We start from the raw sequence: 56136 nt of genomic DNA, 5'->3' as shown, positions 1-56136 counted from the left end.
GCAAGCTATGCCTTCGGCGTGCTCTTTCCGTTGCTGACCGATGGCGCGGTCGATCCCGGCATCACGCCCTTTTACCTCGACCTCGGGCTCAAGAAATGGACACAGGAAGTCCGGCTGACCTCGCCAAGCGGCGGGCGGTTCGAATGGATGATCGGCGGCTTTTTCACCGACGAGAAGACGAGCAACGCGCAGCTTGTGCGGTCCTATGACATGAGCGGCGACCCGATCGCCGGGCTCGATCCGCTGGCGATCGTCGGGCTGCCCGCGACCTACAAGGAATATGCGATCTTCGGCAATGCGACGCTGAAGCTCGCCGAACAGTTCGACGTGACCGGCGGGCTGCGCTGGGCGCGCAACAAGCAGACGTTCCGCCAGATCAGCTCGGGCGCGATCGTGCCCCAGGCCGACGATCCGGGAAGCTCGGCAGAGAGCGTCTGGACCTTTTCGGTCAGCCCGCAATTTCATATCAACAAGGATGCGATGCTCTATGGCCGCGTCGCCACCGGCTATCGTCCGGGCGGCCCGAACGTCATCGTTCCCAATGTGCCGCCGACGGTTTCCGCCGACCGCATGACCAACTATGAGGTCGGGCTGAAGGCCGATCTGGCCGATCGGATGGTAACGGTCGACGTTGCCGCTTTCTGGATGGACTGGACGGACATTCAGGTCGTCCGCTCGTTCGGCGGGGTCAATGGCGGCGCCAACGGCGGCAAGGCAACGAGCAAGGGTTTCGAAGGTAGCATCGCCTTTCGCCCCGCGCCCGGCCTGACGATCAGCGCGACCGGCAGCTACACCGACGCCTCGCTGAGCGAGGATGTCCCCGAAATCAGCGGGGCGAAGGGCGACCGTTTGCCCGCGGTGCCGAAGTTCAGCGGCGCGCTGCGCGCCGACTACGACTTTGCGCTGGGCGGCAACGCCAAGGGCAGCTTCGGCGCCGGCATCCGCCACGCGAGCAGCCGCCTGTCGCTGGTCGAAAGCGATCCGCTGACCGCGCGCGCCGAGCCCTATACCTCGGTCGATCTGAATGCGTCGGTGACGTGGGACGGCCATTGGACGCTGCGCGCCTATGCGCGTAACCTGTTCGACAACAAGGGCGAGATGGCGCGCTCGACGATGGCGGACGGGTTGAACCAGCCGAGCTTCCTGTCGATCTCGCCGTTGCAGCCGCGCACAATCGGCGTCGCGATCGACATGGCCTTTTGAACGAAAGCGGAGTGACAGCGATGAACGCGCCGACGGGCCGGCTGGACAGCCAGCTCACCCTCCCGCAGCCCTATCTGCTCTTCCTGGGCGACACGACCGAGGCGGGCTATGCCAAGACCGCCTTTGGCCTTGCCGACTGGGCCGCCGACCGCTGCGTCGGCGAATGGGCGATCGGCGGCTGCACCGTCACCACCGGCCTGTCGCGCCTGTCGCCGGCCGAGGCGCGGGCGGCGGGCGCGCGTTCGCTGGTCATCGGCGTCGCCAATCAGGGCGGCATCATCGGCGACAGCTGGGTCGCGGTGCTCGTCGAGGCGATGGAGGCGGGGCTCGACATCGTCAGCGGGCTTCACGTCCGGCTGACGAGCATCCCCGCGCTCGCCGATGCGGCGCGGCGCACCGGCCAGCGGCTGATCGACGTTCGCACCCCGCCGCCTTCGATTCCGATCGGCAACGGCCGCAAGCGCAGCGGCAAGCGGCTGCTGACCGTCGGCACCGATTGCGCCTTGGGCAAGAAATATACCGCACTGGCGCTGCACCGCGCCTTTGCCGAGCGCGGGATCGACGCCGATTTCCGTGCCACCGGGCAGACGGGGATCATGATCGCGGGCGGCGGGATGCCGATGGATGCGGTGGTGTCGGATTTCGAAGCGGGCGCCGCCGAAATGCTGAGCCCCGACGCGCCTGCCGATCACTGGGATCTGATCGAGGGGCAGGGGTCGATCTTCAACCCCGCCTATGCCGCGGTATCGCTCGGCCTGCTCCACGGCAGCCAGCCCGACGTATTCGTCGTCTGCCACGATCCGACGCGCACGGTGATCCTGGGCATGGAAAGCTTTGCCCTGCCGAGCATCGAGGAGGTGATCGACCTGACGATCCGGCTCGGCAGCCGGACCAATCCTGCGATCCGCTGCGGCGGCGTCAGCCTCAACACCTCGAGCTATGATGCCGATGCGGCCGCGGCGCTGATGGCGGCGGAGGCGGCGCGGCTGGGCCTGCCGGTCGCCGATCCGATCCGCGGCGGCGCGGCGTTCGCGGCGCTCGTCGAAAACTGTCTCGCGTGATGGTGGGCGAGGCGGGCAGCGGAGGGAGCTGGTTTCAGCGCTTTCTGCTGCCCGGTTTCGCACTGAAGGCGGTCATCATCGGCGGCGGCTATGCGACGGGCCGCGAACTGGCCGAATATTTCGTGCCGGCCGGACCGTGGGGCGGGCTTGCCGGGATGCTGCTCGCGACGCTGATCTGGAGCGTCGTCGCGGCGCTGACCTTCGCGCTCGCGCGGCAATTGCACGCCTACGACTATCGCAGCTTCTTCCAGCAATTGCTCGGCCCCGGCTGGGTGCTGTTCGAGGCGGCCTATCTGATCTTCGTCGTGCTGATCCTCGCGGTGTTCGGCGCCGCCGCCGGTGCGATCGGGGCGGCGACCTTCGGCTGGCCCGAACTGATGGGAGCGGTCGTGCTGGCCGCCGCGATCCTGTTCGCGACCGCGTTCGGCGAAGCGGGGGTCGAGCGCCTGTTCAAATATGCCTCGATGCTGATCTATGCGGTCTATGCGCTGTTCCTCTTCTTTGCTCTGACCCGCTTTGGCGACCGTATCGGCGCGGGTTTCGCCGCGGCCGGACCGCCGGCGGACGGGTGGATGGCGGGCGGCATCACCTATGCGAGCTATAACATCGTCGGGGCGGTCGTCGTGCTGCCGGTGCTGCGCCACCTGACGAGCCGCCGCGACGCGCTGATCGCGGGCGCGATCGCCGGGCCGCTGACCATGCTGCCCGCGATCCTGTTCTTCGTGGCGATGATGGCCTTTTATCCCGGCATCGGCGACGAGACGCTGCCCTCCGACTTTCTTTTGCGGCAGATGGCGGTGCCGGGCTTTCATCTGCTGTTCCAGCTGATGATCTTCACCGCGCTGCTCGAAAGCGGGGTGGGGGCGATCCATGCGATCAACGAACGGATCGCGGGCGCGTTCGAAGCGCGCGGTCGCGCGGCGCCTGGCACCGCGGGACGCGCGCTGATCGGCGCGGCGATCCTGGCGGGTTGCATGTTCGTCGCGGCGCGCGTCGGCCTCGTCGATCTGATCGCGAGCGGATACCGCATCCTCGCCTGGCTGTTCCTGGCTGTTTACGTCGTCCCGCTGCTGGGGATCGGCACCTATCGCCTCGTCAAGCGGGGCCCTTCGTCCATGCAGGAGGTTCGTCCATGAAATCCGCGCGTCTGCTGGCGGCATCGCTGATGCTCGCCCTTTCGGTGCCCGCCTGGGCCGAGCCGCCCGCCGACATCGGCGACAGCGTCGAGGCGCTGCGCCAGAAGATCGGCGCGGTCGGCGTGTCGATCGCGATCGTCGAGGACGGCCGGACGACGCTGGCGCGCGGCTGGGGCGTGCGAAAGCTGGGCGAGAGCGCGCCGGTCGACGCCGAAACCATCTTTCAGACGGGATCGACCGGCAAGGCGATGACCGCCGCCGCGCTGGCGGTGCTTGTCGATCAGGGCAAGATCGCGTGGGATGATCCGGTCATCAAGCATATGCCATGGTTCCGCATGTACGACCCGTGGGTCACGCGCGAGATCACGATCCGCGACCTGCTCGTCCACCGGAGCGGACTGGGGCTGGGGCAGGGCGACCTGATGTTCGTGCCGCGCACCTATCTGACGCGCAAGCAAACGATCGAGCGCGTCGCCTTTCTCAAGCCCAAGACGAGTTTCCGCTCGGCCTATGCCTATGACAATATCCTCTATGCCGTTGCGGGCCAGTTGATCGAGGAGGTGACCGGCCAGCGCTGGGAGGATTTCATCCGCGAGCATGTGCTGCGCGCCGGCGGCATGAAGAATGCGACAAGCGACAGCGAGGATCGCTTCCGTATCCCCAACCGCTCGTGGCCGCACGCGCGCCTGTCGGGGGCGCTGCGCGGGCTGGGGCCGCAGCAGGCGCTCGACGAACGGGACGAGTTGGGTCGCAACGGGGCGCCGGCGGGCGGGCTGGCGCTGAGCGCCGACGATATGGCGGTGTGGCTGAAGATCCAGCTTGCGCATGGCGCGCTGCCTGGCGGCGGACGGCTGTTCAGCGAGGAACAGGCGAAGCAGATGTGGACCCCGGTGACGCCGATGCCGATCACCGAACTGCCTGACAGCCTGAAACCCGCGCAGCCGATGCAGCAGGCCTATGCGCTCGGCTGGCAGGTGCAGGATTATCGCGGCCACCGCATCATCCAGCACAGCGGCGGCGTGTTCGGTTCGATCACGCGCGTCGTGATGATTCCCGACAAGAATGTCGGCTTTGCGATCATGATGAACAGCGAGGACAGCGGGATGATCCTGGGGCTGACCTACGAACTGCTCGACCATTATCTGGATCAGCCCGATTATGGCTGGACGACGAAATGGCAGGACTGGTTCGAAGCGCGGCTGGCCGGCGGCGTCGAATTTCTGAAGCAGGCAAAGGCATCGCCGGCGAAGGTCGGTCCGTCGCTGAAGCCTGCGGGCTATGCGGGGCGCTATCGCGATCCGTGGTACGGCGATGTCGTGATCGCCGACGGCGCGAAGGGGCTGACGATCGACTTCACCTCGACCCCGCGCATGGCGGGGCGGCTCAAGCATTGGCAGTATGACAGCTTCGTCACCGAATTCGACGATCCCGCGATCGAACCCGCCTATGTGACCTTCGCGCTCGACGCGGACGGCAAGGTGACCGGCGTGACGATGAAGCCCGTCAGCATGATCGCCGATTTCAGCTGGGACTATCAGGATCTCGACCTCAAGCCCGTGGAGGACAAGAAGTGAAGCGCATTGCCATTCTGCTCGCTGCCACCGCGCTGTCCGCCTGTTCGGCGGCGGGCGACAAGCCGCAGGCGCCGCCGCCGCCGCTGCACAGCCGGATGCTGGTGCTCGACACCCATCTCGACACACCGCTTCATTTCGAGCGGCAGGGATGGAACTTTGCCGACCGGCACGATCTGGCGACCGACCTGTCGCAGCTCGATATTCCAAGGATGCGCGACGGCAATCTCGATGGCGGCTTCTTTGCCATCTACACCGAACAGGGGCCGCTGACCCCGGCGGGCTATGCCGCCGCGCTTGCCCATGCGCGCAAACGGTCCGACCTGATCGACAAGATGATCGCTGACAACAGCGGCGTCATCGGCGCCGCGCGCACCGCAGACGATGCGCGGCGGCTGAACAACGAAGGCAAGCTCGTCGCCTTCAAGTCGATGGAGAACAGCTATCCGCTCGGCGAGGATCTGTCGCTGTTGCAGGAGTTCTATGACAAGGGCGTGCGGCTGGCGGGGCCGGTCCATTCGGCGAACAATGAATTTGCCGACAGCGCGACCGACAAGCCGCGCTGGAACGGGCTGAGCCCGCTCGGCAAGCAATGGGTGGCCGAAATGAACCGGCTGGGCATCGTGATCGACGCGAGCCATTCGTCGGACGCGACCTTCGACCAGATCCTGCAACTGTCGAAATATCCGATCCTGCTGTCGCATTCGAGCCTGCGGTCGGCGCACGACCATCCGCGCAACCTCGACGAAGGACGCCTGCGCAAGCTGGCCGAAAAGGGCGGGGCGATGTGCATTTCGACGATCTTCATGTCCGAGATGAACATGTCGCCGGCGCGCGCCAAGCTGTTCGGTGAATATGAACATATCGGTGAAATGACGCCCGAAGCGCAGGCGGAACTGACGCGTCAGTGGCGCGAACTCGACAAGACCGAGGCGATGTGGGCCGCGGATTTTGAGGATTATATGAAGATGGTGCTGCGCGCGATCGAGGTCGGCGGCGTCGATCATATCTGCTTTGGCGCCGACTGGGACGGCGGCGGCGGCCTGAAGGGCATCGAGGATATTTCGGCGCTGCCCAAGGTCACCGAGCGATTGAAGGCGGCGGGCTATTCGGACGCCGACATCGAAAAAATGTGGAGCGGCAACATCCTGCGCGTCGTCGCAGCGCAGGGGAAATAGCCTATTCGGCAGGCACGCCGTCGGACATCGCGACATCGGTCACGGCGAAGAGCGCGCCGAGTTTCGATGCGATGACGGCCGCCGTGCCATCGTCGAGGCCGGGCACGTCGATCCGCAGCCGCATCGCGCCGTCGCCGGTCTGCACGGCAACCGCCGCGGGGACGAGGCCGCGCTGCCCGAAGAAGCCGGTAATGCGGGGAAGCGACTGCGGATCGGCGAGCGCGGCGATGCGAAAGCGGTGCATTCAGGCGGCCGCGCGCTGTGCCCCGGCCGCGATGACCTGCTCGGCCATTTCGTCGGCGACGACGGCGGGGGAGCGTCCTTCCTGTGCCGCGCGGTCGAGGAGTGCGGTCACGCGCGGCGCGATCTGCGCCACGCGCGCCGCGACCTCGGCTTCGTCTTCGCCCAGATATTCGGCCGACACGCTGATGATCCCGCCCGCATTGGCGACATAGTCGGGGACATAGGCGATCCCGCGCGCCATCAGCAGATCGGCGACCGCCGGTTCGGCGAGCTGGTTGTTCGCGGCCCCGCATACCAGCCGCGCCTTCAGCCCGCCGACGCTTTCGGCATTGAGGGCGCCGCCGAGGGCGCAGGGGGCAAGGATGTCGGCTTCGACGCGAAGGATGTCGTCGACATGGACGACCTCTGCCCCGTGGATCGCCGCGAGCCGGTCGCGCCGCGCCGGGTTCGGATCGGCGATGACGAGCCGCGCCCCGGCGTCGGCTAGGCGGCGGCAGAGGTCGGCGCCGACATTGCCCGTACCCTGCACCGCGACGGTCAGCCCGGCGAGGTCGCTGCCCAGCCTGTGCTTCGCCGCCGCCTCCATCGCGTCGAAGACGCCGCGCGCGGTCCAGGGCGAGGGATCGCCGCCCGCGCGGCCGCCCGCAGGGGGCAGGCCGGCGACGTGGCGCGTGACGCCTGCGATATCCTGCATGTCGGCGACGGTGGTGCCGACATCTTCGGCGGTCACGTAGAGCCCACCGAGCGCCTCGACCGCGCGGCCGAAGGCGCGGAAGAGCGCGGTGCGGTCGAACGAGCCGGCGGGGCGGCGCAGCACCGCCTTGGCGCCGCCGAAGGGCAGGCCCGCGAGCGCGTTCTTGTAGCTCATCCCCTCGGCCAGCCGCAGTGCATCGGCGAGCGCGCCATCGACATCGTCATAGTGCCACAGGCGGCAACCGCCCGCGCCCGGCCCGAGTGCGGTCGAATGAATTGCGATCACGCCGTCGAGGCCGGCGGCGGCGTCGAACAGGCGGACGCATTCGACCGGCGGGGTCATGCGGGTGGGGCGGCTGACCATCATGGGGCTCCTTGAAATGATGGGTGGCAATGATTGGCGTAAATTCGCTGCGCCTTATCGCATCATGGCGCCGGACAAACTTGTTCGCATTTTCGCTCGAATCGGCAATTTTGGGGATTTTTAAACCCGGATTCATCAAGTATGAGAAATATATGGCCGACCTTGATCCGTTCGAGATAAAAATCCTTCGCGAATTGCAGCGCGACGCGAGCCAGACCACCGCCGAGATTGCCGATCGCGTCGGGCTGTCGGTATCGCCGTGCTGGCGCCGCATCGACCGGCTGGAGCGTGAGGGATTTATCCGTAAGCGCGTCGCGATCGTCGACCGGCGCAAGGTCGGACTGAACGCGCATGTCTTTGCGCAAGTGAAGCTCAACGCGCACGGTCGCGCCAATCTTGATGAATTCAGCGCGACGATCCGCGGCTTTCCGGAAGTGCTCGATGCCTATGTGCTAATGGGGACGACCGATTTCATGTTGCGTATCGTCGCGCGCGACATCGACGCCTATGAACGCTTCTTCTTCGATCAGCTGAGCAAGCTGCCCGGCGTCCAGGAAATCAATTCGACGGTCGCGCTGTCCGAGATCAAGTCGACGACCGAACTGCCGCTATAGGCTCAGCGCCAGAAGGGGGCGGCATCGCGGAGCGCGCGAAAGGCGGTGCGCGCTTCACCGAGCAGGCGCTCACGATCGCCGGTGGCGAAAAGTGCGACCGCTTCGGGAACTGCATCGAGCGACAGGCTGCGCAGCAATTGGGGCGCGGTGGCGATGTCGTTGAGCGCGCCGAGCCGGTCCTGCAGCGCCTCGGTGAGCTTGGCATGGTCGCGCAGCGCCGCAGACTGCCCGTCGTCGGCAAACAGCGGCGCGAAGAAATCGGCGGTGTAGCGCAGCTTCTTGACCGTCTTGCGCAGGCGGTGCCGGGCGGCATCGTCGAGGCGCGCGAAGTGGCGCCCGCGCTTGCGGACCTTTCGGTGCAGCCGATCCAGCGCCTCGGCCGCGAAGCCGCGCACCGGACGTGTGCAGGGGGCCGTGGCTTCATCACCCGTGCGCCAGTCGCCGATGGTGAGCCACTCGACGAAATCGAGCATCAGATGCCGCGCGCGCGGGGCGAGCAGCGCTGCAGTGGCGCGCGCATAGGCGGCTTCGCGTGCGGGACGCAGCCGGTCGGTGAGGGCGCCCGGCCCGGCGCGCGTGGCAAGGACGTCGAGATCGCGCGCGGCGCCCAATTCGCCGGCAAGCCAGCGCAGCTCGTCGTCCCAGCGCGCGGCAGCGGAGGGCGGGAACAGCGGCGCGTGAACCGCGAGGGCCGAGCGCAGCCGTCGCAGCGCGACGCGCGCCTGATGCAGCGCGCCGGGATCGCCGCGCTCGATCACCGTCGCGGCGTTGAGGCGGAACTGGCGCAGGCAGGCGCGGGCGATGGCGCAAAACGCCTCCGCCGCCGTGATCCCGGCCGCCAGCGTCACCGGCCGGGCCTTTTCGGCCGGAGCCGGCGGCGCGAGCAGCCGGTAGCCGCGGTCGGCCTTGCTGAGTATAGCGATGTGCACCGGGGTTGCCGCATCGATCCGGCGGGCGAGGGCGAATAGCGCGGGGATTGCGCTGCCCTTTGCCTCGAGCTCGATCTCGTCGATCGGGGTTTCGGCGTCGGGGGTGGCGACGCGGGCGTGATCGAGTGCGACCTCGATCCCGCCGAGATCCCAGAGCATCCGTTCGTTTTCGATCGTAAAGACGGGACCGAGCTTCGCCGCGTGCGCGCCCAGCGTCGCCGCGACGGGGGTGCGATCGTCGAGCACTGGGATGTCGCCCTCCACCGCAAATTCCCATTCGGAGCGCGCGAAGAGGCCCGCGGCCGCGGCGCGCGCCTTCACCGTCTGGACGCGCTTCGTGTCGCTCGTGCGGATGCGCAGCGAAAAGCCTGCGGCGGCGAGCGCGCGGTCGGGAGTGTCGAAATAGACGGCGTGCTGGGCGATGATCGTCGGCGGCGCGCCGAACAGCGCCGGCCAATCGACCGTGCTGCGCGCGTCCGGCGCGAGTTCGAGCTTGAGCTCGACCTCTTCGCTCGACTTGCCGCCCATCCCTTGCCCCTCTTGCGATCGCCGCCGACCGGCGCCGCTGCTTAGCGCCTTCGCGTCCGGATTGCCATCGCTCGCTGGTGCAGCCGGGACTTGCAGGGGGATGAACGGCGGGGCCGTTTTGCGACATTTTGCGACACTATTTCGACGATGCGGCAATGCTGTGGGACAAATGGAGCCTAGAAGGGCGTCATCGGGACCGAAGGCTCTCCCCCCTTTCATGCGGTCCCTTGGACAGGAGTTTGTGACGTGAAAAAGAAGATGACCCTTTTGACGCTGGGCGCTGCGCTGGTCGCGGTGCCGGTGCTGGCCGCCCCCGGCGGCGACCGCAACATGGGCGACGCCAACAATGATGGCGTGCTGACCCGCGCCGAGGCAGAAACGCACGCCAAGGCGATGTTCGTCAAGCTCGACGTCAACAAGGACGGCAAGCTCGACCTGGCCGATCGCGCCGCACGCCATGCCGAAAAGCGCGCCCAGATGTTCGACCGGCTCGACGCCAACAAGGATGGCAGCATCAGCAAGGCCGAATGGGACCAGGCCGATGCCGCGCGCCAAGCGAAGCGCGCCGAATGGAAAGCCAAGCGCGGCGAACGCGCCGGTGCGCCGGGCGAAGGCGGCGAGCGGCACGCGATGCGCGGCCATCACGGCGGCAAGCGCGGCGGGCATGGTGGACATGGCGGCCCCGGCGGCTGGATGAAGGCCGATGCCAATGGCGATAAGGCGATCAGCCAGGCCGAATTCGTCGCGGGTGCGCTGGCGCGCTTCGACCGGATGGATGCGAACAAGGATGGCAAGGTGACGGCCGAAGAACGGCAGGCCATGCGCCAGACGATGCGCGACAAGCGCGGTGCGCCGCCGGCGCCGCCCGCCGGTACCTGATCGGCACGACGCGGGCGGTGCGGGCCTATCCCCCCCCTCCCGGGCCCCCACCGTGGCATTGCCTTTGCCGCCGCGTCCTGCCAGCTATCGCCCATCGGCCCCCCGCGGGCCGGTGGGCGAACCAGGGTCAGGACCCAATAATTCCGCGTTCGAGGTTTGAAGCGATTTTGCTCAGGGCGAGGAGGCAAGGCGAGGGAATATGTCGATATTTCAAGACTTGCCAACGAAGCCATGGGCAAAATCGGTCAAATCCCGCAGGGACGCCGAAATGGCTTCGATCTCGGGCCCGCGCGGCCTTGCGGGTAGCGATGCTACCCGCTGCACCCGCCCAGACCCGATATCTTCGCCATTTCGACGCCTCGAACGCGGAACTAATGGGCCCTGACCCTATTTTTAGCGGATAGCCATGACCGATAGCGACACCCCCCGCATCCTGTTGATCGACGACGAGCCGTCGATCCGCGAGCCGCTTTCCGAATATCTGGAGGCGCAGGGATTTGCCGTGACCGACGCGGCCAATGCCGCAGAAGCGCGGTCGGTGCTGCGCGCGCAATCGGTCGATCTGGTGGTAAGCGACATCATGATGCCCGGCGAGGACGGCCTGTCGCTGACCCGCCATCTGCGCGAGACGAGCAGCATCCCCGTGATCCTGCTCACCGCGCGCGCCGAAGATACCGAGCGCATCATCGGGCTGGAGATCGGCGCCGACGACTATGTCGTCAAACCCTTCAACCCGCGCGAACTGGTCGCGCGCATCCGCACCGTGCTGCGGCGGACGCAGGCGAACGGCCGCGCGGTCGATCCGGGCGGGACGAGCTATGCCTTCGGGCCGTGGGTGCTGCGCGAGGTCGAACGCGTGCTGGTCGACGAGGCGGGCACCGAAGTCGCGCTGTCGTCCGGCGAATATCACCTGCTTCACGCGCTGGTGCGCCACCCGCGGCAGGTGATGAGCCGCGACCGGCTGCTCGATCTGGTGCGTGGGCGCGAGGCCGACATCTTCGACCGCGCGATCGACAATCTCGTCAGCCGCCTGCGCAAGAAGATCGAGGAAGACCCCGCGCATCCGCAGATCGTCAAGACGGTGTGGGGCGGCGGTTATACGCTGGCTTGCGAGGTCAAGCGGCTGGGGCCGGCCGCATGAGCATTCGTTTGTGGCCGCGCAGCCTGATCGGGCAATTGGTGCTGGCCGTCGCGGCGATGCTGTTCGTCGCGCAGGGGATCAATTTCGCGATGCTTGCGCGCGGGCAAAAGCAGCAGACCCTCGCGCATGGCGGCGGCATGGCCGTCGCACGGATCATCGACGCGATCGATCGTGACCGGCGCGGCCGGATCGACGACGGCGCCGCGAGCGGCCGGCACGACCGCGTCCAGAAACTGCTGATCACCGACCGGCCGCCGCCGCTGATTCCGGGGGCAGTGCCACTTGCCGACCTGTCGGCCTATGTCGCCGACCTGCTGAGCGAAGGCGGGGTCAAGGCGAGCGAGGTGTCCGCCTGGGCGATGCCGCTGCGGCCGCGCGCGCAGAAGGCCAGCTATCCCGGCCGCGTCGTCGTGGTGAGCGCGCGCGTCGATGGGCGCTATTTCACCGTGCGCAGCCGCATTCCGGCGACCGGCGGGCGCCTGCAGGGCTTTTTGCTTTGGCAGACGCTGTCGCTCTATCTGCTGCTGCTCGTGCCGATCATCCTGATCGCGTGGCGCGTCGCGGCGCCGCTGCGCGAGTTGACCCGCGCGGTGCGCGCCAATCCGGCGGCGCGCGATCTGCCGCCGATCGACGAGGCGGGGCCGTCCGACGTGCGCGACCTGATCGCGGCGTTCAACGCCTATCGCGCGCGCATTGGCACCATGCTCGCCGACAAGGACCGGATGCTGGGTGCGGTCGGCCACGATTTGCGCACCCCGCTCGCGAGCCTGCGCGTCCGTGTCGAGCAGGTCGACGACGACCGCTTGCGCGAAAAGATGATCGCCTCGATCGAGGAAATGACCGCGATGCTGGCCGACATATTGGCGCTCGCGCGCTCAGGGGCGGGAACCGAAGCGCCCGAGGCGATCGCGCTGCCGCTGCTGCTGCGCGAACTGACGGCAGACTATGGCGAGCAGGGCAAGGATGTCGCGGCGAGCGCGCTCGCCGAGGCGGCGGTGCGGGCGCGCCCGATGCTGCTGCGCCGCGCGCTGCGCAACCTGATCGACAATGCGCTGGCCTATGGCGTTCGCGCGCGGCTGTCGGTGGTGCGCGAGGGCGACCATGCGCGCATCATCGTGTCCGACGACGGCCCGGGGCTGACCGACGAGCATATCCGCACGCTGGTCGAACCCTTTGCGCGCGGCGAGCAGTCGCGGAACCGCGCGACGGGCGGCGCCGGCCTCGGCCTGTCGATCGCGCGCGAGATTGCGGCGGGCGAGGGCGGCGAACTGGTACTGGCAAACCGCCCGGGCGGCGGGCTCGACGCGGCGATTGTGCTGCCGGTTCTGGCGTGAAGCGGCTTTGGGGTGGGGAGCGGACGTTAGCCCCGAAATTTTTAACGCTGCCAACTTTCTCGACGAGCTAGGTGAGAGATCGATTTCAGGTAGCTCGTCCCTGCCCAGAGGTAATAGATCAGAATGGGCCCAAGGATGAACGCGGCTACCCAGAAATTGTCCGGCAAGAGATTGTAGCCGCCGCGGCCTAAGAGCACGGCCGCGGCGCCGAAAAAACCTAGATAGCCGCATCGGAACAATGCCCCACGTGGGCTGTATGCCCGGCGCTCGACGTCGTCGCTGTCCTGACCAAAATACACTGCACCAATTTGCGCTGCTGCCTGAGATGTCGACGCTTCGACTCCCGCAGCAAATGCAATGACGATCAGCGCCCATGCCGCTGGAGTTTCGTCAAATAGGAGCCGTGCGCCTACACTCAGCGTGAGTGCTATTCCCGCCACAAGCCACAGAAAATTTGGAGAACGGTGATCGAACATGATGTGAGTGTGCCCCGTTGCACCAATGTCCGCAATCGGTCGTTTCCGGCCATTCGATCCAGATCGGCGGCGAACGGCGACTTTGGGGTGGAAAGCGGACGTTGCGGTGAGCCGCTTTGTGTACCCCGGCGAAGGCCGGGGTCCAGAGCGTTAAAAAGTCGGGGTTGGTGCTGTGAAGCCCTGGACCCCGGCCTTCGCCGGGGTACACAATATCAACGCGAGACTTTCATACCTTCGGCATCCCGGACTGATCCGGGATGACGAAGGGAAATAAGCCCGCAATCGGTCGTTATCAGGCGTAAATCGCGATCGCCTGGCTGCCGTGCAGCACCGGTTCGCCGGCGCGGTTCCACAGCATCATGTCCTGCACCGACAGACCGTTGCGGGCGAAGCCGGTCTTGGCCGAGAGCAGCCACCAGCCATCCTCGGTCTCGGGCTTTGCGGTGAGCATGTTGACCGTCCAGTTCATCGAGCTGATCGGGCCGAATTCGGTGAACAGCGCCATCGCCGCCGGGGGCAGAGCATCGCCCATCGCGAGCAGCGCGACCGCCGGATGACAGGCGGGCTCTTCGACGAAGCGCACCCAGGTCAGATATTCGCCGACATCGCTTTTCCAGTTGAAGCGCGGGCCGGTCGTCGGGCGCATGTCGAAATGACGGGTGAAGCTGGGCCGCGCCTTGTGTTCGGGCACGGGCCGAAGCGTTTCGGGGGCGGGGGCGTCGGGTATGGCAAGCCGGTTGTGATCGAGATGGCTTTGCCGGTCGGGCGAGAAGGCGAAGACCGCGGCGGTGCCGAAGCCCGCATCGCTGGTGACGCCAGCGTCGATGAACAGGCTCGATTTCGATTGGCGCAGCACGCGCGTATGCACGGTGCAATCGCCGCTGACCGGTCCGACGAAGCTGATCTGCGCATAGCGAAGCGGCGCCTCGGTCGGGTGGAGCGCCATCGTGCCGGCGAGCGCGACCGCCGAGCTGATCCCGCCATAGGCCGTGCGGCCCTGCATCCAGCCGTCGTCGATATGCGCCGTCGCGACATCGCCGTCGACGCGCAGGGTGGAGAGCAGCGCGTCGAGCGCGCTGGGGGAGCTTGTCATCGGAAAACTCAATCCTCGATCTGGAAAGTCAGTCCGGCATGGGCGGTCAGCCGGTCGATCAGCGCCTGACCGAGCAGCGCGCCGGGGGTCCACACGCCGCCCGCGCCATCGGTTTCGAGCAGCGCCATGCCGGTTTCGGCCAGCATCTTCGACGTCGATCCATAGCCAGGGTCGCGGTCGCCTTGGACGCTGGCGCGGATCGTGGTGCCGTCGGGATATTCGCCAACGAAGAGGATGTCGTAGAAGCCGTTTTCGCGCTCTTCCTTGCTCGGTCCCTCGCCGGGTTTGAGCTTGGATTCGCCGAAGGGGTTCGCCTTCGCCATCGCTTCGGCCATTGCCTTTCCGGCCTCGCCGATCGTCGTCATCACCATCTCGTCATAGACAAGGTCGGACCCCCATGGGTGGCCGAGCAGGAAATTGGTGCGGTGGACATTTTTGGTGTTGATCGGCGCCATCACGAAGGGCGCGGTCCAGGTGCCGGTCGCATGATCATATTCGGGGATCAGCCCCGACGGCTGGTGCGGACCTTCGAACCCCGGGGTCAGCGCGAAGGAGGATTTGAGCAACAGCGCGAGCGACGGCTTTTTGGCGACGGCCTTCAGCGTTTCGGTCAGGCTGGCGATGGTGCCGCCCGACGCGCCGCCCTGCATCTTGCGCACGCGGCCCTTCACGCGCGGCGCGGGCTTGCCGTGGCGCCTCACCGCTTCGGCCTGGAGGAACAGCACGCCGAGGTCGAAGGGGATCGAATCGAAGCCACACGAAAAGGTAATGCGCGCGCCCGATGCCTGCGCCTGATCCTGATGCGCGTCGATCATCTCGCGCATCCAGCCGGGCTCGCCGCACAGATCGGCATAGGCGGTTCCGGCCTTGGCGCAGGCGTTGACGAGGTCGCTGCCATAAAGCTGATAGGGGCCCACGGTGGTCAGCACGACGCGCGTGCGATGCGCCATCATGTCGAGGCTGGCGGGCTCGCTGGCGTCGGCGACGACGAGCGGCGTGTCGGCGGGGGCGCCGATCAGGTCGCGCACTTCGGCGAGCTTGTCGAGACTGCGTCCCGCCATCGCCCATTTCGGCGCGTCCTTGCGGCCGCCATAATGTTGCACGAAATATTCGGCGACGAGGCGGCCGGTAAAGCCGGTCGCGCCATAGACGATGATGTCGAATTCGCGGGCCTCTGCCACGGCACCCTCCCATTTACGTAAACGTCAACTAGAGGCTAGCGCAGATGTTCGGCGGTGCCAAGGGGCGTCGCGTCGCGCCCGGTCCGCGGGGCTCAATCCGCCAACGTCAGGCGGAGTGCGTCAGCGACCGCGCTAGTGCCACCCATTCGGCAACGCTGACTGTCTCGGCGCGGCGGGTCGGATCGATCCCGAGCGCATCCAGCGCGTCGATTGCGCCGGGTACGCCCTTGAGGCTCTGGCGCAGCATCTTGCGGCGCTGTCCGAACCCCTTTTCGGTGAGCTTCGACAGCATCGCGGGCGACACGCCGGGCGGTTCGTGGTCCGGGGTGACATGGACGATCGCCGACATCACCTTGGGCGGCGGGGTGAAGGCCGAGCGGTGGACCTTCATCGCGAGCTTCGCCTGCGCCCGCCACTGCGCCAGCACCGCGAGCCGCCCATAGGCCGCGCTGCCGACAGGAGCGACGATGCGTTCGGCGACCTCGAGCTGGAACATCAGCGTCAGCGACAGCCATTGCGGCGGCCAGGCAGCGGGTTCGAGCCAGCGTGTGAACAGTGCGGTGCCGACATTGTAGGGAAGGTTGGCGACGATATGATAGGGGCCGCCCGCCAGTGCGTTCGCATCGACCGCTATCGCGTCGTCCGCAACAACGGTCAGCCGGCCGCCGAAGGCATCGGCAAGATCGGCGAGCAACGGCAGACAGCGTTCGTCGCGTTCGACCGCGATCACCCGCGCGCCGGCGCGCAGCAGCGCGCGCGTCAGCCCGCCCGGTCCGGGACCGACCTCGAACACCGTCGCGCCGTCGAGATTGCCGGGGATCGCCGCGACGCGATCGAGCAATTGTTCGTCGAAAAGGAAATTCTGCCCAAGCGCCTTGCTGGCCGAGAGGCCGTGCGCGCGCACGACATCGCGCAGCGGCGGCAGCGGACGATTGGGCTGCGTCGTCACGCGGCGGCGGCGCAGCCGCGCGCCCGCGCCCCAGCCATCCGCGCGGCCATCGCGATCGCGGCGATCGTCGGTCCGGGATCGGCGGTTCCCGAACCTGCGATGTTGAAGGCGGTGCCATGATCGGGCGAGGTACGAATGATCGGCAGCCCAAGCGTCAGGTTGACGCCGTCGTGGAAATGCAGCGCCTTGAACGGCGCCAGCGCCTGATCGTGATAGCCGCAGAGCAGCGCGTCATAGCGGTCGCGGATGCCGGGCGCGAACAGCGCATCGGCGGCGAGCGGGCCATCGACGCCGATCCCCTCGGCGGCAAGCTGCTCGATCGCGGGGGCGATGATGCGGATTTCCTCGTCGCCGAGTCGGCCGCTTTCGCCGGCATGCGGGTTGAGCCCGGCCATCGCGAGGCGCGGCTGGGCGATACCGAAGTCGCGGATCAGGCCGCGCACGACGATGCGCGCCTTGGCAACGATAAGCTCGGCGGTCAGGCGTTCGGGCACCTCGGCGAGCGGGATATGGACGGTCAGCGGTACGACGCGCAGGCCGGGGCCGGCGAGCATCATCACCGCATTGGTTGCGGTAACGCCGCAGCGTTCGGCGATGAATTCGGTCTGCCCCGGATGAGTATAGCCGATGCTTTGCAGCGCATGTTTCGACACCGGACCCGTCACCAGCGCCGCGGCGGCGCCGTTGCGGGTGAGGCCGATGCCGGTTTCCAGAGCATGCAGGGCGCAAGTCGCGCCCGCCGCAGTCGGTTCGCCGGGGGTGAGGGGGCCGCTGTCCTCGAGATGCCAGACAGGCAGCGCCGTGTCGAACAGTCGTCCGGCCTCATCCATGTCGTTGACGCGAACGATCGGGCCGTCCCAGACGGCTTCGATCACCGCAGCGTCGCCGACGGTGACGAAGGGAGGCAAGTCGTGCTTGTGGCGTTCGGCCCAGGCGCGGGCCGCAACTTCGGGACCGACGCCCGCCGGGTCGCCCATGGTGACCGCGATCGGGCGTCGTTTAATCATAGCCGTCATCAATTATATTCGATCACCGCATCCCGGCGCAGGTCGCGCAGATAGCGTTGCGCGCGCTTGTTGACCTTGTCCTCGAGCAGCTTCTGCTCGATCGCCTGAACGTCGGGAGCGGTTGCCGATTCAGGCAGGTCGCGGCCGCAAAGAACCAGGACGCTGACCCCTTCATTGGCGGCGCCGAACGGTTGAGTGACTTGCCCGATCTGCATGTTGATCAGCGTGTTCTGCAGCTGCGGCGGCAGTGCGCGCATCGAGATATTGTCGCGCGACACGACATTCGCGCCGAGCTTGGCGGCGATATCGTCGGCCGCGCCGCAACCGGCGATGCTGCGCGTCGCGTCGGCGAACTGGCTGGCGAGCTCGCTCGCCTTTGCTTCGGTCGTGCCGGGGGCGAAATCGAGTGACACCTGCTTGAGACTGAGCACCGCGTCGCGCGGGTCGGCCGTCAGAACCTGGCGCCGGTCGATCATCAGCAGGATCGATATCCCGCCCGGGACTTCGACCGGGCCGACGAGCTGGCCGGGCTGCATGTTGAGCGCCGCCTGCGCCATCGACGGCGGGAGGGTCGCGGGGCGGACCCAGCCGAGATCGCCGCCAACGACCGCGGTCGAGGCTTCGGAGAATTGGCGTGCATAGGCAGCGAAGCTGCCGCCGGCCTGAAGCGCCTGAATGATTTTTTGCGCATTCGCCATCACGGCGGCGGCATTTTCGGGCGTCGTCGCGAGATAGATTTCGCCGAGGTGCAGTTCGTCCTGACCCTTGGCCTCCTGCAGCCGCTTGACCACCGCTTCCACCTCGTCGGTCGACACATTGGTCGTCGATTGGATATTGCGTGACAGCAGGCGGTCCCAAGCGAATTCGCCGCGGATTTGCTGCTTTACCGCGGCGGCCGAAGACCCCTTGGACGCGAGATATTTGCTGAATTCGTCGGGCGTCTGCTTGAAACGCGCCGCCAGCCGGGCAAATTGTTCATTGATGACATTTTCGTCGATGTCGATCTTTGCCGCGCGGGCTTCCTGAATCTGGAGCTTTTCGTCGATCAGGTTGCTGAACACCTGCTGGCGCAGCCGCTGAATTTCCTCGGCGGGCAGTTCCATATTGTTGTTCGCAATGCGGATCAGCGCCATGCGCTGTTCGATGTCGGTCGCGGTGATGACTTCGCCGTTGACGATCGCTGAGGGGCGATAGACGTTGGGCTTGCCGTCGCCGTAAAGCTGGACATTGCCGGGAATGGCGAGGTTGGTCGCAGGGGTTTCGCTGTCGGCTACGGTCTGGGCCGACACCGGGACGGACCCCACGGCCGCAGCGGCAATCAGTCCGAACATGGTCGAAATTTTGGTCATTGCCATCCTATTCGAGTAAGAATGCGACGCTCCGTATCAGCCGAAGCGCCCGATGGTCCAGCGCAATCCGCCATCCGGACCTTTGAAGCCGGGAGATAGCGGGAAAACGCTGAACGCAGGCTGAGCGATCAGAAACCGAGGTTGCGGAACGCGACGCGGAACGAGAAGCTGTTGCCGCGCCGCGCGTCGCCGGTGTCGACATAGTCGCGTCGCCAGGTGAAGGCGATCGACAGGCAGTCGTCGTCATAGGCGACCCCGAGCCGGTGGCGAATCGGGTCGAAGCCGTCCGATGTGCTGAGCGGATCGTCGGCCTTGCTGGTCAGATCGACGATCGCCGAGCCGAAGATCGACCAGTTTTTCGCGACCGCCACACGGCCGCCGACGCGCGCTTCTTCGCGATCCTGCAGATCTTCGCCGAGCAGGGTGATGTCGCGGTTGAGGCGCGAATAGCCGAGTACGGCGTAGGTCGAACGGCTGCCGATCGTCGCATCGAATTCGTTGCGGCGGATCGCCAGATTATCCTTGTCGAGCCGGAAGCGGTGGGTGAGGCGCAGGAAATCCTTGTAGGCGACGGTCGTCCGCCCGACGATGTCGGAGAGCCGGTCGGTGAGCCCGGTCCCGTCGGGGAACAGCGTCGGCTTGTCCGACAGGCGATAGCTTTGCCCGATGACGCTGCTGATGTTGAAGCCGGGGCGGCTGAAATTCCATTCAACGCCATAGGTGATGCGCGCGCCGTCCTCGAACCGGTCGTAGCCGTTGAAGCGATTGATCGCGAAGAGATTGCCGTCCTCAAGATCGAAGGCGCGCGAATCCTCGTTCGGTATATCGACATTCTTGAGCGGCGGCGTCGCGACGATCTGCACCCGCGGGGTCAGCGTTTGGGTGCCGCCGAGGAATTCGCCGATGAAGGGCCAGCGCATGTCGGCGGCGATGGCGGCGATGCCGCGGGCCTGCCAACCCGACTTGCCGCGATAGTCGGCGATCGGCGTCAGCAGATTTTCGTCGCTGTGATAGACATCGCCGCGCACCAGCGCGGTCAGCGTGACTTCCTGGCCGAGCCCGGTCAGCCCGCGCAGATCCCAGCGGGCGCCGGCGAAGGCGCGCTGCGTATCCTGTCCCGCTGTGCGGGCGATCGACAGCGTGTTGAGCTGAAGCTCGAACTGACCGCCCAGCCACGGATCGGGCAGGCGTTGGCGATAGTCGATGATCGGAAGCGCGATCGGTTGCTGTCCTTGGCTGTCGCCCGCGCGCAGCGTCTGCGTCGCCCAGCCGGCGATCGACAAATAGCTCTGCCCGCCGATCCGCTCCAGCTCGAACATCGATCGCAGCCGGTCGTCGCGGCTGATATCGTAGCGGCGCATGAAGGTGCGGTCGGTGGTGATCCGGCCCGAATAGGTCAGGCTCCATTTGGGATCGAACTGGAACTTGCCTGCGCTTTCCAGATAGCCGCGAAAATCGTTGCGCTGATCGGCGGCGGTGCCGGTTCCGGTCAGCGGCACCACCGAGCTGTAGGTCGCGTAGCCATTGATGCGGAAAGCGCCGATATCGGTGAGAGCGCGGAACTCGCCTTCGATCATCGGCGCCGTATTGGTGTAGACGTGCGGTGTGATCGTCAGGTCGCGGTCGGGAGCGAGCCGCAGATAATAGGGTAGGGCAATTTCGAACCCGTTGGTGCGGCCGAGGCGGACGTCGGGGACGAGGATACCGCTGCCCGCATCATTGTTGGCGGGGTGGCTGAGCCCCGGCAGCGGGATGAGCGGCAGACCGAAGACTTCGACGCGCGCGCCCTTGTAGCGGATCTTGTTCTTCGCCTGGTCGTAAACGACGCGGACGGCGCGGATCTGCCAGCTCGGGTTCTTGGGGCAGCCCGCGTCATCCTCGACCGGGCAGGGCGTGTAGGCGGCGTTTTCCAGCTCGATGTTGCCGTTGTCGAAGCGCCTACCCTTCACCGCGGCGAGCCGCGCGCCATTATCGAACACGACGAGCATATTTTGGACGATGCCGTCGCGCAGCGTGTCGGTCAGCACGATGCGGTCGCCATAGGCGGTGTCGCCTTCGGGATTCTTGATCGCGACATCGCCCTCGGCGACCACTTCGCCGGTCTTGCGGTTCCACGTCACCTTGTCGGCGCGCATCGAGATGGTGTCGCGGTTCATTTCGACATTGCCGTCGGCAACGACGATGTCGGCATCGCTGTCGTAATTCAGATTGTCGGCGGCAAAGCCGATCTGTTCTTCGTCACCGGGCTTCGGTGCATCGACCGTGACAGCCGAGACGTCACGATTCTGGAGGTCGGGCTGCGCAGCCGGAGTAGCAGGCTCGGCGGCGGGCGCGGGCGTGCCGGGCTGCGCCGCGGCGGGCACGGCGACAAGGAGCATGCCGCTCGCGGTGACGACCCAAAGGGGCCGCGCGCGCGCCGCGTGGGGGAACAAAGTCCGACTCATTTAATTTCTTTGTCCCACACCTTATCTTGCGTCCACCCTTTGCGGGCTGGCTGCTTTAGTTTTGCAACTCGCGAGCGAAACCCCTATCGGTCCGGCACGTTCCAATCAATCATCGCATAAGAGAGTTAAAAGATGGACATTCAGTTTGTCGCGCAAATCGATGCGTCTGCCGACGTTGTCGCTTTTCCGGTCCGCAAGGGCGAGGCCGGCGCGCTCGGTGCGCTGCTCGGCGCGCTGGCGAAGCAGGCGCGGTTCGATGGCGCCGCGGGTTCGGTGGCCGAAACCGCCGCCTTTGACGGCGACCGGGCCACGCGGCTGCTGCTGGTGGGCATCGGCGAGGGGACGGTCCATGATCTCGAGCGCGCTGGCGGCGCGCTGACCGCGCGGCTGCAGACGAGCGGCGTTGCGGTGCTGCACGTCGATTTCGCCAGCGCGGGCCAGATCGACGAAGATGATGTGCTCGCCTTTGCGATGGGTGCGAAGCTGCGCGATTGGCGCATCGACACCTATCGCACCCGCCTTTCCGACACCGCCAAGCCCAGCCTGAAAACCATCGTGATCGCGTCGCCCGCGGGTGATATTTCGGCGCGCTGGGGCAGCTATTCGGCGGTGGCCGACGGCGTGGCGCTGACCCAGACGCTGGTCGCCGAGCCGCCAAACATCCTCTATCCCGAAAGCTTCGTCGAGCGCTGCCAGCATCTGGCCGACCTTGGCGTCGAGATCGAGGTGCTCGACGAACGGCAGATGAAGGCGCTCGGCATGGGCGCGCTGCTTGGCGTCGCGCAAGGGTCGGTGCGGCCGCCGCGGCTGCTCGCGATGCGCTGGAACGGCGGCAATGCCGACGACAAGCCGGTCGTGTTCATCGGCAAGGGCGTGACCTTCGACACCGGCGGGATCAGCCTGAAGCCCGGCCCGGGCATGGACATGATGAAGTGGGACATGGGCGGCGCGGGCGCTGTCGCGGGCGCGATGAAGGCGATCGCGGGCCGCAAGGCCAAGGCGAATGTCGTCGGCATCGTCGGCCTTGTCGAAAATATGCCGGACGGTAATGCGCAGCGCCCCGGCGACATCGTCACCACCATGTCGGGACAGACGGTCGAGGTGCTCAATACCGACGCCGAAGGCCGGCTGGTGCTGTGCGACGCGATCACCTGGGCGCAGAAGGTCTATGAGCCCAAGGTCATCGTCGATCTGGCGACGCTGACCGGCGCAATGGTGATCTCGCTCGGCCACGAATATGCGGGCATTTTCGCCAATGACGACGGGCTTTCCGAAAAACTGATCGCTGCGGGTGAGGCGACGAACAACAAGCTGTGGCGTTTTCCGCTGTCGCCGGCCTATGACAAGCTGATCGACAGCCCCATCGCCGACATGAAGAATATCGGTCCGCGCGAAGGCGGGTCGATCACCGCGGCGCAGTTCCTCAAGCGGTTCGTCGAGGACGGAGTCGCCTGGGCGCACCTAGACATCGCCGGCACGGCATGGAGCGACAAGGACGGCCCGGTGTGGGCGAAGGGCGCGACGGGTTATGGCGTCCGCCTGCTCGACCGCTATATCGCCGACAATCACGAAGGCTGATCCGGTTCGGGGAGCATGGCGCGCGTCGACTTCTATCGGCTGACCCGCGACCCGGTCGAACGGGTGCTCCCCGCGATCGCCACGCGCATATTGGATGGCGGCAACCGGCTGCTCGTCGTCGCTGCCGCTGCGATGCAGCGGCAGGCGATCGACGAGGCGCTGTGGACGCTGCAACCCGCGAGTTTCCTGCCGCACGGCGCGGCGGGATCGCCCGACGAGGCGATCGAGCCGATCCTGCTCAGCGGCACGCTGGGCACCCCGGCGATCAACGGCGCCACCCATGTCGCGCTCGCCGACGGGGAATGGCGCGAAGAGGCGCTGGCGTTCGAGCGCGCTTTCCTGTTGTTCGACAACAGTCGCATCGACGATGCGCGCGCGACCTGGCGCGCGCTGACCAAGGCCGAGGGCGTGGAAATCCACTTCTGGAAACAGGATGAGCGCGGACGCTGGTCCGAAGGGCCGTGACGCGATAGGCTGACCGGGCCGGGGAAGAGCGTCTTTCTGTGAGGGGGATCACCGACGGCAACCGGGTCGCACCCTAGGGACAGCAGCCGACCGATTCGGGGCAACAGGAGGTAGATTATGGCGACGCTCAGGACATTCACGCTTGGCACCGCAATTGCGCTGGCGATGACGCTTTCGGCGTGCGGATCGAAATCGGAAAAGGAAGTCGCGAGCGGCACTTACACCGACCCCGAAACCGGAAAGACCGCCGACTATAAGGTGACGTCCGACACCAGCGGCGAAAATGGCACGATCAGCATCAAGACCGAGGATGGCGAGATGCAGTTCGGCGGCGGCGCGGGCAATGCGAAATTCCCCGCGGGTTTCTCGCCCTATCCGGGTGCGAAGGTTACGGGCGGCTTCACCGCGACGAACAAGGATGGGGCCGGCGGCATGGCGAGCTTTGAGGTCAAGGGCCAGGCGGCCGACGTGATCGCACATTTCCGCAAGCAGGCCGAGGCCGCAGGCATGAAGATCACGACCGAGGTCAAGGCCGGCGAAACCGCAATGTTCGGCGCCGAACGGCCTGGCGACAGCAAGTCGGGCGTGCAGGTCACGGCGACGCAGGCGGGCGACATGGTCAACGGGTCGATCACCTACGGCCACGGCGGCTGACGCCGCGCCGGGAAAGCCCCCCGCGCTCTTTGCTTGCGGAGCGGCGAAAGCGCGGCTAGAGGCGCGCCCATTCCGACAAGATATAAAGCAGGAGCTTTCCCAATGGCGGTCACCCGCACCTTTTCGATCATCAAGCCCGACGCGACCCGCCGCAACATCACCGGCGCCGTCACCAAGATGCTGGAAGACGCCGGCCTGCGCGTCGTCGCGTCGAAGCGCATCCACATGACCAAGGAACAGGCCGAGGGCTTTTACGCGGTCCACAAGGAACGCCCCTTCTTCGGCGAACTCGTCGAATTCATGACCTCGGGCCCGGTCGTCGTCCAGGTTCTCGAAGGCGAGAATGCGATGCAGCGTAACCGCGACGTGATGGGCGCGACCAACCCCAAGGACGCGGCTCCCGGCACGATCCGCAAGGAACTGGCCGAAAGCATCGAAGCGAACACGGTGCACGGCAGCGACAGCGATGAAAATGCGGCGATCGAAATCGCCTATTTCTTCAAGCCCGAAGAAATCGTCGGCTGAACGAGCCGAACCGCAAGGCCAAAGAGGCCGCCGGAGCGATCCGGCGGCCTTTTTCAGTTGCGCGACGGGTAGATGCCTTGGATCGCAACGCAGTAGCGAATGGCTAGTGTCGGCTGCGTTTTGACTGCGCCCGACGCCGCGGGGTCGCGGGCGACGCTGGTGTTGCCGCCCTTTTGGCCGAGCACCAGCGGCGGTACGTCACGGCCGTTACCGACATGGACCGGCGCGCGTCCTCGCAGATCAGGGAGCGCAAAGGTCTTGCTCCCATCCCCGCCATAAGTCGTTCCCAGCAACGAAAAAAGCGCCATATTCTCGCTGATTGATACGAGTTGGCCATTGGCCTCGCTCCAACCGCGCGGACAGAAGGTCGCGGCTGTCATCATTACTTCGCCGATAAAAGGGTCGCTCGCTGCATGAGCTGGCACAGATGTCGCCAGCAGCGCCACGCCCACGATCGAAAATGCATTGAATTCCTTGCCCATCGTCAAATCCCCCAGATCTAGCAGCGCACTTCTCGGGAAGGGGCGGCGCGCTGTCAACATGCCCGCCATCAGGTGGAACGGGCGGTGGTGGAGCGGCTGGCGCTAGAGCAGCGGACTGACCGTCGCGACGAGGTTTTGCCATAGCCGCCGGACGATGCCGAAGGATGCGACATCGGCGGCGCCGACGGGTATCGAATCGGCGCGGTAAACTTCCTGCCGCGTACGAAGTTCGGCAGCAAAAGCCTTATCACGCAACAGGATATTATTCTCGAAATTGAGTTCGAAGCTGCGGCGATCGAGGTTGGCGGAGCCGATCAGCGCGACTTCGCCGTCGACCACCATCGTTTTGGCGTGGAGCAGGCCGGGACGATATTCGTAGAGCTTTACCCCCGCATCGACGAGGTCGGCATAATAGCTGCGGCTCGCGCCCGCGACGACGCGGCTATCGTTGCGGTGCGGCACGATCATCACCGTCGCGACGCCGCGCCGCGCGCAGTCGAGCAGCGCGAAGAGCAATTGTTCGTCGGGGACGAAATAGGGGGTGGTGACGACCAGCTCGCGCCGCGTCGAATGGATGAGCGCGGTGAAACAGGCGGTCATCGCGGCGTAGCGGACATTGGGGCCGGTCGCGATCACCTGCGCCGCGATGCCCGGATCGGCGGCGGCCGGAGGCTCGGCATCGTCCTGCAAAAGGTCGCCGATGTCGTCGCCGCGCTCGCTTTCCCAGTCGGCGGCAAAGACGAACTGGCAGTCTCGCACCACCGGGCCTTCCCAGCGCGTCATGATGTCGACCCACGGAGCATATTTCGACTTGATGCGAAATTCGGGGTCGGCGAGATTCTGACTGCCGCACCAGGCGATGCGATTGTCGATGATGAGTTGCTTGCGGTGATTGCGCAGGTCGAAGCGCCCGCGGATCAGCGTCCAGATCAGCCCGCCGATCGGCAGCGCGATGCGCGCATCGACCCCGGCATTTTCGAGCTCGATCCAATAGGCCGACCGGATGAAACCGCGCGAGCCGAGCGCGTCGGCGAGGACGCGGACCTTCACGCCGCGCCGGGCCGCGCGGACCAGCGCGTCCTTGATCCGGAAGCCGTTATTGTCGGCGAGCCAGATATAGAAGCAGAGGTGGACGGTGGACTTCGCGTGGTCGATATCCTCGACCATCTCGCGGATCGCGGCGTTGCTGTCGGCGGCGAGATGCGCGCGATTGCCCGCGGTGGGCGGTAGAGCGTTTACGGTCTCTGCGAGCGCGAAGGGGGCGGCCCACGGGCTGCGCGCAAGCCTGCGGCGCACGTCGGCATTGTCGTGCGGATGCGGCAGATGCGCCTCGATCGCGGCATAGCGCGCGCGCCGCTTGGCGCTGATCCGCGCCTCCCCGAGCAACAGATAGGCGAGGATGCCGACCACGGGTACCGCGATCGTCGCGATCAACCACGCGAGCCGCGAGGCGGGCTCGCGCTGCGGCCGCAGGATGATCCGGCCCAGGATGACGATGAAGACCGCGATGTACGCGGCCCACAGGATCAGGGCGAAATCATACTCCATCGCCGCCAGTTCACCGTGCTTTGGCGCAAAAGGCCAGCGCGAATTTTGGACGGGGCAAGTATGGCGCCCTTGTTCGTCATTTGCGAGCGGCGACGCCGCGCGGCAATCCAGAGTGCGCGTAAATCGCTCTGGATTGCTTCGCTTCGCTCGCAATGACGCGGGTGGCGACTTAAAAGTCCTCGGCTACCGCCATCAGCCCCGCGAGCTTTTTCGGCGCGATCGCCAGCCAGCTCTTGCGGAGCCATTCGCCGATCGCATCCCAGTCGGTATCGCCGAGGTCGAGGCGGATGCCGATCCAGCCGTCGCCGAAATAGGCGGGGCGGTAATAGCGCGCTTCGTCGAGTTCGATGAGCTGCGCCTGCTCGTCGGCGCCGCTGATCTTGACCAGCAGCGCGGTCTTGCCGTCGCCATGGTGGTCGTGGGTGAAATAGGCGAATTTCTTGCCCTTGACGATGCCGAAGCAGGGCATGCCGTGCGAGGTAACCTCGTCGGCTTCGGGCAGCGCCATCGCCAGGGCGCGGACGCGGCCGAGCAGCCAGTCGGGCGCCCGTTCGCGCGTCACGAAGGCGGCGAGCGCGGCGGGGTAAAGCTGATGCTCGGCAAAACGGACGCGTTCCGCCAAGGTTTCGGCGGTGTCGCCGGGCACGATCGCGACCGGGGTCTGCGCCAGCACCGGCCCATCGTCGAGCGCCGGCGTGACGACATGGACGCTGCACCCGCCGAAGCGGTCACCCGCGTCGATCGCGCGCTGATGGGTGTCGAGCCCCTTGTAGAGCGGCAGCAGGCTGGGGTGGATGTTGAGCATCCGGTCGGTCCAGCCAGCGACGAAATCGTCGCTGAGGATGCGCATATAGCCCGCAAGCGCGACATAGTCGGCGCCCGCGGCACGCAGCCGTTCGTCGACCAGCGCGTCGAAGGCGGCGCGCGACATTCCCTTGTGCGATTGCGCCCAGGTCGCAATGCCTTCGGCCGCGGCGAGCGCGAGGCCCGGGGCTTCCGGGTTGTTGCTCGCGACCAGCACGAGTTCATAAGGGCAGTCGGCGGCTTTCGCGGCATAGAGCAGCGCCGCCATATTGGTCCCGGTGCCCGAGATGAGGACGCCGACGCGGGCTTTCATGCCGATCCTCCCCGGAACGGGGAGGGGGACCATGCGAAGCATGGTGGAGGGGCGTAAGCGGAGTCGTGCGGTGTCTTGAGGATGGACGGCACCGCATGTGCCCCTCCACCCCCCGCTACGCGGGCGGTCCCCCTCCCCCTGTGGGGGAGGATATTATGCATTATGCGCCGCGCTCCACGCCGCCCGGGCGCTCCACGTTTCGGCGCCGCCGCTGACGGTGCAACCCTTGTCGCCCGCCGCGATATGCCCGATCCGGTGCACCGTCTCGCCCGCGGCTTCGAGCGACGCGGTCAAATCGGCAACGTCGCTTTCGGCGACGACCACGGCCATGCCGATCCCGCAATTGAAAGTGCGCGCCATTTCTTCGGGCTCGATATTGCCCTGCGCCTGCAGGAACGCCATCAGCCGCGGCTGATCCCAAGCATCGGCGTCGATATGCGCGTGGAGCGTTTTGGGCAGCACGCGCGGAATATTTTCGAGCAGGCCGCCGCCGGTGATGTGCGCGAGCGCGTGGACCTTGCCGGTCTTCACGAGCGGCAGGAGGCTTTTGACATAGATGCGCGTCGGCGCCATCAGCGCGTCGATCAACAGGACGGTCTGATCGAACAGAGCCGGGCGGTCGAGCTTCCAGCCCTTGTCGGCGGCGAGGCGGCGCACGAGCGAAAAGCCGTTCGAATGAACCCCCGACGATGCGAGGCCGAGGATCACGTCGCCCGCCGCGACCTTGTCGGCGGTGAGTACGTGGTCGCGCTCGACCGCGCCGACGCAAAAGCCCGCAAGATCATAGTCGCCGTCCGAATACATCCCCGGCATCTCTGCGGTCTCGCCGCCGATCAGCGCGCAGCCCGCCTGTTTGCAGCCCTCGGCGATGCTCGCGACCACCTGGGTCGCGACATCGTTTTCGAGCTTGCCGGTCGCATAATAGTCCAGGAAAAACAGCGGCTCGGCGCCCTGCACGATGAGGTCGTTGGCGCACATGGCGACGAGGTCGATCCCGACCCCGTCATGCTTGCCCGATTCGATCGCGAGCTTGAGCTTGGTGCCGACGCCGTCGTTCGCGGCGACGAGCAAGGGATCGTTGAACCCCGCCGCTTTCAGGTCGAAAAAGCCGCCGAAACCGCCGAGGTCGGCATCGGCGCCGGGGCGGCGCGTTGCGCGGGCGAACGGGGCGATCGCACGGACCAGCGCATTGCCGGTCTCGATCGATACGCCGGCCTGCGCATATGTATAAGGGGCGGGATGGTTATGCTTGGAATCCATGGCCCGCGCGACTAACGCTTCCGGCCGACAAATGCCATGATTTCCTTGTCGGTGACCTCGACTTTCGCGTAGGGCTTGCAGGAATCGTCATCCCGGCGAAGGCCGGGATCTCGCCGGGGCATTATGGCAAGAGGTCGAGAATCCGGCGTTCGCCGGAATGACGGACAGAGTGATGGTTGCATCTTGGTTGGGAACAAAGCGTAAGAACCCTATGACTTCGGCCGCTTTCTCCCGTTCGACTCCCGGTCTCCCGCTCCGCTCGTTCGTGCCTCGCGATCGGCGCTGGGCGGCGCTGTTCGGGCTGTTCCTGGCGGTTCTGATCGCGGGCCTCGTCCAGGGGCAGATCGCGCATGGCGACCGCGGCATCACGCCGATCAACAGCAGCGGCGATTTTCTGGCGAGCGGCATCGCGATCGACGTCACCGGCGACAATCCGGAGGATGCGCGCGAAAAGGGCTGGCGCGAGGCGCAGCGCAAGGGGTGGCAGCAACTCTATCGCAAGACCAACGGCAGCGACGGTCCGGCGCTGTCCGATTCGGTGCTGGACGGCATCGTCACCGCGATCGTGGTGGAAAAGGAACAGGTCGGGCCGCGCCGCTATGTCGCGACGCTTGGCGTCCAGTTCGACCGCGTCCGCGCCGGGCAGATATTGGGTGTCAGCGGCCGCACCCTGCGTTCGCCGCCGCTGCTGGTGATTCCCGTCTATTCGATCGACGGCATTCAGCAGGTGTTCGAACAGCGCAGCGCGTGGCAGCGCGCCTGGGCCGAATATAATACCGGGCAGAGCGCGATCGACTATGTCCGCACCGCGGGCACCGGCGCCGACACGTTGCTGCTCAATCCGGGGCAGACCGGACGGCGCGGCCGCGTCTGGTGGCGCGTCATCCTCGACCAATATGGCGCCGCCGACGTGCTGATCCCGATCGCGCGGGTCGAATACAGCTATCCCGGCGGACCGGTGACGGGCCATTTCGCCGCGCGCTACAGCCCCGACAACCGCCTGATCGGCGCCTTCACGATGACCGCGCCCAACGCCGCCGCGATTCCCGACATGATGGAAAAGGCGGTGGCACGGATGGATGCGCTCTACACGCAGGCGCTCGCCGCGGGACAGCTGCGCACCGACGCCTATCTCGTGCTCGAAAAGCCGGTCGAGAAGGAGGATCTGCCCGAAGATGTGGCGACCGACGACACGGTGGTGGCCGGCGAGACCGACACCAGCCTGCCGACGACGGCGCCTGCGGGGCTGCAGACCTTCACGGTCCAATATGCATCACCCGATGTCGAATCGGTTTCGGCGACCGAACGCGCCGTGGGCGGCATTTCGGGGGTTCAGTCGGCGGCGACGAGCAGCCTCGCGCTCGGCGGCATGTCGGTGATGCGCGTCACCTTCCGCGGCGACGTCGGCGCGCTGAAGGCGGCGCTCGCGGCGCGCGGTTTCAAGGTGCAGGAAGGCGGCGGCCAGCTCAGGATCAGTCGCTGATGCCCCGCGGTTCGGGACAGATCGCGCTGCCGCTCGACTGGAGTGCCGGCGGCGCCAACGACGGTCCGCTGATCGTCGGGACGAGCAACGCCGACGCGGTGCGCTATCTGCGCCATGTCGCGACCTGGCCGGTGCGCACCGCGGTGCTGACCGGGCCGCGCGGATCGGGGCGCAGCCTGATGGGGCGGCTGTTCGCGCGCGAATCGGGCGGGCGCGTGATCGACGGTCATGCCAGCGTGTCGGAAGAGGAGATTTTCCACGCCTGGAACGCGGCGCAGGCGTCGGGAACGCCTCTGCTCATCATTGCCGATGCGCCGCCGTCCGAATGGGCGATCGCGCTTCCCGACCTCGCTTCGCGGTTGCGCGCAGTGCCGGTACTGACGATCGGCGAGCCCGACGATTGCCTGGCGCGCGACCTGATCGACGCACTTTTTGCCCAGCGCGGGATGGCGATTTCGCCCGAGGTCGCGGCGTATATCGTGCCGCGGATGGAGCGCAGCTATGCCATGATCCACCGCGTCGTCGCGGCGCTTGATGCGGCATCGCTCGAAAAAGGGCGCGGCATTAGCATTCGTCTTACGCGTGAAACATTACTGTCACAGGGGCTCATCGATCCCGATTTGCTCGAAAGACAGGAAACAGGCCCATGTCGCTGACCAGTCAGCCCCTTCGCGCCGACAATGATCCCGTGGTGCCGGGCATCGACAAGGCGAACCCTGACCGTTTCTTCAACCGCGAACTGTCGTGGCTCGCCTTCAACCGGCGGGTGATGGAGGAGGCGCGCAATCCGGCGCATCCCTTGCTCGAACGACTGCGCTTCCTGTCGATTTCGGGCAGCAATCTCGACGAGTTTTTCATGGTCCGCGTCGCCGGCCTGAAGGGGCAGCAGCTTCAGGGAATCGACGATCCGTCGGCCGACGGCCGCTCGCCGGGGCAGCAACTCGCCGAGATCGAGGCCGAGGTGAACCGGCTTGTCGACGAACAGCAGAGCGAATGGCAGAAGCTGCACGACCTGCTCGCCGAACAGGGGATCATCGTCCATGGCGCGGGATCGGAGCGCGAGCGGCTGCGCGCCTCGCTGCGTCAATATTTCAGCGAACAGATATTCCCGATCCTGACGCCGCAGGTGCTCGATCCTGCACACCCCTTTCCCTTCATCCCCAACCGCGGCCTTGGCGTGATCTTCGATCTCCAGCGCCAGGCGACGGGCGACACGGTGCGCGAACTGGTGATGATCCCCGCGTCGCTGCCGCGACTGGTGCCGGTGCCGGGCGAGGCGACGAGCTTTGTGCCGATCGAATATCTGGTCGAACTGTTCGCCGACCTGATTTTCCCCGGCTATGCGAGCCGATCGATCGGCGTGTTCCGCATCATCCGCGACAGCGACATCGAAATCGAGGAAGAGGCCGAGGATCTGGTGCGGCTGTTCCGCACCGCGATCCGCCGCCGCCGGCGCGGGCGGGTGATTCTGCTCGAACTCGAGGCCGACATGCCGGCCGAACTGGCCGCAGTGCTCAACGCCGATATTCAGGGGCATGAGGCGATCGTCGCGAAGATCGGCGGTTTCGTCGGGCTCGCGGCGCTGTCTGCGCTGGTCGATGTCGATCGCCCCGACCTGAAATTCCCGGCCTATTCGCCGCGTTTTCCGGAACGCATCCGCGAACATGGCGGCGATTGTTTCGCGGCGATCCGGTCCAAGGACATCGTCGTCCATCACCCCTATGAAAGCTTCGACGTCGTCGTGTCCTTTCTGCGGCAGGCAGCCGCCGATCCCGATGTCGTCGCGATCAAGCAGACGCTCTATCGTGCCGGCAACCAGTCGCCCGTCATCCGCGCTCTGATCGAGGCGGCGGAGGCGGGCAAGTCGGTGACGGCGGTTGTCGAACTCAAGGCGCGCTTCGACGAGGAGCAGAATCTGCTCTGGGCGAACCAGCTCGAACGCGCCGGGGTGCAGGTGGTTTACGGTTTCATCGAGTGGAAAACGCACGCCAAAATCTCGATGGTCGTGCGCCGCGAAGGGCAGGGGTATCGGACCTATTGCCACTTCGGTACGGGCAATTACCACCCGATCACCGCGCGCATCTATACCGACCTCAGCTTTTTTACCGCCGATCCGCGCGCGGGGCGCGATGCGGCGCAACTGTTCAACTATATCACCGGCTATGTCGAGCCCGAGCGGCTCGAGCTGGTGACGATGTCGCCGCTCAACATGCGCGCGCATCTGTGCGAGCTTGTCGATGCCGAGATTGCGGCGGCGCGAGCGGGATTGCCGTCGGGGCTGTGGGCCAAGATGAACAGCCTCGTCGACCCCGGCATCATCGACAAGCTTTACGAAGCGAGCGCGGCGGGGGTGCCGATCGAGCTGATCGTGCGCGGTATCTGCTGCCTGCGTCCCGGCGTTCCCGGCCTGTCGGAGACGATCCGCGTCAAATCGGTCGTCGGCCGCTTCCTCGAACATAGCCGCATCTGGGCCTTCGCCAACGGATCGCGCCTGCCGCACCAGCGCGCCAAGCTCTATATCTCGAGCGCCGACTGGATGCCGCGCAACTTCGACCGCCGCGTCGAATATATGATCCCGATCGAGAACCCGACCGTCCACGACCAGATATTGGATCAGGTGCTCGTCGCCAATCTGATCGACAATGAACAAAGCTGGGTGCTGCAGGCCGACGGCACCTATGTGCGCGTCGATCCGGGCGACAAGCCGTTTAACCTGCACCATTATTTCATGAACAACCCGTCGCTTTCGGGGCGCGGGACCGCGCTGCACAAGCGGCAGGATGTGCCGACCCTCGATTTCAACATGCGCGAAGACTGACACTTGCCGATCGCCCGTTCCAACAGACTGACCGCCCATCGTTCCGCCGTCATCGATATCGGGTCCAACTCGGTCCGCCTCGTCGTCTATGAAGGGCCGCCGCGCGCGCCCGCGGTGATCTTCAACGAAAAGGTGCCGGCCGGGCTGGGCCGCGGGCTCGCGATCGACAATCGCATCGCGCCCGAAGATGCCGAACGCGGGCTGATCGCGCTGCGCCGCTACGCGCTGCTCGCGCGGCACATGGAGGTGAAGGACCTGCAATGCGTCGCGACCGCGGCGGTGCGCGATGCAGAGAACGGCCCCGATTTCATCGCCGGTGCTGCCGAGGCGGGATTGAAGATCCGCCTGCTGTCGGGCGAAGAAGAGGCCGAAGCGGCGGGCTGCGGCGTCATCTCGGCAATCCCCGACGCGCACGGCATCGCGGTCGACCTGGGCGGCGGTAGCCTTGAACTGGCGGAAGTGTCGGGCGGCACCGTCGGGCGGCGCGTGTCCTTCCCGCTCGGCGTGCTGCGCCTGCCCGCGCTGCGCAAGCAGGGGCAGCAGGTTTTCGAGCGATCGGTGCGCAAGATGCTCAAGGGCGCGGGCTGGCCGGACAATATGACCGGGCTGCCGCTCTATCTTGTCGGCGGATCGTGGCGCGCGCTGTCGCGTCTCGACATCGAACTGACGCAGGACCCGCTGCCGGTGCTCGACCATCACGTGATGCCGCGCGCCGCGCTGCGCCGGCTGCTGCGCGCGACAAAAAGGATGAGTTTCGAAGAGTTGCGCGCGATTCCGGGTATGGCGTCGAACCGCGCTGCAACGCTCCCCGATGCCGCGGCGCTGCTCGCGGCGCTGGTCAATATCATCGACGTGCCCGAGATGACCGTCTCCTCATCGGGACTGCGCGAAGGGCTGCTCTATCAGGCGCTCGACCCCGCGACCCGGGCGCAGGATCCGCTGATCGTCGCGGCGGAGTTCGAGGGGCGGCGGCTCGCGCGCTTCGCCCCGCACGGCCGCGCGATCGCCGAGTGGATCGCGCCGCTGTTCGCCAATGAGGAGGCGAGCGACAGCCGCATCCGGCTCGCCGCCAGCCTGCTCAGTGATGTCGCCTGGTCGGCCAACCCCGATTTCCGCGCCGAACGCGGGACCGAGATCGGACTGCACGGCAACTGGCGCAGCATCGACATTCCCGGCCGCATCCTGCTCGCGCGCGCATTGCACGCCGGGTTCGGCGGCGCCGACGTCGATTTTCCCGCTATGACCAGCCTCGTTCCGGCGGACCGCATCGACCGGGCGCGGCAGTGGGGGCTTGCGATCCGGCTGGCGCAGCGGCTCACCGGGGGGGGCGAGGCGCCGCTCAAGGCGAGCGCCATCGCACTCGACGACGGCAAGCTGCGGCTCAGCCTCGATCCGGGCTGGCATCATCTGGTGGGCGAATCGGTCGACCGGCGCCTGCGCGCGCTGGCGCAGGCGTTCGGGGTCAAGCCGGAGCTGGTGCTGCTCTAAGCAGGGCAGCGAGGGAGCGCGCCCTCAGGCGTCGGTTTCGGCCGGGGCGGGGGCTTCGATCTCGCTCATAACCAGCTTGCCGTTCTTGACCGCAAAGCCGACGCGGCCTTCGACGAGGTCGAGTGCGGCGTGGCCGAACACGTCGTAGCGCCAGCCTTTCATCATCGGGATATCGTCACGGCGCCCCGCCGCGAGCGCTTCGAGATCGTCGCTGCGCGCAATCAGCCGCGCCGCAGCGTTGAGTTCGCGCGAGCGGATCTTGAGCAGCAGCTTGAGCAGGTCGGCGACGAGCGCGCCTTCCTTGCCCAGCCCAGGGCCGCGCGGGGCGCGGTCGGGCATGTCGTCCTTGGGCAGTGGCTTGGCGTTCGCGAGCGCGTCCATCAGCCGCCCGCCGATGTCGTTCGACCGCCATGTCGCCGACAGGCCGCGCACGCTGCCGAGGCCGTCCTGACTCTTCGGCGGATGCGCGGCGAGGTCGGCGAGCGTCTCGTCCTTGACGATGCGCCCGCGCGGCAGATTCTTGTTGCGCGCCTCGCGCTCGCGCCATGCGGCGAGAGCCTTTAGCCGGCCGAGCGCGTCGGGCTTGCGCGACGGCACCTTGATCCGCTGCCACGCCTTTTCGGGGTCGATCGCATAGTTGGACGGATCGGCGAGCTTTTCCATTTCCTCGTCGAGCCAGTGGCCGCGGCCCGTCTTGATGAGCTTTTTGAGCATCATCGGGAAAATCTTGGCCAGATGGGTGACGTCGCCGATCGCATAGTCGATCTGCCGCTTGTCGAGCGGCCGGCGGCTCCAGTCGGTAAAGCGCGCGCCCTTGTCGAGCTGCAGACCGAGCCACGCCTCGACGAGATTCGAATAGCCGACCTGTTCGGCCTGACCGAGCGCCATCTGGCCGATCTGGGTGTCGAAGATCGGGTGCGGCGTCTTGCCGGTCAGGTTGAAGATGATTTCGACATCCTGCCCGCCCGCGTGAAAGACCTTGAGCACCTCCTCATTGTCGACGAGCAGGTCGAGCAGCGGGGCGAGGTCGATGCCCGGCGCCATCGGATCGATGGCGGCGGCGTGGTGCGCATCGGCGACCTGGATCAGGCAGAGTTCGGGCCAGAAGGTGTTTTCGCGCATGAATTCGGTGTCGACGGCGATGAAGTCGCTGCCCTTGATCAGGTCGACAAACTGATGAAGCGCTTCGCTGGACTCGATTAACGGATGAATTTGCATGGGGAGCCTATACAGCGCCCGCAGCATAATCGTCAGGAAAATTTACCGCTGTTCATCGCAGGGACATCGGCGGCGCCGTCGGGGGCGAATCGCGGGTCCACCCTTGACAAAAGCCCCCGCGACCTGCCTTAGGCGCGGCCATATCGGCGCGTTTTCCGGCGCGCCTCCCCGGACATTTGAAAGACGAACATAATGCACGCCTATCGTACCCACACTTGCGCCGACCTTCGCGCCGCCAACGTCGGCGAGGAAGTCCGTCTTTCGGGCTGGGTGCACCGGACGCGCGAGCATGCCAATGTGCTCTTCGTCGATCTTCGCGACCATTATGGCATCACCCAGATCGTGGTGGAGACGGGTTCGGACCTGTATCCGACGGTCAATGGCGTCGGCCCCGAGTCCGTCCTGACCTTCACCGGAAAGGTCGCCGCGCGGTCGCCCGAGACGCTGAACCCCAAGCTTGCGACCGGCGAGATCGAAATCTATCCGAGTGCGGTGACGGTGCAGTCGGCCGCCGACCGCCTGCCGCTGCCGGTGTTCGGCGATGCCGAATATCCCGAGGAAATCCGCCTCACCAACCGCTTCCTCGATCTCCGCCGCGAACGCTTGCACAAGAATATCGTGCTGCGCTCGAACGTCATTTCGTCGCTGCGCCGCCGGATGATCGATCAGGGCTTCACCGAGTTCCAGACGCCAATCCTTACCGCGAGCAGCCCCGAGGGCGCGCGCGACTATCTGGTACCCAGCCGCGTCCACCCCGGCAAATTCTACGCGCTGCCGCAGGCGCCGCAGATGTTCAAGCAGCTGCTGATGGTTGCGGGCTTCGATCGCTATTTCCAGATCGCACCCTGTTTCCGCGACGAGGATGCGCGCGCCGACCGTTCGCCGGGTGAATTCTACCAGCTCGATTTCGAAATGAGCTTCGTCACGCAGGACGACGTCTTCAACGCGATCGAACCCGTGTTGCACGGCGTGTTCGAGGAGTTCGCCGATTTCGACGGCAAGGGCCGCACCGTGTCGCCGCTGCCGTTCCAGCGCATTCCCTACCGCGAATCGATGCTGAAATATGGCAGCGACAAGCCCGACCTGCGCAACCCGCTGCTCGTCCATGACGTGGGCGATTTCTTCAAGGGCTCGGGCTTCGGCCGCTTCGCCTCGATGGTCGAGGAAGGGCAGGTTGTCCGCGCCGTCGCCGCGCCCGAGACGCACGAGAAGAGCCGCAAATTCTTCGACGAAATGAACAGCTGGGCGCAGTCCGAGGGTTTTCCGGGGCTCGGCTATGCGACGCAGAAAGACGGCGTGTTCGGCGGCCCGATCGCCAACAACCACGGCCAGGAAGGCATGCAGGCGATCGCCAACGCTATGGGCCTCGGTCCGAACGACGGCATCTTTTTTGCCGCGGGCGTCGAAGCCAAGGCGGCGAAGCTCGCCGGTCTTGCGCGTACCCGCGTCGCCGAACAGCTCGACCTCATCGACAAGAGCCGCTTCGAATTCTGCTGGATCGTCGACTTCCCGATGTTCGAGGCCGACGAAGAAACCGGCAAGATCGATTTCAGCCACAATCCCTTCTCGATGCCGCAGGGCGAGATGGAGGCGCTGGAAACCAAGGATCCGCTCGACATCCTCGCCTATCAATATGACATCGTCTGCAACGGCGTCGAACTGTCGTCGGGGGCGATCCGGAACCACCGCCCCGATATCATGTACAAGGCGTTCGAGATTGCGGGCTACAGCCAGCAGGATGTCGACACCAATTTCGCGGGTATGATCAACGCCTTCAAGTTCGGCGCGCCTCCGCATGGCGGTTCGGCGCCGGGCGTCGACCGCATCGTGATGCTGCTCGCCGACGAACCGAACATCCGTGAGGTGATCGTCTTCCCGATGACGCAGAAGGCCGAGGACCTGATGATGGGCGCGCCGGCGCCGGTTTCCGAGAAGCAGCTCAAGGAATTGCATATCCGTCTGGTGGACGGGCCGAAGAGCTGACCCGATGAACGGGCCGCGCGAACACCGGCTCGCTACGCCGGAAGGCGACATCTGCTGGTTCGAATGGGGGACCGCGGGGGCGGGACCGTCGCTGCTGCTGCTTCATGCGACGGGATTTCATGCGCGGCTGTGGGACCAGATCGTCGCCGCCTTGCCGCAAGGCACGCATGTCATCGCGCCCGATCACCGCGGGCATGGGCGCAGCTATCGCCCCGCGACGCTCGCCGATTGGGGGGCGACCGGCGACGCGCTGTTGCCGCTCGTCGATCGCTTTGCCGGAACGCCGTTGATCGGGTGCGGGCACAGCATGGGCGGCCATGCGCTGACCCGCCTGTCGGCGCAGCGGCGCGATGCCTTTCGCCACCTCGTCCTGATCGATCCGGTTATCATGGCGCCCGACCATTATGCGGGCCAGGATGCGCTGCCGATCCCCGACCCCGCGGAGCATCCCGTGGCGCGTCGCCGCAACGATTGGGACAGCGTGGGACAGATGTGCGCGCGCTTCGCCGACCGTGCGCCCTATGCACATTGGCAACCGGCGGTGCTGGACGATTATTGCCGCTATGGCCTGCTGCCCGCCGCCACGGGCGAGGGGTTGGAACTGGCCTGTCCGCCGCAGCTTGAGGCGTCGGTCTATCAGAATGCGCTGCGCATCGACCCCTATCGCTGGCTATCGGGGCTGGCGGCGCCGGTGACGCTGATCCGCGCGCCGAGCGGCGAACGCGGCGGTTCGATGGATTTTTCGCAAAGTCCCACCTGGCCGGGGCTCGGCGCGCATATCGGCGCAGTGCGCGACGAGCGCTGGGGCGACCATAGCCATTTCATCCCGATGGAAGACCCGGCGCGCGTCGCCGCGCTGCTCGCCGCGCTTTGACAAGGCGGAAGGGCTGCGATAGCTCCGCGCATCGGCAGGTTTGACGCGCAAGGGGGCGAAGATGCGACGTTGGCGAATGGCACTGGCGGCGCTGCTGTTCGGGTTCGCGATGCCGGCGGCGGCGGAGACTTTGACGGTTGCCGCGAACGATCCGCCCGAGCGCGCGAACGTCAATGATCTGGTTCGCATCGCGGTCGATCGCTTCGAAGGCGAGGACGGGGCCGAATTTGCGCAGGGCATCGAAGCCGCGCTCGGAACCGTTCGGTTCGGTAATCGACCCTATTTCCGGATGATCGGCCTCGAAACCGGGGCGGCCTATGACGCGATCGTCACCGGTTCGGCGAAGACCGCGCTCAGCGAAAGCAATGTGACGGAAAAGCGCAAGCGCTGCGTCGAGAAGGATCCCGCGAACAAGGACAAGTGCCTGAAGGAGGACGAGGTCGATATTCGCTGTCGCAGGCGGATCGTCACCGTATCGAGCACCGTGCGGCTCGCGGCTGTCGCCGATGGCAGCGTTCGCTATTCGCGTCCGCTCGTCACGCGCGACGAGCAAAATATCTGCCCCGACAGGCAAGCCAGCCGGACCATCGAGGATTTTGTCGCGGAAGCGTTGAGAGGGCAGGTCGACACCATTCGCGGCGATGTGGCGCCTCGCGCTTACACGATCGACGTTCGTGTCGATGAAAATCGCAAGGGGCTCGACAAGCCGGTGGCCGAGGCGTTCAAGGCCGCGGTACGGCAGACCAAGACCGATCCCGCCGGCGCGTGCGATGCCTGGGCGGCGATGACGCGCGATGCCGAGCCGACCGCCGCGCTCGCTTTCAACTTGGGCCTGTGCGCCGAGCAACGGCACGATTTTGCCGCCGCTGGCGACTGGTACGGGCAAGCGCAGCGGCTGGGTTCGAAGAGCCGCGATATCCCGGCGGCGTTCGAACGCATGGCGCGCACGCAAAGGACGCTCGCCGACTGGGAGGAGCGCCAGCGATTGATGGACGGCAACTGACGTCGGATGGAATGTTCCATAAGCTGACAGTCCGCATCGACAGCTTGGTGTGCGACCGGCAAATGCGCTACGAGGTCGCCCATGACCATCTCTCTCGCCGACTATGAAGCCGGTACCAAATATGACGGCGATTATGCCAAGGATCTGGCGGCGCTGCAGGCGCGGCTCGAAAATGTCCAGGCGGCGCACATCACCCATAGGCAGCGCAGCATCATCATGCTCGAAGGCTGGGACGCGGCGGGGAAGGGCGGGATCATCCAGCGCCTGACTGCGCAGCTCGATCCGCGCTATTTCGAGGTCTGGCCGATCGGCGCCCCCACCGACGAGGAAAAGGCGCGTCATTTCCTGTGGCGTTTCTGGACCCGCCTGCCCGGCAATTGCGACATCTCGATCTTTGACAGGAGCTGGTATGGCCGCGTCCTTGTCGAGCGGGTCGAGGGGTTCGCGACCGAGGCCGAATGGCGCAAGGGCTATGACGAGATCAACGAGTTCGAGGCGCAACTGACCGGCAGCCGTACCAATCTGGTCAAGCTGTTCGTCCATGTGACGCAGGCCGAGCAGGACAAGCGCCTTGCCGACCGCCTCGACGATCCGTGGAAACGCTGGAAAACCGGGGCCGAGGATTATCGCAACCGCGCGCACCGCGGCGCCTATCTGGACGCGATACACGACATGTTCGCGCACACCGATACGCGCTGGGCGCCGTGGAAGGTTATCGACGGCAACAACAAGAAGGCGGCGCGGATCGCGGCGCTGTCGCATGTTGCGGCCACGCTGGAGGCGGCGGTTCCGATGACCCCGCCCGACCGCGATCCCGCGGTCGTGAAGCTGGCGCAAAAGGCGTTCGGATATAAACCGAAGACTTAGGATTTTGGCCCGCTCGGGTAGCAATCGCCGTTGCGAGCCGCTACATGGTCCCGATGAGCCGCGCCAAGAGATCCGACGATTGGGGTTTCCCCCGCTGGCGCGCCTATGGGCAGGGCCGCGAGGCGCAAAAGGTTCGTCTGTGCGACCGTCATGGTTGCGACGCCCCCGGACAATGCCCCGCACCCAAATCGCCCAACAGTCCTGAACGCTGGTATTTCTGCGAAGCCCATGCCGCTGAATATAATCGCGGCTGGGACTATTTCGCGGGCCTGAGCGCCGAGGATGCCGCGGCGCGCGCCGCGGAGGAAGCGCAGGGCGCACGCAGCTACGCCCGCGCACAGCATTATGGCTGGGGCGGCCCCGGCGACGGCAGTCGCAGCGCGGACGAGATGCGCGCGCTGGAGGTGTTCGGGCTCGACAGCGACGCCGACTTCGACGCGGCCAAAAAGGCCTGGCGCGCCTATGCCAAGGAATGCCACCCCGACGTCAAGCCCGGCGACGCCGACGCTGCCAAACGCTTCGCGGCCGGGCAGGCGGCGTTCGAGGTGCTTAAGCAGGCCGAAGACCGCAAGAGCTGGAAGCCGGCCTGAGCGCGCTTTGCGGGCAAAGACGGCGGGCGATGCGGAGGTGTTCGGGGCTGACTGGTGGCGAACTTATCCTTCATCGTCATCCCGGAATTGATCCGGGATGACGAAGGGATGTTATGGCCTAAGCATCCCACGCCAGCCGCCAAAGCCGCATTGCGTCCGCCCGTGCCGCCTAGCGTTTTATCGCCAATGCGGCGTCGCTCGCGAGCTTGTCGGCGAGTTCGTTGTCACCGTGGCCGGCGTGGCCCTTGACCCACAGCCATTCGATCTCGTGCCGTGCGGCCTCGCGCACCAGGCGTTGCCACAGGTCGGCGTTGGCGACAGGCTTTTTCGCGGCGGTTTTCCAGCCGTTGCGCTGCCACCCATGGACCCATTTGGTGATGCCGTCGCGAACATAGACGCTGTCGGTCGACAGTTCGACCTTGCACGGGCGCTTGAGCGCGGCGAGCGCCTCGATCGCGGCGAGCAACTCCATGCGGTTGTTGGTGGTCTCCGCCTCGCCGCCCGACAGCGTCTTGACGACATCGCCCCAGCGCAGCACCGCGCCCCAGCCGCCGGGGCCGGGATTGCCCTTGCAGGCGCCGTCGGTCGCGACGATTACGGTATGGCCCTTGCCCATTGCAGCGCTCATCCCGCGCGGAACAGATCGGCGGCGTCGGCAGCTTGGTAGCGGCGCAGGCGTTCGAGGAAGGGCGCGGGATCCTTGCGCGTGACCAGCGCGTCAGCGGGGGTGTGGATCCAGTCGTGTGCGCGGGTGAGCAGAAAGCGCAGCGCCGCGCCGCGTGCAAGCAGCGGCAGCGCGGCGACTTCGTCCGCGCTCAGATCGATTTCCGAGGCATAGCCGCGCATCAGCGCCGACGCGCGGGCACTGTCGCAGGTCCGGCCGTCGTCGGAAAAGGTCCAGGAGGCATGGGTGACCGCGAGGTCATAGGCGCGAAAGTCGGTCGCCGCGAAATAGAAGTCGATGAGGCCGGTGACGCGGTCGCCGAGCATCAGCACATTGTCGGGGAACAGGTCGGCGTGGATGACGTGGCGCGGCAGGTCCGCCGGCCAGCGATCGTCGAGGAAGGCAAGCTCTGCATCGACGATCGCCTGCAACCCCGGAAGCACGGTGTCCAGATCGCCCGCAGCGGCGGCGACGCCGCGCCAATGCGCGCGGCCCATGCTGTTTTCACGGGCGCCGGAAAAATCTTCGACCGCCTTGTGCATCGCGCCGAGCGCAGCACCCGCAGCGGCGCATTGCGCGGGGGTCGGATGCGTCAGCGAAATGCCCGCGAGAAACTGGATGATGCAGGCGGGACGGCCCGAAATCTGCTGGATCGCGCGGCCGCCGCGGTCGCGGATCATCGCCGGCACCGGGCAACCTCGCCGTGCGAGATGGCCGAGCAGATCGACGAAGAAGGGCAAGTCGCCCTCTTGCACCCGCTTTTCGTACAGGGTCAGGATGAAGCGCCCGCCCGTCGTTTCGAGCAGGAAATTGCTGTTTTCGACACCCTCGGCGATGCCCTTGCACGACAGCACGGTGCCAATGTCATAATGGGCGACGAGCGCGGCGAGATCGTCCGGATCGACGGCGGTATAGACGGCCATCAGGCGGCCGCCGGCTCGAGCCCGCGGGGGAGCTTGAAGGTCATATGCTCCTCGGCCGTGACGACGACGTCCTCGACGATCGCGCGATGCGCGGCGACCGCGTCGATCACCTCGCGCACCAGCGTTTCTGGCGCACTGGCTCCGGCGGTAATGCCAAGCGTTGCGATCCCGGTCAGCCATGCGGGATCGACGTCGGTGCCGCGCTGGACGAGATGGGCAGGGGTGCCGAGCCGTTCCGCGACTTCGACGAGACGCAGGCTGTTCGAGCTGTTGGGCGCGCCGATGACGATGACGCGGTCGCACTGGCCGGCGATTGCTTTCACTGCTTCCTGCCGGTTCGACGTGGCATAGCAGATATCCTCGCCGCGCGGCCCCTGGATGGAGGGGAAGCGGTGCTGCAGCGCCGTCACAATGTCGCGCGTGTCGTCGACCGACAATGTGGTCTGGGTCAGGAAGGCGAGATTGTCGGGATCGGCGGGCGACAGCGCGGCGACATCGTCGACCGATTCGACCAGCGTCATCGCGCCATCGGGCAATTGGCCGAGCGTACCGATGACTTCGGGGTGGCCGGCGTGGCCGATGAAGATGATGTGACGGCCCTGTTCGTTGGCGCGCTCGGCCTGTTTGTGGACCTTGGATACCAGCGGACAGGTCGCATCGATGTAGTCGAGCCCGCGCGCTTCGGCCTTGGCCGGAACCGCCTTTGGAACGCCGTGCGCACTGAACACGACCGGAACGCCGTCGGGCACCTGATCGAGCGATTCGACGAAAATCGCCCCCTTCGCCTTCAGCGATTCAACGACATAGCGGTTATGGACGATCTCGTGCCGGACATAGACGGGGGCGCCATAACGCTCGATCGCCAGCTCAACGATGCGGATCGCCCGGTCGACGCCGGCGCAAAAGCCGCGTGGGGCGGCCACCAAAACCTTGAGTTCCGGGGCTTCGGCGGCGGATTGCGTAAGATCTGTCATGACCCGCGCGCTCTAGCGCAGCGGCCGTGACAAGGTAAAGCCGCTTCGTCCATGTTGCGCCTTGTTCATCGCACCGATAAGAAGCGGCGCGCATGGAGCGGTGACGTTCGTCCTCCGCGGCCCGCGCCTGATTGGAAAGCTATATCATGATGCCCAGTTTCGTCCCGCCCCGTAAATCAATCGCCATGCTGTGCGGCGCGGCCGCCATGGTCATGGTCGCGGGGTGCGCGAAGGACAATGATATCGACCTGTCGTCGGGCGTCGGCATCACCGCGACGCGCAGCGCTTGTCCGGCGGTTGCCGTGCCGCTGCACACCGGCGACATCACGCTGTTCGATCCGGCGACGAGCCGCGATGCGAGCGCGGTCGACGTCGTCGCGACGATCACCCATGTTGTGCCGCAGTGCAACGATCAGGCCGAGAAAGTCTATCAGCTTGCCGATTTCGACGTCGTGGCGACGCGCCGCGATGCCGGCCCGGCCCGGACGGTCGAGCTTCCCTATTTCGCCACCGTCGTCCAGGGCGGCACCGCCGTCGTCGCCAAGCGGCTCGGCACCGTCACCGTCTCCTTCCCCGAAGGTCAGACGCGCGGTAGCGGCCATGCCCAGGCGGCCGCCTATGTCGACCGCGCCGCCGCGACGCTGCCCGCCGATGTGCAGGAGCGCATCAACCGCAAGCGCCGCGCGGGCGACGCCGACGCCGCGATCGACCCGCTGAGCATCCCCGAGGTACGCGCCGCGGTGCAGCGCGCGAGCTTCGAACTGCTCGTCGGCTTTCAGCTGACCCAGGAACAGCTCGAATATAACGTCCGACGATAGGCGTCGCGGCGGTGCGCCCGCGCGCGCCGTTCGCATCCGTTTCGCCCTGCGCCGCTATCCGGGCGACGCGGGGCTTTTCGTGCCTGCCAAGCTGCGGTAGGGCGCCGACCGACCTTTTGACCGAAGATTGACCTGACCCATGACCCTGTTCAGCCGTTTTTCCGCCCATATCGATACCGCTCTGGATGCGCTTGTCGCGCGCGGGGCGCTGCCCGCCGGGCTCGATCGCGGCGCGATCAGCGTCGAACCGCCGCGCGACCCGGCGCATGGCGATGTCGCGACCAACGCGGCGATGGTGCTCGCCAAGCCCGCGGGGACGAACCCGCGCGCCCTTGCCGAACTGCTCGTCGGCGAACTGACGGCGATCGGCGAAGTGACCGAAGCGAGCGTTGCCGGGCCGGGCTTCATCAACCTGCGCGTCGCCGACAATAGCTGGCGGGACGAGCTGGCGCTGATCCATGCCGAGGCGGGCGATTATGGCCGCTCGGCGATGGGCGCCGCGCGGCGCGTCAATGTCGAATATGTGTCGGCGAACCCGACCGGCCCGATGCACGTCGGCCATTGCCGCGGCGCGGTGGTGGGCGACGCACTGGCGGCGCTGCTCGAATATTCGGGGCACAAGGTCACGCGCGAATATTATGTCAACGACGCCGGTGCGCAGGTCGATGTGCTCGCGCGCTCGGTTCACATGCGCTACCGCGAGGCGCTGGGCGAAGATATCGGCGCGATCCCCGAGGGGCTCTACCCCGGCGATTACCTGAAGCCCGTCGCTGAAAAGCTCGCCGCAGAATATGGCGACCGCTATGTCGGCGCGCCCGAAAGCGCGTGGCTCGGCCTGTTCCGCGCCGAGGCGGTGAGCGCGATGATGGACATGATCCGCGCCGACCTCGCCAAGCTGGGCATCCATCATGATCTCTTCTCGTCGGAGGCCGAGCTGCAGGCCGAGGGCAAGCCCGCCGCGGCCGAAAAATGGCTGCGCGAGCATGATCTGGTCTATGACGGTGTGCTCGAAGCGCCGAAGGGCGAGACGCCCGAGGATTGGGAGCCGGTTGAACTGCCGCTGTTCCGCTCGACCAAATTCGGCGACGATCAGGACCGGCCGATCAAGAAATCGGACGGGAGCTGGACCTATTTCGGCGCCGACCTCGCCTATCATTATCAGAAGGCGCAGGACGCCGACGAGCTGATCGACATCTGGGGCGCCGACCATGCGGGGACGGTCAAGCGGATCAAGGCGGCGGTCGCGGCGCTGACCGGCGGCGCCAAGAAGTTCGACGTCAAGCTGGTCCAGATGGTCCGGCTGCTCAAGAATGGCGAGCCGTTCAAGATGTCGAAGCGTGCCGGCAATTTCGTCACGCTCGCCGACATCGTCGATGAGGTTGGCAAGGATGCGGTGCGCTTCACCATGCTGACGCGCAAGGCCGACGCGCAGATGGATTTCGACTTTGCCAAGGTGGTCGAGGCTTCGCGCGACAATCCGGTCTTCTATGTCCAATATGCCCATGCGCGGATCGCATCGCTGAAGCGCAAGCTTGCCGATGCGGGCATCGCGGCGGCGGCACCCGATGTCGCGCGGCTCGATGCCTATGAACTGGGTCTGGTCAAGCTGCTGGCGCAATTCCCGCGCACGGTCGAGGCGGCGGCGACGGCGCGCGAGCCGCACCGCATCGCTTTCTATCTGGGCGATGTCGCCGCCGCTTTTCATGCGTGGTGGAACATGGGCAATGATCGGCCCGACGCCCGTATCATTTTGGCAAATGACGCCGAACTGACCGCAACCCGCCTTTATTTGGCCGATGGAATCGGGCAGGTTATCCGCAACGGGCTGCACCTGATGGGGGTGGAGGCGCTCGAGGAGATGGCGTGATGGCGACGGATGCGGGATTGGGGCTGGAGGACGAGGATCGCCTGCCGTGGCTGGAACCCGCCGAAGGTTTCGAGGATGATGCCGAAGTCTCGCCCGCGCGCCTGCTCATCATGGTGCTCGGCGGGCTGCTGCTGATCGGTGCGGTGCTCGGCGGGCTGTGGTGGGTCCAGAACGGCGGCGCGCGCGGGCAGGGCGAGCTGATCGTCGCCGACAAGGGCGACTACAAAGTGCCGCCAAAGACCGACGGCGCCAAGACGTTCGAGGGTGAGGGCGCAGCGAGCTTTGCGGCGAGCGAAGGATTGACCCCCGGGGGCAAGGTCGATCCGACCCGTATGCCCGAGGAGCCCGCGGTGACACCCGCCGAACGCGACGCGATGGCGCAGGCCGAGGCGGCGAAGGCGCAGGCCGACAAGGCCGCCGCTGCAAAGGCCGAAGCAGCGCGGATCGCGGCCGCGGACAAGGGCAAGCCCAAGCCCGCGGCGATGTCGGTCAAGACCGGCGAAGCGACAGGCGCGCAGGCCGAGGCAGCCGGCGCCGCGACCGGACTGGTCCAGCTCGGCGCGTTCAGCAGCGAGGCGGCGGCGAACAAGGCGTGGGGCAATCTGAGCAAACGCTTTGCCTATCTGTCCGAATTGAACCGGTTCGTTTCGCCGGTGAAGACCGGGAGCGGCACCGTCTACCGTCTGCGCGTGGCGACCGGAACGGCGGCTAACGCCTCGAATTTGTGCGGGAAATTGCGCGTTGCGGGCGAAAATTGCGTCGTCGTTCGCTGATATCGCCCGTTTTGCCGCACCCGCCGTTGGTTCGCCGCGGCGGCTATGGCATAGTCGATCCCTTGGCCGATGCCTGAGGGGGCGTCCGCCGGTGGAGGTTGACGTACGATGATACCCGCGATCTTCGGCCTGTCGGGCCTGACGCTGACCGACGACGAGCGCGCTTTCTTTCGCGACAGCGCGCCCGCGGGTTATATATTGTTCGGCCGCAATATCGAGAACCGCACCCAGCTTCGCCGCCTGACCGATACGCTGCGCGAGCTTGACGGGCGCGCCAATCTGCCGATCCTGATCGATCAGGAAGGCGGTCGCGTCGCGCGCATGAAGGCACCCGAATGGCCCGATTTTCCGAGCGGGGCGGCGTTCGATGCGCTGTACGAACGCGCGCCGGCGAGCGCGATCGAGGCGGCGCGGCTCAATGCGATGGCGCTCGCTTCCATGCTTGCCGAAGTGGGGATCACCGTCGATTGCCTGCCGCTGCTGGATGTACGTCAGCCGGGGGCAAGCGATGTGATCGGCGATCGCGCGCTGGGCAGCGAGCCGATGCGCGTTGCGGCGCTGGGTCGCGCGATCCTGAGCGGATTGCAGGACGGCGGCGTCGTCGGGGTCGTCAAGCATATTCCGGGGCATGGCCGTGCGCTGCTCGATTCGCACAAGGCACTGCCCGTCGTCGATGCCCACGACCGCGAGTTGCAGACCGACCTCGCGCCCTTTGCTGCTCTGCGTGACGCGGCGATGGCGATGACCTGCCACGTCATCTTCAAGGCGTGGGATCCCGATCTGCCCGCGACGCTGTCGCCGACGATCATCGGCAGCGTGATCCGTCAGCGCATCGGCTTTCACGGCCTGTTGATGACCGACGACCTCGATATGGAGGCGCTGTCAGGCGACGTCCCGTCGCGCGCGGCGGCGGCGATCGCCGCGGGCTGCGACCTGGCGCTCAACTGCTGGGCGAAGATGGACGACATGGTCGGCATCGCCAACGCACTCGACCCCATCGGCGCGGACTCGCTCGCGCGGCTCGAAGGCGCGATGGAGCGGATCGCCGGGATGCACGACGAGCGCCAGTTCGCGGCGCTGATCGACCAGCGCGACGCGCTGCTGGCGCTGGCGTGATGGCGGGCTGAGGCATCGATGGAGGAACTGCCGCTCGAATATGAAGTCGTGCCGGCAGCGGCGGAGCGCGAGGATGCGCTCCAGCTCAATCTCGAAAGCTGGGAAGGGCCGCTCGACCTGCTGCTGACGCTCGCGCGCAGTCAGAAGGTGGACCTGCGGCAGATTTCGATCCTGGCGCTGGTCGAACAATATCTGACTTTCATCGCCGAGATGCGGGCAAAGCTGGAGGTTGCGGCCGATTATCTGGTGATGGCAGCGTGGCTTGCCTATCTGAAATCGGCACTGCTGCTGCCCAAGGATCCGACCGAAGACCCGTCGCCCGACGAACTGGCGCTGCGTCTGCAATTGCGCTTGCAGCGGCTCGCGGCGATGCGCGAGGCGGCGGCGCGGCTGCTGGCGCGCGACCGGATCGGCCGCGACGTCTTCCTGCGTCCGAATCCCGAGGGGTTGCAGGATGTAAAGGTGCGGCGCTGGGACGCGAGCCTCTACGATCTTCTCGCCGCCTACGGACAAGTCAAGCTGCGCACCGAACCCGTCGTGCATATGGTCGCGCGGCGCCCCGTGGTGACGCTAGACGCGGCGCTCACCCACTTGCAGCGGATGCTGGGCGTCCAGCTCGATTGGGCCGAGTTGTCGGCCTTTCTGCCCCCCGATTATCAAGGGCCGCTGCGCCGGTCGGCGATCGCGTCGAGCTTTGTCGCCGCGCTGGAACTGGCGCGGCAGGGGCGGGTCGAATTGCGGCAGGAGGCGGCGTTCGAGCCCCTTTATCTGAAAGCGAGCCAGGGATGAGCGAGATCGACGATCGCGAACGCGCGATAGAGGCGATGGTTTTTGCCAGCGACGAGGCGCTCGACGCGCGCCAGATTGCCGGGCGCTTCCACGACGAGCTGACGCCGGGCGAAGTGCGCGCGATCCTGCAGGCGATCGCGGCGCGCCACGCGGGGAGCGGTATCGAACTGGTCGAGCGCGGCGGCCACTGGCATTTCCAGACCCCCGCCGATCTTGCGCATCTGCTTCGCCGTGAACGCGACGATCCGCGCAAGCTGTCGCGCGCCGCGGCGGAAGTGCTGGCGATCATTGCCTATCACGAGCCGGTGAGCCGCGCCGAGATCGAGGCGATCCGCGGCGTCCAGACGTCGAAAGGGACGCTGGACGTGCTGATGGAGGCCGAATGGATCGCGCCTGCCGGGCGGCGCGAGGTGCCGGGGCGGCCGCTGATCTACAAGACCACCGACGCTTTCCTGCAGCATTTCGGGCTCGCGAGCCGCAAGGATCTGCCCGGGATCGAGGATCTGCGCGCGGCGGGCCTGCTCGACCCGGTCGATCTCGCCTTCGATGCGGCGATGGACGAACTGGACCTAGTAAAAGACGGCGAGGAAGCCTAGATAGCGGCCTCAAGGAGAATTTGAGATGGGTAGCTTCAGCATCTGGCACTGGCTCGTGGTCGGGATTCTCGTCCTGCTATTGTTCGGCAAGGGTCGCTTTTCGGACATGATGGGCGACGTCGCCAAGGGCATCAAAAGCTTCAAGAAGGGCATGGCCGAAGACGATGTGCCGCCGCCCGCACCGCGCCAGATCGATGGTCAGCGCGCGCCCGAGGCCACCCCGACCCCCACCGCGGAAACTGAAAACCGCTGATCGCGGCCCGCACGCGGGGGAAGGCCTGAACGATGTTCGACGTCGCGCCGACCGAGTTGCTGCTCGTCGTGGTGGTAGCCCTGGTCGTCATCGGACCCAAAGATCTGCCGAAGGCGATGCGTTTTGTCGGCAAATGGGTCGCCAAGGCCCGCGGCATGGCGCGCCACTTCCGTTCGGGACTCGACACGATGATGCGCGAGGCCGAGCTTGAGGAACTGGAAAAGCAGTGGCGCGAACAGAATGACGCGATCATGCGCCAGTTCCCGCGCGTCGATGGCGTCGATGCGCCGCCGATGATTCCGGCGACCTCGCTGCCCGACGCGGGCGCGGCCGACGTCGGCGAAACGCCGCCCGTCGATCCCGATCATGCCGCGGCCCTGACGCCGCCTACCGCCGCCCCGGCCGGCTCGTCGACCGAAACTCCGCCGGAAACCCACGCCGTTCCGCCGAAGGACGGCCCGTTACCATGAGTGCCGATACGCCGGTCCATAAAGAGGATGAGGATGGCGCGGGCGGCAAGATGCCGCTGCTCGACCATCTGATCGAGCTGCGGTCGCGGCTGCTGAAATCGCTACTCGCGATCGCGCTCGCATTCGGCGTGTGCCTCTATTTCGCGCGGCCGATCTTCGGCGTGCTAGTGCATCCGCTCGTCGCGGCGGGGCAGGGCAAGCTGATCTATACGCAATTGTTCGAGGCGTTTTTCGTCGAGATCAAGGTTGCGCTGTTCGCGGCGATGATGATCGCCTTTCCGGTGATCGCCAATCAGCTGTGGAAATTCGTCGCGCCGGGCCTTTATCGCAAGGAGCAGCGCGCCCTGCTGCCCTTCCTCTTCGCAACGCCGGTCCTGTTCGCGATCGGCGCCTCCTTCGCCTATTTCATCACGATCCCGATCGCGCTGAAATTCCTGCTCGGCTATCAGGGCGAGATCGGCGGCGTGACGCAGGAAGCGCTGCCGTCGGTAGGCAATTATCTGAGCTTCGTGATGCAGTTCATCATGGCGTTCGGCATCGCCTTTCTGTTGCCGATCCTGCTGATGCTGGTCGAGCGCGCCGGGCTGGTGACGCGCCAGCAGCTCATTGGCGCGCGCCGCTACATGATCGTCGCGGCGTTCGCGATCGCCGCCGTGTTCACGCCGCCTGACGTGATGAGCCAGCTCCTCCTCGCGGTGCCGCTTGTCTTCCTTTACGAGATTTCGATCTTTGCGATCTGGTTTACCCAGCGCCGACGCAAAACAGGCGCCGAAGCGGCGCCTGTCGAGCCTCCGGAAGAGGCTAAAGGGTAAGTAACCCGCCGATCAGTGAATGGCGTCGTCGCCAGCTTGGCCGACCGATTCGATATCGCGGCCGACGCCCTTCACCGTGTTGCAGCCAGCGACCAGAAAGCTGGCGAGCAGGGTAAGAAGGATTACGCGAGCACTCGTCATAGTCTGTCACCTCTCACGGGATTTTTTGCAAAATGGCCCGGCGCGCTTCGAGGGGGGGGGGAGGGAATGCGAGCCGGGCCAATGTTGCTGAGCAGCGCTGCGGGGGGGCGATGATCGCTGCTCGAATGGGAAACCCGTGTTGCGAGCGATAAGTTCCGCAAAAAAATCGCCGCGATGAAAAAATTTTCGGGGAGCCCGGCGAAGCGTGCAAATCCAGCGACTTGGGTCAGCCCATCGCCGTCAGGCCGCTGAGCACCGCAAGCCCGAGGAACGAGAAAAAGCCCATCATGTCGGTCATCGTCGTTACGAAGACGGCCGACGACACCGCCGGATCGATGTCGAAACGGTCAAGCGTTACCGGCACCAATATGCCCGCGAGCCCCGCGACCAGATTGTTGATGAGCATCGCCGACGCGATCACCGCGCCGAGCAGCGGATTGCCGAAGATGAGCGCGGTCCCTGCGCCGATCAGAATGCCGAGCGACAGGCCGTTGACCGTCGCGATGCGAAATTCGCGCAGGATCATACGCATCGTGTTCGACGCGGTAAGCTGATTGGTGGCGATCGCGCGCACGGTCACGGCGAGCGTCTGGGTTCCGGCGTTGCCGCCCATGCCCGAGACGATCGGCATCAGCACCGCGAGCAGCGCATATTTGGCGATCGCGGTTTCGAAGATGCCGACAACCGATGCGGCGAGCATGGCGGTGCCGAGATTGACGACCAGCCAACTCAGCCGGGTGCGGATGGTCAGCGCGATCGGTTCGTTGATGTCGCCGTCGCCGGCGCCCGACAGGCGCAAGATATCCTCGCCTGCCTCTTCCTGGATGATGTGGACGACGTCGTCGACCGTGATCATCCCGACGAGCCGCCCCGCCTTGTCGACCACCGCGGCCGAGATGAGCGCATATTTCTGGAAGCGCAGCGCGACCTCTTCCTGGTCCATGTCGACCGGGATCAGCGTCTGTTCGCGCCTCATGATGTCGTTGATCGCGACGCTGCGCGGCGCCCGCAATATCCAGCTCAACTGGCAGGTGCCGACCGGGCGGTGCATCGGGTCGACGACGAAGATTTCCCAGAAGTCGGTTGCGAGATCGACATCCTCACGCAGCCGGTCGATAACGTCGCCGACGGTAACATGTTCGGGCACCGCGACGAATTCGCGCTGCATCAGGCGCCCGGCGGACTCCTCGGGGAAGGAGAGGGCGTCCTCGATCGCGGCGCGATCTTCGGGCTCCATGGCGCGGAGGACGGCCTGCTGTTCGTCCTCCTCCATATCCTCGATGATCGCGACGGCATCGTCGGTGTCGAGTTCGGACGCGATTTCGGCGACCTGTTCGGGCGCGAGCAGATCGATCAGCCGCTCGCGCACATAATCGTTCATTTCCGCCAGCACGTCGGGCGACAGAAGGTCGCCGAGCACCTGGGCCAAGAGCGGCCGGTCTTCGTCCGAGACGAGCTCGAAAAGGTCGGCGATGTCGGCAGGGTGCAGGCGGCCGACGCGTTCGCGCGCCGCCTCGACCTCGCCCTCTTCGGCAAGATCGATGACGTCGCGCACGAACGCGGGTTTCAGGCGATCGTCTTCGTCGAGTTCGGTTTCGGTTTCGCGCGGGGGATGGCCGGGGTCATGATCGAGCCCGTCGGCGGTGAGCACGTCTTCGGGCGGCAGGGAATCTTCGCGTTTGTCCATCGCGCGGTCCTCCCTGGCTGCTACGGCGTCGAAGGCCCTCCACTAGTCGCGGACGCGCGTCATGGCAACGCTGCAGCCGAATTTAGTGCGTGGCATTGGCGCGGCGCACCGCTATGGCGGCGCCAACTCATTCGAAGGAGAGACACCATGTCCGAACAGACCCTTACCCTGTCGCTGTCGACCGGCGACGTCGTCATCCGCTTGCGCCCCGACCTCGCGCCGCAGCATGTCGAACGCATCACCCAGCTCGCGCAGGAAGGCTTTTACGACGGCGTCGTCTTCCACCGCGTCATCCCCGGCTTCATGGCACAGGGCGGCGATCCGACCGGCACCGGCATGGGCGGCAGCAAGCTTCCCGACCTTCCGGCCGAATTCAACGCCGAACCGCATGTCCGCGGCGTCTGTTCGATGGCGCGCGCGCAGAATCCGAACAGCGCGAACAGCCAGTTCTTCATCTGCTTCGACGATGCGCGCTTCCTCGACCGCCAGTATACGGTGTGGGGCGAAGTGATCGAAGGCATGGAAAATGTCGACGCGCTGCCCAAGGGCGAGCCGCCGCGCGAGCCCGGCAAGATCGTCAAGGCGACGGTTGCGTAACTCGCTCCGTCATTGCGAGGAGCCGCAGGCGACGACGCAATCTCCAGCTGTCGGCATAACGTGACGATGGCTGGAGATCGCCACGCGCCCTGTGGGCGCTCGCGATGACGATTTGGCTTTCATCATTCTCCCACGAACCCGTTCAACCGTTCGCAAGCGGCGATCCAGTCTTCCTTGAACGCCTGGACGACCTGGCCCGCGCTCATCGCCTCGTTCATCAGGCCGACGCCCTGGCCGACCCAATAGGTTGCGAGCTGCTTGGCGCCTTCATGACCGCCCTCTGACAGCTTGTCGACCTTGCGCAGCGCGGGTTCGCTGACCAGCGATTGCAGCGGCATCGGGAGCGGTTTCGGCGCGCCTTCGGCCTCCCATGCGTCGGTCCAGGGCGAGCGGAGCTGACGCGAGGGCTTGCCCGTCCGGCTCTTTGAACGCACCGTGTCGCGCGACGAGGCGGCGAGCATTTTTTCCTTCACCACTGGATTGGTTTCGGCCTCCGACGTGGTCAGCCACACCGATCCGCACCAGGCGCCATGCGCGCCCATCGCCATCGCCGCGGCCATCTGACGCCCGGTGACGATGCCCCCCGCAGCGAGGATCGGCGTCGTCGCGCCGACGGCATCGAGCGCCGCAGCCACCTCCGGCACCAGCACCATCGTTGCGACCTCACCGCAATGGCCGCCCGCTTCGCCGCCCGCAACGACAAGGATATCGACCCCGGCGCGGACCTGCGCCAGCGCATGATCGCGGGTGCCGACGAGCGCGGCGACCGGCACGCCATGCCGCTTGCCGAGTTCGAGCATCAGTTGCGGCGGCACGCCGAGCGCGTTGGCGATCAGGCGAATCGGATGGCGAAACGCAACTTCGAGCAGCTTCGCTGCGCCTTCTTCATGCATATTGTCGCCGAAGCTCTGCCGCGCTTCGGTCGCACCGTCGAGGCCGGCCGCATCGACGCCGAATTTGTCGAGCACATCGGCCGCGAAGCCGAGATGCGTCTCGGGCACGCGCGCCGCGCCCGCCGCCGGTGCCTCGCCCTTGCCGGCGAAGCTGTTGGGGACGATCAGGTCGACGCCATAGGGCTTGCCGCCGATGTGCGCGTCGATCCACGCAAGCTCTTCCTCAAGTCGCTCGGGCGGCAATGAAGCGGCGCCGAACACGCCCATGCCGCCGGCTTTCGACACCGCGACGACGACGTCCCGGCAGTGCGAAAAGGCGAGCAGCGGAAATTCGATGCCGAGCATGGCGCAGATGGGCGATTGCATGGTGTCTCTCCGATTATGTTGTCCACCTCTCAGACCGTTTGCCCTGAGCTTGTCGATGGGCCGCTCTCCTCTTCGGGCGTCGAAGGAAGGACGGTGCTTCGACAAGCTCAGCACGAAGGGAAGAGGGGGCGTCCCGTTTCGTTCACACCCATGTCAGCGCCAGTTGACGTAAACGTCAAGTTGATTTGCGCCCGCCACGCTTTATCGCCATCGCATGACCGAATTTTCCCTGCCCGATTTCGACCTCGACGCCTTCGTCCGCGCGACACTCGCCGAGGATCTGGGGAGCGGCGGCGACATCACGTCGATGGCCGTCATTCCCGCCGACGCCGTTTTCACGGGGGTGATGGACAGCCGCGATGCGATCAGCGTTGCGGGGCTGCCGATCGCCGAGCGATTCTTTCGCGCGCTGGCACCCGATATGGTCATCGAGATTCTGGTCGAGGAGGGTGCATGCGTTCCCGCCGGCACCGACCTGATGCGCCTTTCGGGCAATGCGCGGGCGATGCTGACCGCCGAGCGGTCGGCGCTCAACACCGTCCAGCATCTGTCAGGCATTGCGACGATGACGCGAAGCTATGTCGATGCGATCGCCGACACCGGCGCGACGCTGCTCGATACGCGCAAGACGATCCCCGGTCTGCGCGTGCTGGAGAAATATGCAACCCGCATGGGCGGCGCGACCAATCACCGCATGGGCCTGTGGGACGCGGCGATGATCAAGGACAATCATGTCGCGGTCGCGGGATCGGTCGAAGAGGCGGTGCGCCGCGCGGTGGCGGCGGGAATCGCCGATATCATCGTCGAGGTCGACCGTATCGACCAAGTCGAGGCCGCGCTGGAATCGGGCGCGACGCATCTGCTGCTCGACAATATGACCCCCGACCAATTGCGCGAAGCTGTAGGGATCGTCGCCGGGCGCGTTCCGACCGAGGCGTCGGGCGGGGTGCGGCTCGACACGATCGGCGCCATCGCCGCGACCGGCGTCACCTTCGTTTCGGTCGGGCGCCTGACCCAGTCGGCGCCGGCGGCCGACATCGGGCTCGATTTTGCGCTGGTCTGATACAATCG

54 protein-coding genes (1 of these 54 only partly in view) are annotated in these 56136 nt (G+C 66.2%); 33 read left to right on the top strand and 21 right to left on the bottom strand.

Annotated features, from left to right (window positions below):
• The 5 genes in view from STE01S_RS05025 to STE01S_RS05005 are tightly spaced (at most 20 nt apart) and all read left to right on the top strand, a layout consistent with a single transcriptional unit that may run on beyond the window.
• Positions 1 to 1203, top strand: the 3' portion of a protein-coding gene (locus STE01S_RS05025) for a TonB-dependent receptor (protein ID WP_062765488.1). It extends 984 nt beyond the left edge of the window; the window shows 1203 of its 2187 coding nt (coding positions 985–2187); its start codon lies off the left edge, out of view; it ends in the stop codon at positions 1201 to 1203.
• Between the two features lie 20 nt (positions 1204 to 1223).
• Entirely contained in the window at positions 1224 to 2264 is a 1041-nt protein-coding gene (locus STE01S_RS05020; RefSeq protein ID WP_062765485.1) for a DUF1611 domain-containing protein, read from the top strand.
• A complete protein-coding gene (locus tag STE01S_RS05015) occupies positions 2264 to 3400 on the top strand; it encodes a YkvI family membrane protein (RefSeq protein ID WP_003050360.1) in 1137 nt (378 codons plus the stop codon). Before STE01S_RS05020 ends, STE01S_RS05015 begins: the two co-directional genes overlap by 1 nt.
• Positions 3397 to 4974 carry a serine hydrolase gene (locus STE01S_RS05010; RefSeq protein ID WP_062765482.1) on the top strand — a complete coding sequence of 526 codons (1578 nt, stop codon included), beginning with the start codon at positions 3397 to 3399 and terminating at the stop codon, positions 4972 to 4974. The genes STE01S_RS05015 and STE01S_RS05010 overlap by 4 nt, the downstream gene beginning before the upstream one ends.
• Positions 4971 to 6149 carry a membrane dipeptidase gene (locus STE01S_RS05005; protein ID WP_062765480.1) on the top strand — a complete coding sequence of 393 codons (1179 nt, stop codon included), beginning with the start codon at positions 4971 to 4973 and terminating at the stop codon, positions 6147 to 6149. The genes STE01S_RS05010 and STE01S_RS05005 overlap by 4 nt, the downstream gene beginning before the upstream one ends.
• A 1-nt stretch (position 6150) precedes the next feature.
• On the opposite strand, the gene STE01S_RS05000 is transcribed toward STE01S_RS05005, so the two are convergent.
• Both STE01S_RS05000 and STE01S_RS04995 read right to left on the bottom strand, forming a co-directional pair.
• Positions 6151 to 6393, bottom strand: a complete 243-nt coding sequence (locus STE01S_RS05000) for a hypothetical protein (protein ID WP_062765478.1) — start codon at positions 6391 to 6393, stop codon at positions 6151 to 6153.
• Positions 6394 to 7449 (bottom strand): Leu/Phe/Val dehydrogenase, encoded by a 1056-nt coding sequence (locus STE01S_RS04995; protein ID WP_062765811.1) that lies wholly within the window; start codon positions 7447 to 7449, stop codon positions 6394 to 6396.
• Positions 7450 to 7601: 152 nt separating this feature from the next.
• Here STE01S_RS04995 and STE01S_RS04990 point away from each other — a divergent pair, with 152 nt between their 5' ends.
• Positions 7602 to 8063, top strand: coding sequence for an Lrp/AsnC family transcriptional regulator (locus STE01S_RS04990; RefSeq protein WP_062765808.1), 462 nt, complete (start codon positions 7602 to 7604; stop codon positions 8061 to 8063).
• Between the two features lie 2 nt (positions 8064 to 8065).
• Here the strand turns inward: STE01S_RS04990 and STE01S_RS04985 are convergent, their stop codons facing one another.
• Complete coding sequence (locus STE01S_RS04985) at positions 8066 to 9520, bottom strand: CYTH and CHAD domain-containing protein (protein WP_062765475.1); 1455 nt, start codon at positions 9518 to 9520, stop codon at positions 8066 to 8068.
• A gap of 246 nt (positions 9521 to 9766) precedes the next feature.
• Between STE01S_RS04985 and STE01S_RS04980 the strand changes: the two genes are divergently transcribed.
• The 3 genes from STE01S_RS04980 to STE01S_RS04970 all read left to right on the top strand — a co-directional run bounded on the left by STE01S_RS04980 (position 9767) and on the right by STE01S_RS04970 (position 12874).
• The gene (locus STE01S_RS04980; protein WP_062765472.1) at positions 9767 to 10399 is read left to right on the top strand and encodes an EF-hand domain-containing protein; all 633 of its coding nucleotides are present in this window, start codon (positions 9767 to 9769) and stop codon (positions 10397 to 10399) included.
• Positions 10400 to 10805: 406 nt separating this feature from the next.
• Positions 10806 to 11540, top strand: coding sequence for a response regulator (locus tag STE01S_RS04975; RefSeq protein WP_062765469.1), 735 nt, complete (start codon positions 10806 to 10808; stop codon positions 11538 to 11540).
• Positions 11537 to 12874 (top strand): sensor histidine kinase, encoded by a 1338-nt coding sequence (locus STE01S_RS04970; RefSeq protein WP_062765466.1) that lies wholly within the window; start codon positions 11537 to 11539, stop codon positions 12872 to 12874. Before STE01S_RS04975 ends, STE01S_RS04970 begins: the two co-directional genes overlap by 4 nt.
• A 41-nt stretch (positions 12875 to 12915) precedes the next feature.
• Here STE01S_RS04970 and STE01S_RS04965 read toward each other — a convergent pair whose 3' ends face one another.
• The 7 genes from STE01S_RS04965 to STE01S_RS04935 form a co-directional block, all read right to left on the bottom strand.
• The gene (locus tag STE01S_RS04965; RefSeq protein WP_062765463.1) at positions 12916 to 13350 is read right to left on the bottom strand and encodes a hypothetical protein; all 435 of its coding nucleotides are present in this window, start codon (positions 13348 to 13350) and stop codon (positions 12916 to 12918) included.
• 292 nt (positions 13351 to 13642) lie between these two features.
• A complete protein-coding gene (locus STE01S_RS04960) occupies positions 13643 to 14443 on the bottom strand; it encodes an acyl-CoA thioesterase (RefSeq protein ID WP_062765460.1) in 801 nt (266 codons plus the stop codon).
• Positions 14444 to 14451: 8 nt separating this feature from the next.
• Positions 14452 to 15624 carry a saccharopine dehydrogenase family protein gene (locus tag STE01S_RS04955; protein WP_062765457.1) on the bottom strand — a complete coding sequence of 391 codons (1173 nt, stop codon included), beginning with the start codon at positions 15622 to 15624 and terminating at the stop codon, positions 14452 to 14454.
• A 106-nt stretch (positions 15625 to 15730) separates the two neighbouring features.
• Positions 15731 to 16573: a 16S rRNA (adenine(1518)-N(6)/adenine(1519)-N(6))-dimethyltransferase RsmA gene (rsmA, locus tag STE01S_RS04950; protein ID WP_255265883.1), complete on the bottom strand. Its 843-nt coding sequence runs from the start codon at positions 16571 to 16573 to the stop codon at positions 15731 to 15733.
• Positions 16570 to 17589: a 4-hydroxythreonine-4-phosphate dehydrogenase PdxA gene (gene pdxA / locus STE01S_RS04945; RefSeq protein ID WP_062765455.1), complete on the bottom strand. Its 1020-nt coding sequence runs from the start codon at positions 17587 to 17589 to the stop codon at positions 16570 to 16572. The genes rsmA and pdxA overlap by 4 nt, the downstream gene beginning before the upstream one ends.
• Positions 17589 to 18929, bottom strand: coding sequence for a peptidylprolyl isomerase (locus tag STE01S_RS04940; protein WP_003047877.1), 1341 nt, complete (start codon positions 18927 to 18929; stop codon positions 17589 to 17591). Before STE01S_RS04940 ends, pdxA begins: the two co-directional genes overlap by 1 nt.
• 128 nt (positions 18930 to 19057) lie before the next feature.
• Complete coding sequence (locus tag STE01S_RS04935; protein WP_062765452.1) at positions 19058 to 21373, bottom strand: LPS-assembly protein LptD; 2316 nt, start codon at positions 21371 to 21373, stop codon at positions 19058 to 19060.
• 132 nt (positions 21374 to 21505) lie between these two features.
• On the opposite strand from STE01S_RS04935, the gene STE01S_RS04930 reads away from it, so the two are divergent.
• From STE01S_RS04930 to ndk, 4 genes are all read left to right on the top strand, one after another.
• Positions 21506 to 22951, top strand: a complete 1446-nt coding sequence (locus STE01S_RS04930) for a leucyl aminopeptidase (RefSeq protein WP_062765449.1) — start codon at positions 21506 to 21508, stop codon at positions 22949 to 22951.
• Between the two features lie 15 nt (positions 22952 to 22966).
• Complete coding sequence (locus STE01S_RS04925; RefSeq protein WP_003047869.1) at positions 22967 to 23416, top strand: DNA polymerase III subunit chi; 450 nt, start codon at positions 22967 to 22969, stop codon at positions 23414 to 23416.
• Positions 23417 to 23533: 117 nt separating this feature from the next.
• On the top strand, positions 23534 to 24070 hold the full coding sequence (locus STE01S_RS04920; protein ID WP_003047866.1) for a hypothetical protein: 537 nt from the start codon (positions 23534 to 23536) through the stop codon (positions 24068 to 24070).
• A 102-nt stretch (positions 24071 to 24172) separates the two neighbouring features.
• Positions 24173 to 24595 (top strand): nucleoside-diphosphate kinase, encoded by a 423-nt coding sequence (ndk, locus tag STE01S_RS04915; protein ID WP_003047863.1) that lies wholly within the window; start codon positions 24173 to 24175, stop codon positions 24593 to 24595.
• 53 nt (positions 24596 to 24648) lie between these two features.
• On the opposite strand, the gene STE01S_RS04910 is transcribed toward ndk, so the two are convergent.
• The 4 genes from STE01S_RS04910 to purM form a co-directional block, all read right to left on the bottom strand.
• Positions 24649 to 25146 (bottom strand): phage tail protein, encoded by a 498-nt coding sequence (locus tag STE01S_RS04910; protein ID WP_255265882.1) that lies wholly within the window; start codon positions 25144 to 25146, stop codon positions 24649 to 24651.
• 33 nt (positions 25147 to 25179) lie between these two features.
• The gene (gene cls, locus STE01S_RS04905; protein WP_062765443.1) at positions 25180 to 26625 is read right to left on the bottom strand and encodes a cardiolipin synthase; all 1446 of its coding nucleotides are present in this window, start codon (positions 26623 to 26625) and stop codon (positions 25180 to 25182) included.
• Positions 26626 to 26794: 169 nt separating this feature from the next.
• Positions 26795 to 27742: a phosphoribosylglycinamide formyltransferase gene (purN, locus tag STE01S_RS04900; protein ID WP_062765440.1), complete on the bottom strand. Its 948-nt coding sequence runs from the start codon at positions 27740 to 27742 to the stop codon at positions 26795 to 26797.
• 153 nt (positions 27743 to 27895) lie between these two features.
• The gene (gene purM / locus STE01S_RS04895; RefSeq protein ID WP_062765438.1) at positions 27896 to 29002 is read right to left on the bottom strand and encodes a phosphoribosylformylglycinamidine cyclo-ligase; all 1107 of its coding nucleotides are present in this window, start codon (positions 29000 to 29002) and stop codon (positions 27896 to 27898) included.
• Between the two features lie 265 nt (positions 29003 to 29267).
• Between purM and STE01S_RS04890 the strand changes: the two genes are divergently transcribed.
• Genes STE01S_RS04890 through STE01S_RS04875 form a run of 4 tightly spaced genes read left to right on the top strand, consistent with a single transcriptional unit; the run spans position 29268 to position 34791 of the window.
• On the top strand, positions 29268 to 30485 hold the full coding sequence (locus STE01S_RS04890; protein WP_231737351.1) for a heavy-metal-associated domain-containing protein: 1218 nt from the start codon (positions 29268 to 29270) through the stop codon (positions 30483 to 30485).
• Complete coding sequence (locus STE01S_RS04885) at positions 30485 to 31141, top strand: HdaA/DnaA family protein (protein WP_062765432.1); 657 nt, start codon at positions 30485 to 30487, stop codon at positions 31139 to 31141. Before STE01S_RS04890 ends, STE01S_RS04885 begins: the two co-directional genes overlap by 1 nt.
• A complete protein-coding gene (locus STE01S_RS04880) occupies positions 31132 to 33303 on the top strand; it encodes an RNA degradosome polyphosphate kinase (RefSeq protein WP_062765429.1) in 2172 nt (723 codons plus the stop codon). The genes STE01S_RS04885 and STE01S_RS04880 overlap by 10 nt, the downstream gene beginning before the upstream one ends.
• 3 nt (positions 33304 to 33306) lie before the next feature.
• Entirely contained in the window at positions 33307 to 34791 is a 1485-nt protein-coding gene (locus STE01S_RS04875) for a Ppx/GppA family phosphatase (protein WP_062765426.1), read from the top strand.
• Positions 34792 to 34815: 24 nt separating this feature from the next.
• On the opposite strand, the gene rnd is transcribed toward STE01S_RS04875, so the two are convergent.
• The gene (gene rnd / locus STE01S_RS04870) at positions 34816 to 36009 is read right to left on the bottom strand and encodes a ribonuclease D (RefSeq protein WP_062765802.1); all 1194 of its coding nucleotides are present in this window, start codon (positions 36007 to 36009) and stop codon (positions 34816 to 34818) included.
• Between the two features lie 192 nt (positions 36010 to 36201).
• Here rnd and aspS point away from each other — a divergent pair, with 192 nt between their 5' ends.
• The 5 genes from aspS (at position 36202) to STE01S_RS04845 (ending at position 41326) form a co-directional block, all read left to right on the top strand.
• The gene (aspS, locus tag STE01S_RS04865; RefSeq protein ID WP_062765423.1) at positions 36202 to 37992 is read left to right on the top strand and encodes an aspartate--tRNA ligase; all 1791 of its coding nucleotides are present in this window, start codon (positions 36202 to 36204) and stop codon (positions 37990 to 37992) included.
• Positions 37993 to 37996: 4 nt separating this feature from the next.
• Positions 37997 to 38866 carry an alpha/beta fold hydrolase gene (locus STE01S_RS04860; protein WP_062765421.1) on the top strand — a complete coding sequence of 290 codons (870 nt, stop codon included), beginning with the start codon at positions 37997 to 37999 and terminating at the stop codon, positions 38864 to 38866.
• Positions 38867 to 38927: 61 nt separating this feature from the next.
• Positions 38928 to 39869: a hypothetical protein gene (locus STE01S_RS04855; RefSeq protein WP_162928204.1), complete on the top strand. Its 942-nt coding sequence runs from the start codon at positions 38928 to 38930 to the stop codon at positions 39867 to 39869.
• 81 nt (positions 39870 to 39950) lie between these two features.
• The gene (locus STE01S_RS04850) at positions 39951 to 40736 is read left to right on the top strand and encodes a polyphosphate kinase 2 family protein (protein ID WP_062765415.1); all 786 of its coding nucleotides are present in this window, start codon (positions 39951 to 39953) and stop codon (positions 40734 to 40736) included.
• A gap of 53 nt (positions 40737 to 40789) precedes the next feature.
• A complete protein-coding gene (locus tag STE01S_RS04845) occupies positions 40790 to 41326 on the top strand; it encodes a DnaJ domain-containing protein (protein ID WP_040590347.1) in 537 nt (178 codons plus the stop codon).
• Between the two features lie 169 nt (positions 41327 to 41495).
• On the opposite strand, the gene rnhA is transcribed toward STE01S_RS04845, so the two are convergent.
• The 3 genes from rnhA to ispH are packed head-to-tail and all read right to left on the bottom strand — an operon-like array spanning position 41496 to position 43887.
• Positions 41496 to 41942, bottom strand: coding sequence for a ribonuclease HI (gene rnhA, locus STE01S_RS04840; RefSeq protein WP_062765413.1), 447 nt, complete (start codon positions 41940 to 41942; stop codon positions 41496 to 41498).
• A gap of 8 nt (positions 41943 to 41950) precedes the next feature.
• On the bottom strand, positions 41951 to 42913 hold the full coding sequence (gene thrB / locus STE01S_RS04835; RefSeq protein WP_062765410.1) for a homoserine kinase: 963 nt from the start codon (positions 42911 to 42913) through the stop codon (positions 41951 to 41953).
• The gene (gene ispH, locus STE01S_RS04830; RefSeq protein ID WP_062765407.1) at positions 42913 to 43887 is read right to left on the bottom strand and encodes a 4-hydroxy-3-methylbut-2-enyl diphosphate reductase; all 975 of its coding nucleotides are present in this window, start codon (positions 43885 to 43887) and stop codon (positions 42913 to 42915) included. The genes thrB and ispH overlap by 1 nt, the downstream gene beginning before the upstream one ends.
• A 146-nt stretch (positions 43888 to 44033) precedes the next feature.
• On the opposite strand from ispH, the gene STE01S_RS04825 reads away from it, so the two are divergent.
• The 9 genes from STE01S_RS04825 (at position 44034) to tatC (ending at position 51381) form a co-directional block, all read left to right on the top strand.
• Positions 44034 to 44705, top strand: a complete 672-nt coding sequence (locus STE01S_RS04825) for a hypothetical protein (RefSeq protein ID WP_003047809.1) — start codon at positions 44034 to 44036, stop codon at positions 44703 to 44705.
• Between the two features lie 139 nt (positions 44706 to 44844).
• A complete protein-coding gene (gene argS, locus STE01S_RS04820) occupies positions 44845 to 46572 on the top strand; it encodes an arginine--tRNA ligase (RefSeq protein WP_062765404.1) in 1728 nt (575 codons plus the stop codon).
• Positions 46572 to 47345 (top strand): SPOR domain-containing protein, encoded by a 774-nt coding sequence (locus STE01S_RS04815; RefSeq protein ID WP_003047804.1) that lies wholly within the window; start codon positions 46572 to 46574, stop codon positions 47343 to 47345. Before argS ends, STE01S_RS04815 begins: the two co-directional genes overlap by 1 nt.
• A gap of 108 nt (positions 47346 to 47453) precedes the next feature.
• Positions 47454 to 48461: a beta-N-acetylhexosaminidase gene (gene nagZ, locus STE01S_RS04810; protein ID WP_003047798.1), complete on the top strand. Its 1008-nt coding sequence runs from the start codon at positions 47454 to 47456 to the stop codon at positions 48459 to 48461.
• Between the two features lie 18 nt (positions 48462 to 48479).
• Positions 48480 to 49250 carry a segregation and condensation protein A gene (locus STE01S_RS04805; RefSeq protein ID WP_003047795.1) on the top strand — a complete coding sequence of 257 codons (771 nt, stop codon included), beginning with the start codon at positions 48480 to 48482 and terminating at the stop codon, positions 49248 to 49250.
• Positions 49247 to 49846: an SMC-Scp complex subunit ScpB gene (scpB, locus tag STE01S_RS04800; RefSeq protein WP_062765402.1), complete on the top strand. Its 600-nt coding sequence runs from the start codon at positions 49247 to 49249 to the stop codon at positions 49844 to 49846. Before STE01S_RS04805 ends, scpB begins: the two co-directional genes overlap by 4 nt.
• 25 nt (positions 49847 to 49871) lie before the next feature.
• Positions 49872 to 50099 carry a twin-arginine translocase TatA/TatE family subunit gene (locus STE01S_RS04795; protein ID WP_062765399.1) on the top strand — a complete coding sequence of 76 codons (228 nt, stop codon included), beginning with the start codon at positions 49872 to 49874 and terminating at the stop codon, positions 50097 to 50099.
• Positions 50100 to 50131: 32 nt separating this feature from the next.
• Positions 50132 to 50569, top strand: coding sequence for a Sec-independent protein translocase protein TatB (gene tatB, locus STE01S_RS20965; RefSeq protein WP_062765397.1), 438 nt, complete (start codon positions 50132 to 50134; stop codon positions 50567 to 50569).
• A complete protein-coding gene (gene tatC / locus STE01S_RS04785) occupies positions 50566 to 51381 on the top strand; it encodes a twin-arginine translocase subunit TatC (RefSeq protein WP_003047782.1) in 816 nt (271 codons plus the stop codon). Before tatB ends, tatC begins: the two co-directional genes overlap by 4 nt.
• Before the next feature lie 12 nt (positions 51382 to 51393).
• Here tatC and STE01S_RS04780 read toward each other — a convergent pair whose 3' ends face one another.
• Positions 51394 to 51522 carry an entericidin A/B family lipoprotein gene (locus STE01S_RS04780; RefSeq protein ID WP_003047780.1) on the bottom strand — a complete coding sequence of 43 codons (129 nt, stop codon included), beginning with the start codon at positions 51520 to 51522 and terminating at the stop codon, positions 51394 to 51396.
• Between the two features lie 226 nt (positions 51523 to 51748).
• Positions 51749 to 53209 (bottom strand): magnesium transporter, encoded by a 1461-nt coding sequence (mgtE, locus tag STE01S_RS04775; RefSeq protein WP_003047778.1) that lies wholly within the window; start codon positions 53207 to 53209, stop codon positions 51749 to 51751.
• 147 nt (positions 53210 to 53356) lie between these two features.
• Here mgtE and STE01S_RS04770 point away from each other — a divergent pair, with 147 nt between their 5' ends.
• Complete coding sequence (locus STE01S_RS04770) at positions 53357 to 53806, top strand: peptidylprolyl isomerase (protein WP_058812727.1); 450 nt, start codon at positions 53357 to 53359, stop codon at positions 53804 to 53806.
• 122 nt (positions 53807 to 53928) lie between these two features.
• Here the strand turns inward: STE01S_RS04770 and STE01S_RS04765 are convergent, their stop codons facing one another.
• Complete coding sequence (locus STE01S_RS04765; protein WP_003047772.1) at positions 53929 to 55065, bottom strand: NAD(P)H-dependent flavin oxidoreductase; 1137 nt, start codon at positions 55063 to 55065, stop codon at positions 53929 to 53931.
• 214 nt (positions 55066 to 55279) lie between these two features.
• On the opposite strand from STE01S_RS04765, the gene nadC reads away from it, so the two are divergent.
• Positions 55280 to 56128 (top strand): carboxylating nicotinate-nucleotide diphosphorylase, encoded by an 849-nt coding sequence (gene nadC / locus STE01S_RS04760; protein ID WP_062765394.1) that lies wholly within the window; start codon positions 55280 to 55282, stop codon positions 56126 to 56128.
• Positions 56129 to 56136: the final 8 nt, after the last annotated feature.

Origin of the sequence: Sphingopyxis terrae subsp. terrae NBRC 15098 (assembly GCF_001598815.1) — a bacterium.
In the GTDB taxonomy this organism is placed as follows: Bacteria; Pseudomonadota; Alphaproteobacteria; order Sphingomonadales; family Sphingomonadaceae; genus Sphingopyxis; species Sphingopyxis terrae.
This window is presented reverse-complemented; position numbering and strand designations above follow the sequence as displayed.

Excerpts from the sequence above, each read along its gene's own strand:
- STE01S_RS04815 (WP_003047804.1), top strand. The coding sequence starts at position 46,572 with ATGGCGACGGATGCGGGATTGGGGCTGGAGGACGAGGATCGCCTGCCG.
- STE01S_RS04855 (WP_162928204.1), top strand. The coding sequence starts at position 38,928 with ATGCGACGTTGGCGAATGGCACTGGCGGCGCTGCTGTTCGGGTTCGCG.
- STE01S_RS04910 (WP_255265882.1), bottom strand. The coding sequence starts at position 25,146 with ATGGCGGGCATGTTGACAGCGCGCCGCCCCTTCCCGAGAAGTGCGCTG.
- rnd (WP_062765802.1), bottom strand. The coding sequence starts at position 36,009 with ATGCAAATTCATCCGTTAATCGAGTCCAGCGAAGCGCTTCATCAGTTT.
- STE01S_RS05015 (WP_003050360.1), top strand. The coding sequence starts at position 2,264 with ATGGTGGGCGAGGCGGGCAGCGGAGGGAGCTGGTTTCAGCGCTTTCTG.
- STE01S_RS05010 (WP_062765482.1), top strand. The coding sequence starts at position 3,397 with ATGAAATCCGCGCGTCTGCTGGCGGCATCGCTGATGCTCGCCCTTTCG.
- STE01S_RS05000 (WP_062765478.1), bottom strand. The coding sequence starts at position 6,393 with ATGCACCGCTTTCGCATCGCCGCGCTCGCCGATCCGCAGTCGCTTCCC.
- STE01S_RS04780 (WP_003047780.1), bottom strand. The coding sequence starts at position 51,522 with ATGACGAGTGCTCGCGTAATCCTTCTTACCCTGCTCGCCAGCTTTCTG.
- cls (WP_062765443.1), bottom strand. The coding sequence starts at position 26,625 with ATGGAGTATGATTTCGCCCTGATCCTGTGGGCCGCGTACATCGCGGTC.
- STE01S_RS04825 (WP_003047809.1), top strand. The coding sequence starts at position 44,034 with ATGATGCCCAGTTTCGTCCCGCCCCGTAAATCAATCGCCATGCTGTGC.
- scpB (WP_062765402.1), top strand. The coding sequence starts at position 49,247 with ATGAGCGAGATCGACGATCGCGAACGCGCGATAGAGGCGATGGTTTTT.
- tatB (WP_062765397.1), top strand. The coding sequence starts at position 50,132 with ATGTTCGACGTCGCGCCGACCGAGTTGCTGCTCGTCGTGGTGGTAGCC.
- STE01S_RS04970 (WP_062765466.1), top strand. The coding sequence starts at position 11,537 with ATGAGCATTCGTTTGTGGCCGCGCAGCCTGATCGGGCAATTGGTGCTG.
- STE01S_RS04965 (WP_062765463.1), bottom strand. The coding sequence starts at position 13,350 with ATGTTCGATCACCGTTCTCCAAATTTTCTGTGGCTTGTGGCGGGAATA.
- tatC (WP_003047782.1), top strand. The coding sequence starts at position 50,566 with ATGAGTGCCGATACGCCGGTCCATAAAGAGGATGAGGATGGCGCGGGC.
- rnhA (WP_062765413.1), bottom strand. The coding sequence starts at position 41,942 with ATGGGCAAGGGCCATACCGTAATCGTCGCGACCGACGGCGCCTGCAAG.
- STE01S_RS04845 (WP_040590347.1), top strand. The coding sequence starts at position 40,790 with ATGAGCCGCGCCAAGAGATCCGACGATTGGGGTTTCCCCCGCTGGCGC.
- thrB (WP_062765410.1), bottom strand. The coding sequence starts at position 42,913 with ATGGCCGTCTATACCGCCGTCGATCCGGACGATCTCGCCGCGCTCGTC.
- ndk (WP_003047863.1), top strand. The coding sequence starts at position 24,173 with ATGGCGGTCACCCGCACCTTTTCGATCATCAAGCCCGACGCGACCCGC.
- STE01S_RS04935 (WP_062765452.1), bottom strand. The coding sequence starts at position 21,373 with ATGAGTCGGACTTTGTTCCCCCACGCGGCGCGCGCGCGGCCCCTTTGG.
- STE01S_RS04940 (WP_003047877.1), bottom strand. The coding sequence starts at position 18,929 with ATGACCAAAATTTCGACCATGTTCGGACTGATTGCCGCTGCGGCCGTG.
- argS (WP_062765404.1), top strand. The coding sequence starts at position 44,845 with ATGACCCTGTTCAGCCGTTTTTCCGCCCATATCGATACCGCTCTGGAT.
- purN (WP_062765440.1), bottom strand. The coding sequence starts at position 27,742 with ATGAAAGCCCGCGTCGGCGTCCTCATCTCGGGCACCGGGACCAATATG.
- ispH (WP_062765407.1), bottom strand. The coding sequence starts at position 43,887 with ATGACAGATCTTACGCAATCCGCCGCCGAAGCCCCGGAACTCAAGGTT.
- mgtE (WP_003047778.1), bottom strand. The coding sequence starts at position 53,209 with ATGGACAAACGCGAAGATTCCCTGCCGCCCGAAGACGTGCTCACCGCC.
- STE01S_RS05020 (WP_062765485.1), top strand. The coding sequence starts at position 1,224 with ATGAACGCGCCGACGGGCCGGCTGGACAGCCAGCTCACCCTCCCGCAG.
- STE01S_RS04930 (WP_062765449.1), top strand. The coding sequence starts at position 21,506 with ATGGACATTCAGTTTGTCGCGCAAATCGATGCGTCTGCCGACGTTGTC.
- STE01S_RS04925 (WP_003047869.1), top strand. The coding sequence starts at position 22,967 with ATGGCGCGCGTCGACTTCTATCGGCTGACCCGCGACCCGGTCGAACGG.
- STE01S_RS04985 (WP_062765475.1), bottom strand. The coding sequence starts at position 9,520 with ATGGGCGGCAAGTCGAGCGAAGAGGTCGAGCTCAAGCTCGAACTCGCG.
- STE01S_RS04975 (WP_062765469.1), top strand. The coding sequence starts at position 10,806 with ATGACCGATAGCGACACCCCCCGCATCCTGTTGATCGACGACGAGCCG.
- aspS (WP_062765423.1), top strand. The coding sequence starts at position 36,202 with ATGCACGCCTATCGTACCCACACTTGCGCCGACCTTCGCGCCGCCAAC.
- STE01S_RS04765 (WP_003047772.1), bottom strand. The coding sequence starts at position 55,065 with ATGCAATCGCCCATCTGCGCCATGCTCGGCATCGAATTTCCGCTGCTC.
- STE01S_RS04795 (WP_062765399.1), top strand. The coding sequence starts at position 49,872 with ATGGGTAGCTTCAGCATCTGGCACTGGCTCGTGGTCGGGATTCTCGTC.
- STE01S_RS04960 (WP_062765460.1), bottom strand. The coding sequence starts at position 14,443 with ATGACAAGCTCCCCCAGCGCGCTCGACGCGCTGCTCTCCACCCTGCGC.
- STE01S_RS04920 (WP_003047866.1), top strand. The coding sequence starts at position 23,534 with ATGGCGACGCTCAGGACATTCACGCTTGGCACCGCAATTGCGCTGGCG.
- STE01S_RS04885 (WP_062765432.1), top strand. The coding sequence starts at position 30,485 with ATGCCCCGCGGTTCGGGACAGATCGCGCTGCCGCTCGACTGGAGTGCC.
- nadC (WP_062765394.1), top strand. The coding sequence starts at position 55,280 with ATGACCGAATTTTCCCTGCCCGATTTCGACCTCGACGCCTTCGTCCGC.
- pdxA (WP_062765455.1), bottom strand. The coding sequence starts at position 17,589 with ATGACGGCTATGATTAAACGACGCCCGATCGCGGTCACCATGGGCGAC.
- STE01S_RS04805 (WP_003047795.1), top strand. The coding sequence starts at position 48,480 with ATGGAGGAACTGCCGCTCGAATATGAAGTCGTGCCGGCAGCGGCGGAG.
- STE01S_RS04880 (WP_062765429.1), top strand. The coding sequence starts at position 31,132 with ATGTCGCTGACCAGTCAGCCCCTTCGCGCCGACAATGATCCCGTGGTG.
- nagZ (WP_003047798.1), top strand. The coding sequence starts at position 47,454 with ATGATACCCGCGATCTTCGGCCTGTCGGGCCTGACGCTGACCGACGAC.
- STE01S_RS04850 (WP_062765415.1), top strand. The coding sequence starts at position 39,951 with ATGACCATCTCTCTCGCCGACTATGAAGCCGGTACCAAATATGACGGC.
- purM (WP_062765438.1), bottom strand. The coding sequence starts at position 29,002 with ATGGATTCCAAGCATAACCATCCCGCCCCTTATACATATGCGCAGGCC.
- STE01S_RS04995 (WP_062765811.1), bottom strand. The coding sequence starts at position 7,449 with ATGGTCAGCCGCCCCACCCGCATGACCCCGCCGGTCGAATGCGTCCGC.
- STE01S_RS04770 (WP_058812727.1), top strand. The coding sequence starts at position 53,357 with ATGTCCGAACAGACCCTTACCCTGTCGCTGTCGACCGGCGACGTCGTC.
- STE01S_RS04990 (WP_062765808.1), top strand. The coding sequence starts at position 7,602 with ATGGCCGACCTTGATCCGTTCGAGATAAAAATCCTTCGCGAATTGCAG.
- STE01S_RS04860 (WP_062765421.1), top strand. The coding sequence starts at position 37,997 with ATGAACGGGCCGCGCGAACACCGGCTCGCTACGCCGGAAGGCGACATC.